Below are 44,854 nucleotides of genomic sequence, written 5' to 3'. Positions count from 1 at the left end.
CCGTGCACGTGCCGCGCCGCCTCCAGGAGCTGCGGGTCGAACTGGCGAAGGCCAAGGAGCTCCTCTCCTCCAAGCTCGACCGCGACCCGACCGTCAAGGAACTGGCCGCCCACCTCGATCTGAGCGAGGAAGAGGTCATCGAAGGGCTGATCGCGGCCAACGGCTACTCGGCCGGCTCCCTGGACACCCCCTCCTCCGAGGGCGACGACAGCCAGGACCAGCGGGCCTACGCCGAAGTGCTCGGCGAGCGTGACCCCGCCATGGAGGCCATCGAGAACCTGCACACCCTCGCCCCCCTGCTGGAGCAGCTCGACGACCGTGAGCGCCGCATCATCCAGATGCGTTTCGGCGCCGAGATGACCCAGGCGCAGATCGGGGCCGAGCTGGGCATCTCCCAGATGCACGTCTCCCGGCTGCTCACCCGCATCGTCAGCAAGCTCCGTGCCGGCATGAGCATCGACGCCTGAGCGGTACCCACTCCTCGTACGGGCGGTCTGCGGCCCGACGCACCGGCGTCGGGCCGCAGACCGCTCTCCCGGACGGCACCGACGCCCCCTGCGCGTCACTCACATGACGTGATGCCGCATCCCCTGCGGACGGGGCGTGGCAGCGGCACCCGGCCGGCGACGCCTCCTCGTTCCCCCTCCGCCGGACCGCGCCGTGGGCGTGGAGCCGCGCTCCACGCCCACGGCGCGCCCGGGCCGGTCCCGTTCCTCGTCGCGTCGCTGCGACCCGGCCGGCACGCAGCTGACCTTCTCCCCCGCCGGGCACGGATACGGATCGCGTCCCGGTCCACGGCGGAGGAGTGATCACCGGCTGCTGCCGGGCGGGCTCACCGACGGTTACTTCGGGTGGCGGCCCGGCAGCACCGTTCCCGGTTCGACCGACGGTTACTTCGGGTGGCGGCCCGGCAGCACCGTTCCCGGTTCGGCGGCGGCGACTCCCGTGCCCTCCGTCTTCGGGTTGCGCCGCTCCCGCCTGGCCACCCAGGTGGCGAACCAGGAGAGCAGCATGCACATGCCGATGTAGAGGGGCGAGATCACCATGACCACCGGGATGAACGGCAGGTCGTAGTCGAGGTTCGACGCGATCAGCTTGCCCGCGTGGAGGAACTCCTCGTAAGTGATCAGATAGCCCAGCGAGGTGTCCTTGAGCGCCACCACCAGCTGGCTGATGATGGTGGGCAGCATCGCGCGGACGGCCTGCGGGGCCAGGACGTGGGTGGTGACCTGCGTCTTGCGCATGCCCAGCGCGTACGCCGCCTCCCGCTGTCCCCGCTCCACGGAGTTGACCCCGGTCCGGAAGACCTCCGCGAGCACGGACCCGTTGTACAGGGTCAGGCCGGCCACCAGGGCCGGAAGCGGCTGGACCTTGAGCGCGACGAAGATGAAGAAGATCATCACCAGCACGGGCATGGCCCGGAAGAACTCGACGAGCAGCGTCGAGATCCAGCGCACCGGCCTGTGGTCGGAGAGCCGGCCGACGGCCAGCACGGCCCCCAGCACGAGCGAGAGGACCGCCGCGTAGGCGAAGGCCTTGAGGGTGTTGCCGAGGCCGCGCAGCAGCAGTTCCTGGATGCCCTTGTACGTGAAGGGCGTCCACTTCGCGCCGGTGAACTGGCCCGTGTCGAAGAGCAGGTAGAGGATCCAGCCGCACAGCGCGAGGATCACGGCCGTCGAAAGGACCCCGTAGAGGAAGTGCCGCTTGCGGGTGAGGGGGCCCGGGATGTCGTAGAGCGCGGTGGCGGAGACGGTGGAGTGGGTCATCGGGCGACTCCCCAGCGCTTCTCCAACACGTTGAAGAGTGCGCTGATGGCGAGGGTGATGATCAGGTATCCGACGGCGATCCAGATGAAGGACCAGATGATGCTGTAGCCGAGTTCGTTGAGGGTCTTGTAGGTGCCCAGCAGTTCGGTGACACTGAACGCTCCCGCGATCGCGGAGTTCTTGGCGAGCGCGATGAGCGTCGATCCCACCGGCGGGATCACCGACCGGAAGGCCTGGGGCAGCACCACGTTGTTGAGTGTCTGCCCGAAGGACATGCCGAGGCTGCGGGCCGCTTCGCCCTGTCCCCTGGGCACGGTGTTGATGCCGGAGCGCAGCGCCTCGCAGATGAAGGCCGAGGTGTAGCAGCCGAGGGCGAGCACCGCGAAGAGCTGGAAGGGCAGGACCAGGCCGAAACGCGGCAGGCCGAGCAGGACGGCGAAGAACAGCAGTGTCAGCGGGGTGTTGCGGAGCACCGCCACCCAGGCGGTGCCGATCGCCCGGAGCGAGCCGACCGGCGCGACCCGGAAGGACGCCATGACGAAGCCGAGCACCAGCGCCAGGGCCGAGGCGTAGACGGTGAGCTCGACGGTGCCGAGGAAGCCCTTGCCGTAGAGCGAGAAATTCTCTGTCAGTACGTCCATGGTGGTGGCCGGCCCCTCAGTTCGCCGGGTAACGGTCGATGGGCGGGGGTTTCGGCGCGGGCACTCCGGACAGGCCGAGGGTCGCCTCGAACGCCTTCTTCCAGTTGCCGTTCTTCTCCTCGGCCTCCAGCGCGTCGTCGAGCGCCGCGCGCAGCGCGTTGTCACTGCGCGGTACGCCGATGCCGTACGGCTCCTCCGAGAAGGGCTTGCCGACCACCTTCATCTCGTCCGGCGCCTTGGCGGCGAAACCCAGCAGGATGGCGTCGTCCGTGGTGACGGCGTCGACCTGGAAGGTCAGCAGGTTGTCGACGCAGATCGAGTAGGTGTCGTAAGCGACGAGGTCCGCTTCGGGGAAGTCGGCGGCGATGCGCTGGTACGGGGTCGACCCGGCGGCCGAGCAGACGGTCCTGCCCGCCAGGTCCCGCGGTCCGTCGATGCCGTGCTCGTCCGCGCGCACGAGCAGCCCCTGCCCGGCCATGTAGTACGGCCCGGCGAAGCCGACGAGCTTCTTGCGCATGTCGTTGATCGTGTAGGTGCCGACGTAGTAGTCGATCTGCCCGTTCTGGAGTGCCGTCTCACGGTTGGCGGAGGCGATGGTCCGGAAGCGGATCGTGTCCGGCTCGAAGCCGAGGGAGGCCGCCATCATGCGGGCGATCTCGATGTCGAAGCCGGAGTAGACCCCGCTGGCGGGGTCCTTCTCGCCGAGGTAGGGCTGATCCTCCTTGGCACCGACGACCAGGTGGCCACGCTTCCTGGCCTTCGTCCAGGTCTTCGACTCCGGCAGCCGGAATCCGGTGTCGACCGCGTACCGGGGAAGCTCCCCCGCCTTCGGTCCCTTGACCGGCGGGCTGCCCTCCCTGCCGCAGCCGGCGGCGAGCGCGGCGAGCAGGAGGCAGATCAGCACGGCCGCGATGTTCCTCGTACGCAACACGGTTCCCCCTGTCAGTGCTTGAGGATCTTGGACAGGAAGTCCTTGGCTCGGTCGCTCTCCGGGGCGGTGAAGAAGTCCTCCGGGGTGCGGTCCTCCACGATGCGTCCGTCGGACATGAACACCACACGGTTCGCGGCGGACCGGGCGAAGCCCATCTCGTGCGTGACGACCACCATGGTCATGCCCTCGCGGGCGAGCTGCTGCATGACCTCGAGGACCTCGTTGATCATCTCCGGATCGAGCGCGGACGTGGGCTCGTCGAAGAGCAGCGCCTTGGGGTCCATGGCGAGGGCGCGGGCGATGGCGACGCGCTGCTGCTGTCCGCCGGAGAGCTGGGCGGGGAGCTTCTCCGCCTGCGACGCGAGCCCGACCCGCTCCAGCAGTTCCCGGGAGCGCCGGTCGGCCTCGTCCTTCTTCCGCCTGCGGACCTTGAGCTGGGCGAGCGAGACGTTCGCCAGCACGGTCTTGTGGGCGAACAGGTTGAACGACTGGAAGACCATGCCCACTTCGGCCCGGAGCTCCGCGAGTCCCTTCCCCTCCTCGGGGAGCGGCTTCCCGTCGATGGCGATATGGCCGGACTCGATCGCCTCGAGACGGTTGATGGTCCGGCAGAGCGTCGATTTGCCCGATCCGGAGGGGCCGATGACCACCACCACCTCCCCGCGGCCGACGGTGAGATTGATGTCCTGCAGTACGTGAAGCTTCCCGAAGTACTTGTTGACGTCCCGCAGCTCGATCAACGGATCGACGGCCATACGCTGCCCTACCCACCTATCGCTCGTGTCAAGGTCAGCGCAAACTACCCGGGGCGATCACGCGCTTCGGCGCCGACACGCACCGGCAGTGCATAAGGCTGTTTATCGCGTTTTGGCCTCGGGGCCGCTCTCCGCCGTCTCCGCGTACATCTCGGAGAGCTCGGGGCTGCCCGACATCGCCCAGTCCAGACCGGCGGCGACCACGTCGATCTCGCGCCCCGAAGCCAGACGCACCACCGGCTTTCCGCCCGCCAGGATGTCCCAGACCGCACCGGGAACGGTACGCACCAGTACGGTGCCGAGGTAGAGGCCGGCGTCGTTGCCCACCCAGGGCAGCTCCTCCGGGTCGTCGCGCCAGACGGGCGGCATCTGGTCGAGTGCGGACAACGAGGCCGGGCTGTCGTCGAGTTCGAGGCCGCACTGCCCCGCTCGGGCGCGCAGCAACTCGCATTCCGCGAACAGCTCGGCGACGCCGTCCGGATCGGTCTCGACGGCGGCCGCGAGGGCCGCCTCCCGTGTACCGCCCTGGCGCTTACGCCAGTTGTCCAGGAAAGGGATCATGTCACCAGGATCCCACCCCTGACGCGTTCCGCATCGCAGGACGCGCGATTGCCCCGGCTCCGGGCCCCGCCCCGTTCATGACCTGGCCATCTGTCTAAGGTACGGGGATGACGTCGCAGAGATACCTGTCCGAACTCTTCTCGCTGGAGGGCCGGGTGGCCGTGGTGACCGGCGGCAGTTCCGGCATCGGCCGGGGCATCACCGAGGCGCTCGCACACGCCGGCGCGAGCGTGGTGGTCGTGGCACGCAGGGAGGCGGAACTGGTGCGCACCGTCGGTGAACTCACCGACGCCGGCTGCCGGGCGGCCTGGGTGAGCGCCGACCTCGGGACCCCCGAGGGCGTGCGCGCGGCCGGTGACGGCGCCGCGGCCGCGTTCGGCGAGCCCGACATCCTCGTCAACTGCGCAGGCGTCAACCTGCGGCCGCCGATGAGCGAGCTCGGCGAGGACGTCTGGGACACCACGATGGCGGTGAACCTCAAGGCTCCCCATCTGCTGGGCCTCCGGTTCGGTCCCGGCATGGCCGGGCGCGGCTTCGGCCGGATCATCCACATCACGTCCCAGCAGGCGCACCGGGCGTTCGTGCAGAGCGGCGCGTACGGCGTCTCCAAGGGTGGGCTGGAGTCACTGGCCCGCTCGCAGGCCGAGGCCTGGTCACCGTACGGGGTCACCTGCAACACGCTGGTGCCCGGGTTCGTGATGACGCCGCTCAACCAGCGCCTGTCGTCCGACCCGGAGCGGGTGGCGGCGCTGGCCGCCCGCACCATGGTGGGACGCAACGGGCTGGCCGAGGACTTCGCGGGTGCCGCGGTGTTCCTGGCGAGCGCGGCCTCCGCCTACGTCACCGGCCAGTCGCTGTTCGTCGACGGCGGGTTCTCGGTGCACTGAACCGTCCGCGAACGCACGATGCCGCCCCGGCGGGGGGCGGCATCCGCAGCGCGCGCCGTGGGGTCTCCTCTTCGCAGGAGGGAGTCCTCGCCGCCCGCGCACCGGGAGATCGACGACCGCTTCAGCTCTGGTCGCCCGGGGCGGGTTCACCGGTCTCGGCGGCGACCGCCGCGGCGACGTCGGACGACGCCACGTCCTTGTCGACACCCAGCCCGGTGAGCACACCCGTGCCCCCTTCGAACTCCAGCAGGGCCAGCACGATGTGCCCGGCCCCGACGAAGTCGTGGCCGAGGCGCAGTGCCTCGCGGAAGGTGAGCTCCAGGACCTTGCGCGCCTCCGCGTCGTACGGGATCAGCTCGGGGACCTCGTCGGACGCGGCGGGCAGGGCGAGCGCCACCGCCTCCCGGACCGCCTCCGGCGAGACGCCCTGTCCGGTGATCACCTGGACACCGAGGGAGTCCGGCTCGGCCAGGAGCCCCAGGACCAGGTGCCCCACACCCACCTCGTCGTTGCGGGCCGCGTGGGCCTCGTTGTGGGCGGCCATGACGGCGTTCCTGGCCCGCTCGTCGAACCGGCCGAAGCCCTGGCTCGGGTCCAGGTCCGACGCCTCGCCGGGCTTCTTGGGGACGAACCTCTTCTGGGCGGCCTGCCGGGTCACCCCCATACTCCGGCCGATGTCCGTCCACGAGGCGCCCGAACGTCGCGCCTGGTCCACGAAGTGACCGATGAGGTGGTCGGCGATCTCACCCAGGTGATCTGCCGCGACCACCGCACCCGTGAGCTGCTCCAACGCGTCGGTGTGAGTCTTCTTGATCGCGTCGATCAGGTCGTCGAGGCGGATGGGCGGGTCGGCGCGCAACGGTTCCGTCATGGGGCAACCTTAGGTTGACACCCAGGTCGCGTCAACCATGGGTTGACACTTCGAGCACGCACGGGCCCGCTCCCCTGCCCGCGAAAGCGGCGGAAGCGGGGGCGTCGACGCCGCGCGGGCACCGGCGTCAGAAGTCGAGGTCCACGACCACCGGGGCGTGGTCGGAAGCTCCCTTGCCCTTGCGCTCCTCGCGGTCGACATAGCTGTCCTTGACCGCCGCCGTGAAGGAGGCGTTGCCGTAGACGAGGTCGATCCGCATGCCCTTGTTCTTCGGGAAGCCGAGCTGACGGTAGTCCCAGTAGGAGTACGGGTGGTCGTACTTCAGGGGGCGCGGCATCACGTCAAAGAGCCCTCCCTCGCGCAGCGCGGCGAGCGCCTCCCGCTCGGCGGGAGTGACGTGTGTGGCACCTTCGAACAGCGCCGGGTCCCAGACGTCCTCGTCCGTCGGAGCGATGTTGAAGTCACCGAGGACCGCGAACGGCAGCGCGCCCGCCGCGTCCCCGGCGACGGCCTTCCGCAGGGCCTCCAGCCAGCGCAGCTTGTAGGCGTAGTGCTCGTGGGTGACCTCACGGCCGTTGGGCACGTAGACGGACCAGACACGGACGGGTCCGCAGGTCGCCGAGACCGCTCTCGGCTCCTGCACTCCCTCGTAGTCCGGGCCGCCGGGCAGTCCCGTCACGACGTCCGCGAGACCTGCGCGGGAGAGCAGCGCGACGCCGTTCCACCGGCCCGTGGCGTTGACCGCCGACTCGTAACCCGCTTCGCGCAGCGCTTCGGTGGGGAACTGCTCACGTGTGCATTTGGCCTCCTGGAGGCACAGCACATCGGTGCCGCTGCTCTCCAGCCAGGCCAGCAGCCTCGGAAGCCGGGCGGTGATCGAATTGACGTTCCAGGTGGCGATGCGCATGCAGCAAACCTAACCGCTCCCACCGACAAGCGGGTCAGAGGCGGGCCGCGTCACCCGGGGCCAGCCGGCCGTGGTCCGCCCCGCCCAGGGCCCCGATCTGCCTGTCGTAGACCGGGCGGGCCAGGTCCGTGAGCAGGGCGTCGTGGATGTCGATCGCGCGGCGGGGCTTCACCTCGCGTACGTAGTCGATGACCTCCGAGATCTTGTTCCAGGGAGCCATGACCGGCAGCATCAGCGTGTCCACCGGGTGGTCGGGGACCGTGAGGGCGTCACCCGGGTGGAAGACCGAACCGTCCACCAGGAAGCCGATGTTGGTGACCCTCGGGATGTCCGGGTGGATCACCGCGTGCAGTTCGCCGTGCACCTGCACCTCCAGTCCCGCGGCGGTGAACGTGTCACCGTGGCCGACCGTGTGCACACGCCCCGGGAACGCGGCGGACACCTGCTCGGCCACACTGCGCAGGGTCCACACCCGCGCGGCGGGGTTGGACTCCAGCGCGGCACGCAGCCGCGCCTCGTCGAAGTGGTCGGGGTGTTCGTGCGTCACCAGGATCGCGTCGGCGCCGAGCGCGGCGTCGTCCTCGGTGAACCCGCCGGGGTCGATGACGAGCGACTGCCCGTTCCGCTCCAGCCGGACGCAGGAGTGGGTCTTCTTGGTGAGTGTGAGAGACGAAGCGTTCATGACCCCATCCTGCTACGCGGACGTGGGCGGGGTCGTCTCCTCCTGGATCACGGACTGCGCGATCTCGAACGCCGCGCCCGCCGCCGGGATGCCGCAGTAGACGGCGGTCTGGAGCAGCACCTCCTTGATCTCGGCAGGCGTGAGCCCGTTGCGCAGGGCCGCCCTGACGTGCTGGGCGAGGCCGCCCAGGTGGCCGGACGCGACGACCGCGGTGAGGGAGACACAGCTGCGGGCCCTGCGGTCGAGGCCCTCCCTGCTCCAGATCTCACCCCAGGCGTAGCGGGTGAGGAGCTCCTGGAAGTCGTCGGTGAAGTCGTCGGACGCGGCTGTCGCGGCGTCCACGTGGGCGTCGCCCAGCACCTCGCGCCGGACCTTCGTCCCCCGCTCGTACCGGTCGTCGTGTCCCGCCGGGGAAGCCTCGGGCAGATGGGCCGCGGCGGCGATCTCCGCGACGGGGACGACCGGGGTGAACGGGGCGGCGAAGCCCGGGGGCGGCGGTACGGAGATCGACGCCAGGGTGTCCTGCCAGGCTGTCGAGAAGTGCATGAGGAGCAGATCGGTGACGGCGGCCGGCTGCTCGACCGGGGCCAGGTGGGAGGCGCCGGGGACGAGGGCGAGCCGGGCGTCCGGAATGCCCGCCACCAGGGTCCGTGCCTCGGCGGGGCCGGTGACCTTGTCCTCGGCCCCGACCAGGACGAGGGTCGGCACACCGATGCGGGGCAGTTCCGTACGGATGTCGAAGGTCGCAAGGGCCTCGCAGGAGGCGATGTAGCAGCCGGGGTCGGTCGTGCGGACCATCTGGACGGCCCACTCGACGATGGCCGGCTGGGCGGCGGCGAAGCCGGGGGTGAACCAGCGCTCAGGGGAGGTGCGGGCGATGGGCTCCAGGCCGTTGCTGCGGACGATCACCCCGCGTTGCCGGAACTCGTCGGCGGTGCCGAAGCGGGGCGAGGCGGCGACGAGCGCCAGCGCGGCGACCCGGTGCGGGTGGCGCAGCGCGAGGTCGGCGCCGACGGCGCCACCGAGGGAACAGCCCGCATATCCGAAGCGCTGGACGCCGACGCTGTCCAGCGTGGCGAGCAGACGGTCGGCGAGGTCGGAGACCGCGGCGGCTGGGTAGGCGGGTGCACCGCCGTGCCCCGGGAGGTCGTAGCGGAAGATTCTCCAGTGCTTGGACAACTCGGGTATCTGGCGGTCCCACATGTGCCATGTGGTACCCAGGGACGGCCCGATCACCAGGACCGGAGCGTCTTCTGGCCCGTCAAAGCGGTATTGCAGAGTGTTCGGCGGTGTCTCGGTCACCCGGAAAACCCTCTCACGTCTCACCTCCAGAGCTACCGCCAGGGCCAGAAAGTCTGGGGTGACGCCGGCATGGGCGCCATGTGGAGCGCCTCGACGGTGAAGGTCATCGGTTCGGGTATCGATGATCCCGACTTCGCCGACAACTTCAGCCGTCTGATCGGCGGCCACGACGGCGAGACCACCTCGCACTCGGAGTCCGGTACGTCGACCTCGGTGTCGATGCGGCAGGAACGGATCCTGCCCGCCGACGCATCCGCGCCCTGCCCAAGGGCGCCGCGCTCTGCTTCGCCACCGGCATGCGCGCCGCCATGCTCGACCTGCGCCCCTGGTACCGGGAGCCCGGAGCGGAAGAACTGTCCGCAGCCTCCGCCCGCGCGTCGAAGGCGATCACCGACCGCGCCGTCGCAGAGCACGCCCCGGAGCAGTGGAACCCGGCGCCACCCCGAGACGACACTCGGGCCCTCGGCCTGCCCACCTTCAGCTCGCGGCACGAAAACGGTCCGCCGACTCCGTCGGCGGACCGTCACGAAACTTCGAGGTTAGAAGAAGTGCTTGCGTCCACCGACCGCGCGACCGGTCGCACCCAGGATCCACAGGATGGCGCCAACCAGAATGAGGATGCCACCGATCGTCGTCAGCAGACCCATGCCGACAAGCAGGCCGATGATCAGCAGAATAAGCCCAAGAATGATCATTTTAAACCCCATCGTCAATTCCGGCTCAGGCGCGTGTGCGTATGAGCTGCACAAGGGCCTGAGTTCGTCCCTTGGTGGGCAGATCCCGACCAGCTCCGAATGTCAGGACCTTGGTGCGATAACCCTTGTGCCCGGCGACACGGTGTTCACGCCCTTCTTCGAAACTTCGTTCAGTACGCCGTCTCCTCGGCCGTCCTCTGCTACGGCAGGTCCTTCCCCCCCCGGACGGTTTGGACGTTGGTGACGCTGACACCGGACAGCGGCGCCCACGGGCAGACTCCCCTATACCGGGGGACGCTGGATACCGTCCTGACCGGGTTGAAGACCTCTCGGGCGGCATATCGCTTGAGGCATCGGATGATCTCACGTGGGGTCTTGCCCCTCCTGGGTGCGGCGTTCGTAGTCGCCTGGGTGCGGGGATCGAAGCGCAGGCGGGTGAACACGATGCGGTGCAAGGCCGCGTTCGCCTGACGGTCGCCGCCGTGGTTGAGCCGACGCGTGTGCCGCCTGCCCGACGAATACTCGATGGGGCTGACTCCACACAGGGCGGCGAAGGACGCCTGGGAGTTCAGCCGCTCGGGATCGCCCCCCATGGTGATCAGGAGAGTGACGGCGCTGCCCGGACCGACGCCCACCGGTACGAGTAGCTGTGGGACGTGATGTTCGACGAGCCGGATCAGCCGTTGGTCCAGCTCATCGATCTGTCCGGTGAGCTGCTCGATGCGCTGGACTGGTCGGGTAGCCCGTCCGCACGGCGCTCTCCACGCGCTGACACGACGTGACCACATTCGACTTCAGCGGCGTCGCGGGACACAGCTTCTCTTCCTCCCCCGGGCTCCTGGGCGTCACCGGCAACCATGCGGTCATGCCAGGAAACCTCACCCGGACATATGAGGGGAGGCCGGTCCACAGCCACGCCGCCGGGCGCGGGCCGGTTCGCCGCCGTGTGAACTCCAGTCCTGTTGACGCTCTCGCCGATCGGGCCTGCCGAAGCCGAGTAGAACGGCTGGTCATGGGAACGATCAGGGCTTCCGAACGGGCACCTCCGCTCGCCTACGCGCAAGGATCGCCGATGCTTCCTAAGGTCCGCCCCTACGTATCCACCACCCTCGCAGAACAGTTGGAACACCATCTGGATCTGGTTCCGCATCTCGAAGCCGGCCAGCTCGATGTGGAGCGCGTCGCCGGGATCGCGGTGGTCGCAGCTGCCCACTGCGATGGCTATGCGGCCACCGGCCGTCTCCTCGGGCTGCTGGCCGCGCTGCCTGCCCCCACCGGGGCAGGAGAACGCTTCTGGTCGGACCTGTGGAGGTCGTCGGGCACCGCGTACCTGTTGCCCGTCAACATCAAGGATCCGGTGCTGCGTTCGCTGGCAGGAGAAGGAACCGCCCTGGCCCGGCAGGTCCTCTCGGCCGTCGATGAGATGACCCCGCCCCAACGCGTCGCGGCCGGGGAAGTGATCGGTCAGGCCCTCGTCGAGTCCGACCATCTGCCCGACCTCAAGACACAGGTCATCGGAGAACTCTGGCTCCGAGATCTCGAGCTCACCGCCTGGCGCGTCCTGCACGCAGACCGCAGGTCGGACGATCCGGCTGGACGGAAAGCCTTCCTCGACACCTGGACGAGCGTCTGAGCGTCGGCTCCTTCGAGCTGCACGGCAGCGGGGCAGGACATGCGGCTCCCGTGGCCGACGACGTTTGCAGCGACTGAGGTCGGGAGGTTCCGGGCCGAAGTCGCACCGGCCCGGGTCCCTCCACAGATCAGGGGCCGCGCAGCCATGGCTGCGCGGCCCCTGATCCTGCCGGCCCGAAGCACGAGAGCCGGCGCCTTCGTCCGGGCGGGTGGCAGAGCCCGCAGGGGTGGCGGCCACCTGGACACGGCGTGCGCGATCTCTCGGGCAGGTCCGCGAGGTCAGGCCATGTTGATGTTCTCGGCCTGCGGACCCTTCTGGCCCTGGGTGACGTCGAACGTCACGGCCCGGCCCTCCTGGAGCTCACGAAAGCCGGTGGGGTTGATCGCGGAGTAGTGCGCGAAGACATCCGGGCCGCCGCCGTCCTGCGCGATGAAGCCGAAGCCCTTCTCCGCGTTGAACCACTTCACAGTTCCCGTAGCCATGTCTCATGCCTTCCAGTCGGTGAACGCCTCCCGCTCCATGTGGCAGACGGGGGTGATCGCCCTGGTCCCTGCGGCACGGCACAGCAGAACGCCCACACCGGAGGCGTGGGCAAGAGGGAATCCGAACCACGACAGCTGACGCAGACGCTACACGCCCAAGCACCGCGTCACCACAGGAAATGATCACACCGCACACCGCGACCGTGCGCGCGGTGCCCGCCGCCACTGACGGGCACTCACCTCATGCTGCCGCCGTTGAATTCGCTGATTCGGCGGCACGGCGATATTCGGCATTGACGCGCTGGGCTTCCTCGAGCTGGTCTTCGAGGATGACGATCCGGCAGGCGGCCTCGATGGGGGTCCCCTGGTCGACGAGTTCCCGGGCGCGGGCGGCAATGCGCAGCTGGTAGCGGGAGTAGCGGCGGTGGCCGCCTGCGGAGCGGAGTGGGGTGATGAGGCGGTGTTCGCCGATGGCGCGGAGGAAGCTCTGGGTCGTGCCGAGCAGTTCGGCGGCCCGGCCCATGGTGTAGGCGGGGTAGTCGTCGTCATCGAGACGGCCGAACGTGTCGTCTGCTGTCATTGCACCTCTCTGTGGAACGCGTGGAGGGGCCCTGGCGCCGTACCGGCACCAGGGCCCCGAAGGAACTGCTACACCATCTGCCAGCCCTGATACTGCGCCGGCCCTCTGTTTCCGCAGACCCGACCGAGATGCTGTCGGGGGCGCGGGGATCGCGGTTGCTCGACCGGAGACCACCTCACTATCGATGTCCTGCGGTACCCGGGGCCAAGAATTGCGCCCGGGCGATCCTGATGGCGCTGGGCTCCTCCGTTCTTCCCTCTTGATCAACTACTCACTAAACGGAAACTGCGAACTGCTGGTGGCCTCGAACAGCGCCACTCTTCGGCAGCCAGCCCCGTCGCCCGTCCTGCGTCTGCTCTGGCTTGGAACCCCACTGCCGAACCTCCCGGTGCGCGCGCCCGCAGCCGACGCCTTCACCGAGGTACTGCTCACTGACTTCACTGCTGGGTGCTGCGAACCTTCACTTGCTGGTACTGCTGGTGGCGGCCCCTGATCACTGCGGGCCCCCCGGTCCGGTCGTCAGTCCCGTCGCCGTCCTGCAACCGCTTGGCTTCGGAACTCCACCACCGCACCGTCCTGCGAACTGCAACTGCGTACTGCTGCCCGGCAGTTCATTTCTGCCGGGCCTCTCTTGATTTCGGCTACGACAGAAACCTTAACCGCACCGCCAGCCAATGTCTACTCCAGCGGGTATAGATTTCCGCGCGCTGGAAGATGAGGTACTCCGCCTCGACCGGTCCCCATGGATGGTTCAAGCAGCCGCGATGCCCAGTCCGGCGCTCACAGTGACCCACCGCCGCGCAGCGCGTCGGGCTGAGCGTGCCGTCGCCGACTGCGCCGTGGCTACCGCCGGCGGCACCGGCCAGCACCGCGTCTCGTGAAGAACACCACCGACCGGGACGGACGTTTCCAGCCGTGACGCCCCGCAGGTCGGCCGTTGGCGAGCGTGGCAGAAGGCCCTGCGCCGCCCTCGACGATCCCGGGATGATGCAGCTGGTGGCGAACCCGCACAGCCCCTGACTCGAGCAGACCGCGGGCTGCTGAGACACGGGCTCACGGCAGCAGCCGAGTCGATCCAGCCCTCATGTGACCGGCCGCACCGGGAGGGGTGCGCATCCCTCGTACGGACGAGTGGGCGGGGTGTGATCGCACATCAGGCACACCCCCGAAAGCGTCACAGGCACACAGACGCATGAGGCGCCGGCCGCATCGTGCGCGCCGGCGCAGCCGATCTCACGACGAAGCCGCACCGGAGCGCTCGGTGCGGCTTCGTCGTCTCACGGCTCCGCGCGGATGTCCCGTGAGGACGGTCCCCGGCAGGGTCTGAGGGCTGTCCCGGACCAGGAAGCCCTGGACCTGCGAATTCGTGTCCGCACTGGAGCGGCTGGACGCCCCTGGACGGTCTCTGCAACCTGTGCCACGTGGTGCCCGGGGACGGCCCGATCACCAGGACCGGAGCGCCTTCTGGCCCGTCAAAGCGGTGTTGCAGGGTGTTCGGTGGTGTTTCGCTCACCCACCAGGCCCTCTCATATCCCACAATCTCTCATTACCGCTCGGTATGTTGCTTCCGGTCCCACGCAGCCCGTCCCGCACCGAGCCTCTTCCGGCCTGCCGGACGGCTGGATCGGTGTCCTGGTGGCGGTCAGGAAGAAAGCTCCCGGCAGACGGGATCACGGCCGAGATCACCAGTCCGTCAGGAGGCCCCGCACTCGTCCACCCGTCCGCCGTCGTCCTCCCCGGCACTCTCTCCGGATCGGCCGGCTCGGCTTGGCTTCCCCTGGCGGACCGGCCGGGCCGAGATCGGCCCCCACGGCGCCGGCCGCCTGGTGCGCGAGGCCTCGGTGAACTGGATGACACCGGCCGCCCGGTACTTCACGCTCCAGCGGTGCTGCCGCCCTGTCCGCGCGGTCCGTTCCCCGGCGGGTGGTCGCAGAGGGGGCACGAGCTCTTCCTCTCTCAGCGCCGCCCCGGTCCGGCCTCGTGGTCGAAGAGCGCCCTGAACGCCTGCCCACCTCACCGAGGAGCCCGGATCGACCAGGCTCCGTACTCCTGTGGGGTACCCGGACTCCGGGTGCCGTGTCCGGATGATCACCCAGGGGCCGGGCACGCCCATGGTGTTCCTCTGCTGCTCCTCAGCGGTCGGACACGGCATCCGCCATGTCCGATTCGCCCCGGCGTCCTGGGAGGTAGTTTGGTAGAGAAGGCCCTGAGGAGGGCGATTCGATGCCGTGGTTCGTATGGTTGCTCGCCGCTGCGGCGCTGGGTGCCGCGGAGTTCTTCACCCTGACACTGGTCCTGGGGCTGCTGGCGGGTGCCGCTTTGGTCGCCGCTGCAGTCGCTGGTGCCGGTGTCGGCGTTCTCGGCCAGCTCATAGCCCTGGGGGCGGCAGCAGCGGCAGGTCTCGTCATCATCCGTCCCGTCGCGCTGCGGCACATGGCACAGCAGCCCGTTGCACGCGAGGGCAGTGATGCGCTGGTCGGCAAGCGGGCCGAGGTGCTGCAGGAGGTCACCGCCGCCCGCGGCCTGATCAAACTGTCCGGCGAGGAGTGGTCCGCCCGCGCTCTCGACGAGAGCCTGGTGATCCCGGTGGGAGCGCTGGTCGACGTCATGGAGATCGAAGGCGCCACGGCCCTCGTCCACCCCCGCGAACTCCTTCCATGAACGGCTGAAAACGGAGCAACGGAGGCAGTCACTGTGGACCCAGTTGTCATCCCCATTCTCGTGGCGGCCCTTGTCGTCGTCTTCCTCGTGGCCTCCACCCTACGGATCGTCCCGCAGGCACGCCGCTACAACATCGAGCGGTTCGGCCGGTACCGCAGGACACTCCAGCCCGGCCTGAACCTGGTTCTGCCGGTGGCGGACCGCGTCAACTCCAAGCTCGACGTGCGCGAGCAGGTCTACTCGTCCGAGCCGAAGCCGGTGATCACCGAGGACAACCTCGTCGTGAACATCGACACCGTGCTCTACTACCAGATCACCGATCCGCGCTCGGCGGCCTACGAGGTCGCCAACTATCTGCACGCGATCGACCAGCTCACCGTGACCACGCTGAGGAACGTCATCGGCAGCATGGACCTGGAAGCAACGCTCACCTCGCGTGAGGAGATCAACGCCCGGCTCCGAGCCGTCCTCGACGACGCCACCGGCAAGTGGGGCATCCGGGTCAACCGCGTCGAGATCAAGGCCATCGATCCGCCTCACACCATCAAGGAAGCGATGGAGAAGCAGATGCGGGCCGAACGTGACAAGCGCGCGGCCATCCTGCACGCAGAAGGGGAGCGGCAAGCCAAGATCCTCACCGCGGAAGGCACGAAGCAGAAGGACATCCTGGAGGCACAGGGTACGCAGCAGGCCGTGATCTTGCGGGCGGACGGCGAGGCGAAGGCGGTGGAGCTCGTCTTCCAGGCCGTCCACCGCAACGACGCCGACCCCAAGGTCCTGGCCTACAAATACCTGGAGACGCTCCCTCACCTGGCGAGCAGCGACAACAACACGTTCTGGGTGATCCCGGGAGAGCTGACCGAAGCAGTCCGGACCGTCACCAGCGCGTTCGGTGATCCGTCGTCGGCGGGTGCTCCCCGATCCGCGCAGTCCGAGGAATCAGCCACCACCGGCGCTGACGGCCCATCGGACGAGGACCGGCTTCCGGAACTCGACGGAGGCCCGACGCTCCCGCTCGACGCTGCCAGGGCGACTGACGAGGCAGAGAAACAGGCCGCCGCCGCGGTGAGCGACGCCAAAGCGGAGGCCGAGGCCGCGAAGTCGCCCCAGGTGCCACACCGCGGACAGGCATCCGGCGGTTGAACCCGCCACCGGCGTCGGCTATGCACCGGTCGATGCCTTCCACAGGGGTGGATCGCCCTTCCGGCAAAGGCTGTTCACCCCCGGCCAGGACTTCGAAGAGGCCGCCCCTCCTCGCGGCAGGTGGGAGCAGGAGAAGGAGTACGGCTGGAAGGAATCGTGCGCAGGGGTGCCCACCCGCCCCGGCCCGGGCGGCACCGCTTGACCGGCCGGCGACGCCCCCGGGTCGGCGACACGGCCTCGGGACAGGACGGGATCAGGGCGCCGTCGGCCCGAAAGGGCTGTCGGCCAGGTGGGCCAGCAGCTCGGCGACGTTCCGGTAGACCATGCCCGCGCCCGCCCGCTCCAGGTCGGCGCGGGGGATGCCGCCGGACAGCAGTGCCACCGAGCGCACGCCCGCCCGGGCTGCCGCCTCCATGTCCCACACGGAATCGCCCACGAACACCGCTCGGTCGACGCTGACGCCGGCCAGTTCGCATGCCAGCCGTACAGGCTCCGGGGAGGGCTTTCCCTCGGCGACGTCACTCGAGCTCGCCGTGTCCCGGACGGCATCGTCCGCGTCCACCGCACGGCGCAGGGCCGCCAGCTCCGATCCGCTCGCCGAGGTGGCGAGCACGACCCGCCAGCCGTGCCCGGCCAGGGCGCGCAGCAGGTCGCCCGCGCCTTCGAAAGCGGGAAGGCGGTCATGGTACGTCCCGTAGAGCACCTTGTGTGCGGCGCTGATGGCGGAATCCTGTTCGACGTCGCGGTCGGCTCCGAGCAGCCGCCCGATCAGGTCTTCGGCACCGAGCCCGACCGCCCGGTGGATCTCCGGCATCGGCACAATGTGCCCGGCTTGCCGGAACGCCTCCCACCATGCCACCACATGAAGGTGGTTGGTGTCGGTCAGCGTGCCGTCCACGTCGAAGATCGCCGCGCCTGCCATGTCTGTTCGCTTCCTTCCTCATCCGGGCCCGCCGTCCACTCGGCCCGCCGGACTGCATGACGGCCGGACGGCCTGCCGCGTCGCCTCGCCTCCGGTCCGGTGCTCTCCTGAGGCGTTGCCCCGCCTTTGTCGCTGCGCCTGTGCTCGGGCTGCTGCGGGCTCGACACGGCGATCGCTCCCTCGCTCCGTACGTATGCAGGAACCGGGCCAGCTCGGCCGGGAGCCCGGCGCCCGGCCGGGAGCCCGGCGCCCGGCCGGATGTCCTCGGCGTCCTCTTCTTCCAGCTTCGGCCTCGATCGCCCTCTCCGCAGCGGGAACGCTCGCGGCGGCCGGGCGCCGGCCCCTCGGAATCTATTTCTCGGGGTCGCGACCCCAGTTCATCAGTGAGTAGCGCCAAGGGGTATCGGTGGCTTCCCCCTCGGGACGTTGCTTCATGTGCCTGTGCACGTAGCCGACGACCTTGCGCATGTGCGCAAGGTCGTCGTCACTCAGGTCGGCCTTCTTGGTGCGCAGCAGTTCCACGATCCGGCGGCCGGAAGCGTGGCCCGTCGACTCCCCGCTGCCGTTCTTCTGCCCTACCTCCTGCGACTGTTCCGTTTCCAGCCACTTCTCCAGCTCACCGGCGGTCATGTTGACGGCTTCACCGAAGCGGTCGAGGGTCTCCTGCCGCTCTTCGTCCCGTCCGCCGCTCACGAGCCACTGCCCTTCTTGCGCAGCGACTCGGGTCTGTGGACCGCGGTCCTGCCTGTCTTGTCGCTCTCCACCTCGTACTGCGGCTCGTCCTTGGACGCGTCCACGGTCCGGCCGGCGGCTTCGGTCCGCTCGGCGACCTTCCGGGTGACGGTGCCGTCGACCTCCTGGCCGTGGCTCTTCCACGTGACGTCGTCCCCACGGGACAGCTTCTTGTTCTTGTCCTTGCCGGCCATCGGGCATCCTCCCTCTCGTCGAGCGCGGGGTCGGCCCCGCCGAACAGCACCCGGTCTCCGTCAGCATCACGGGTGTGCGGCGCTCCCGCATGTGGAGCGCGCCCTCCGGTCCGTCGCGGGCCGGCAGACCACGCGGCGGCTGCTGTCCCGGACAACGCCTGGTGAGGGCAGTCCGTCCTCGGTGGCCGGACCGGCGCAGGACGGCTGTGGCGGAGACCTCTTGGATGATTCACGGGGGCTCCAGCCGAAAAGGCGCCGTCGGGCCGGGGTGCCCAGCCGGAGACGGATCGGTGAGCTCTCGCTCCGGACGACGCGCCTTGCCTCCCTTTCGGCGTGATCGCGCAGGAGGACGTCGCGCTCACGCCGCAGAACACGTGCTCTTCGAGGGTGGGGTCCCGAAGCCCGGTCCTCGCAGGTCCATGACCGATGATGCCGTCCGCGGAGCGGGTGTGTCAGGCTGGTGGAAAGGCACGCTTCCACACGAAGCCTCCTGAGCCGGGCGATGCGGCCGCAGCGGGCGTTCCGCATCAGGCCCTCGTCCCGCTCATGAAGACCTGCCCCCGATGAGGAGTGCGGCGGGAAGCGGAGCGCACCGCACCACCGTCCGCGGCACGGAGGACTGATGACCAGAATGGCGGAGATCATCTCAGCCAAGGTCCGGCGACTCGCAGGGATGAAGAAGCGGAGCGACGGGATCGCGCTGGACGACGCCCGAAGGAAGCGAGAGGGGTACCGGCAGCAGTCGGACGCGCGGAGAGCGGAGTCGCGGATCCGGTCGCGCAACCACCCCCCGCCCTGACCGACGGGACTTTTGACGGGCGAGTCCGCGCCGCAGCACCGCATGCCCGTGCGCGGGACGTGCCGACCGTCCGGGCCCGTATGCGGGGCACGCCCCTCACCGATCCGTCCGGTAGGACGTCGCTGTCCCGGTTCTTCGCCTGGAAGGAGACATCGCGCTGGCGACCGGCAGACCTCTCGCCCTGGTTACCGGCGCCTCCAGCGGCATCGGTCTCGCATTGGCCGAGCAACTGGCCGGACGCGGCTTCGATCTCGTCCTCGACGCCGAGGACGACGGGCGACTGCAGCATGCGGCCCGACGGATCCGGGCGGCGGGCGCAGCAGTCGTCGAAGCCGATCTCCCTGTGCCTCAGCAGACCGACGCCCCCTTTGCCACCGCGACGACCCTGGGCCGGCCCCTGGACGTCGTCGTCCTGAGCGCCGGGGTCGGTCAGGGGGCGCGTTCAAGGACACCGACCTGGCGGACGAGCTGGAAATCATCGATCTCGGCATCCGCTCGACCGTGCGACTGGCCAAAAGCGTCGGGCGCGACATGGCCGCCCGGAACGAGGGCCGCGCCCTCGTCGCTTCCTCCATCGCTTCGATGATGCCCGGCCCCACCGAGACCGACTTCTTCCACCGTGACGGCATGGACGACACCAGGAGCGGCCGGCAGGACAGGGGCGATCCGGCTCAGGTCGCACGTCATCCTCTGGACGCCCTCTTCTCCGGCAAGGGGAAAACCGTCGCCGGCTCGGCCGGGACCGAGGCGCAGGGACTCGCCGGCAGGGTGTTCCCCGACAAGCTGAAGAGGGAGGCGCACCGAAAGACGGCCGAGCCCTGCTCCGGTGACCAGGATTGAGCCGTGCTCACCCGGGTGAGCAGTGCACCGTGCCCTCGGTCAGGTGCCGGCCGCCGTACGCGCACCGGAGCGCTCTCCGCCCTCCTCGGTCGCACGGCCCGCCAGGTTCTGAGCCCGGTGGGCGCCACGTCCGGGATGGCCGGCCCGCAGTTCGAACCGGCACGCGGCGACCGGGTGCCGCCGCATCGCGGGGCGCAGCCTGCCGGGATCGCGGTCGCGGGCTCCCGGTTGCGGTCGCGTTCCCGGGTGCGGGGATTCCGGCGGCCCGCTTCCGCCCGGATGCGGCGAGGGCACGCCACCCTGCGTGGTACGCGGGACCGCACCGGATTCCCACCGGCTTCCCCGGACCGCCGCCATCCTGTCGGCCGGCCGTCACCGCATTCGCCGGACGCCCATGACCGCGGCCGGGCCCGCAGCACCACCCCCGGAACCGTTGGTCCGGCCACAGCCCCCCGAAGGTGAGCCGCCCCCTCCGGATCCGTGGGCCGTCCACTCGCTTCAGTCCCCCTCCGGGGCATGCGGAGCCGTCGAGGGCGCCTCGGCAGGTCGCTCGCGTCCTCCGTCGTGGCCTGAGGCCACCACGGCGACCAGTCCGAGGACGACAGCCGCGGCAGCGACCCGTCCCGCAGCCCGGAGCATCCATCCCGGAAGCGATCCCCTTCTCTGCCACCCCCCCGTCACGGGCAGCCGTTCAGCCCGTCTGGCCGGCCGCATCAACCGCGCCACCAGCAGGACGGCGACCGGCAGTTGCAGCAGCCACAGCACCGTGCGCGGCCACTCGCCGTACCAGACGTTGGTGCCGTACAGCAGCGTGTGCCACACGCTCAGCACGTACACGACGATCACGAACCGGTGCAGCCGGCGCCAGGTGTGGGCGCCGATGCGATGCCGGACGTAGAACAACAGGCCGAGCGGGATCGCCAGATAGAGGGCGCCCTGCCCGATCGGGATGGCGATCCGGCCGGTTCCCGAGTCGTACCAGCCCGGCACGAACGAATCCGCGAACCCCACCCACAGGCGTACGGCCCACGCCGATGCGGCCTCGTAACGGACGAGTTCGGCCGCGAACATCAGTGCGTGCGCGAGCATCAGCGCCATCGTGGTCAGGCTCGTGGTGCGGTGCCAGCGTTCCAGGGACTGCGGGGAGCCCGGCAGCCAGGCCGGGCGCCGCCCGGACAACAGCAGTCCGAGCATGACCGTGCCCCACGCCCACAACAGCGCCGACCAGCCGAACGCCTGGCTCAGCAGGTACATCCAGTACGTACCCGCGTCGGCCATGAAGGGCATGACCGCCACCGTCGCCGAATCGCCTGACTCCACGCGCGCGTACAGGAGGACGAACACCACCGCCGTGACAGCGACCGCGGCACCCGCTTCGGGCAGCAGGGCCCGCAGGTCGGCGCGCAGGGTGACACGGCCGGCGGCGCTCCGGTCGCGTCGGACCGGCGCGGCCGCCCCTTCGTCCTCCGGCGTCGTTTCTGACAGCATCCCTGGGCCCCCCGGGCACCGGCCTCCGAGAGGCGGTGCGTGTGTGTCGTAGGAGAAACCAGTTTCGCCGGAGAGAAACGGAGACACCGAGGCTCATTCCGGCCAGAGCGCCGAGGGGCCCGGACATCACGCCTGCCCGGAGCCTCCGGTCCGCGGGGTGCTTCCGGCAGGGGAACGGAGAGGGGGCGCGGGCGTCCACTTCCTGCGCACCCTCGTCAGCCGCACGGAGCCTCACGTGCCGGTTCACCGCGGGCGGACCTCGTCGGCAGGAGAGAGCGTACGGGCGTTCCCTGCCTGCCCCTTACCGGTCGGCGGCCGGCCGTCACACGGGGACCGGCGGTGTGCCCCCCCACCGCCCTTCCGTCAGGGGGTCGCCGCGGAGACCGCGTAGACGACCGGAGCCGCCGGGTCGGTCATGTTGACGGTGATGCTCTGGGTGGGACGCGGGTCCTTGTTCTTGTGGACTGTTCCCGCCCAGTGGACGCCCGGTCCGAAGTACCATCCGGTGATCTTGACGTCCCGTTCGCTGATGGTGACCTTTCCGGTCTCCAGCGCGGCACGGCCGGTGCCGACACCACTCAGGAAGCGGTCCAGCCCGGCGGAGGTCGTACGGAACTTCACGTACATCCGGCTGGCTTTCCAGTTGTTCGTCTCGTAGTACTGCACCCCGACCGCATTGCCCGGAATGGGCAGTTCGAAAATCCGGCGCTGCATGCCGGAAGGCCAGTCCTCGCGCAGCCCCTGGGCGGCGGCCTCGGCCTCCTTGTCCTTGCCGGAGCGACGGCTTTGTCCTGCGGAGATCACCAGGTAGCCGGCCGGGATGCCGATGAGCAGGACGATGATGGTCAGCGTGATCAGCCGCCGCCGGATCACGCTCCGCCGGTCCTGCGGCGGCGTCCCGTTACCGGAGGGCCCGGAGGGCTCCGAGGAGCCGGACGAAGGGGGCTGGCGCGGCACGACGTGGTGCTCGGCTGCGGTCATGGTCGGTGATCCCTCGAAGCTGCGGTACGGGACGGGGGGGGGGGAGGCCGGGTGCCGCGGCGCACGGCCCACGGCCCGCGGATCAGTCGTCGGTACGGGTGCCGCGCGTGTTCCGGATGGTGCTCGCGGCCTGGTCGTAGAACTGCGCGTACCGCTCGTAGCGCTCGACCCGGCGGCGGTTGGTCCGCCGGAACCTCCGGGCGACCAGGCGGGCGAGGTCGGCGGCACCGACCATGCCCGCCTCGGGGCCGAGCTGTGCCTTGGCGATCCGGGCCTCGGGGCGGTAGCCACGGCCGGTGAGGTGACGCTTGAACGCGTCCCGTGCCGGACCGATCAGCAGGTCGTCGGCAGCGCTGACACCGCCGCCGATGACGAAGCAGGACGGGTCCAGGGCGGCCGCGAGATTGGCGATGCCGACGCCGAGCCACTGGCCGATGTCCTGGAGGAGCTCGACGCACATCGCGTCGCCCTCCCGGGCCAGCTCGGTGATGAGCGGCCCGGTGATGTCCGGGATGTTGCCCTTGACCCGCTCGATGATGCCGTGTGCCACCGGGGAGTCCGCCGCGGCGAGTTCCCTGGCCTCGCGCACGAGGGCGTTGCCCGAGCTGTACTGCTCCCAGCAGCCGCGGTTGCCGCAGGGGCAGCGGTGCCCGCCGGGCACCACCTGCATATGGCCGAACTCACCCGCGACGCCATACTTGCCGCGCTTGACGTGCCCGTCCTCCAGGATCGCGCCGCCGATGCCGGTGCCCAGTGTGATCATGACCAGGTGGTCCTCACCGCGGCCGGCGCCGAAACGCCATTCCGCCCAGGCCGCCGTGTTGGCGTCGTTGTCGACCATCACCGGGACCACCAGCCGGGAGGCCAGGGCGTCGCGGAGCGGTTCGTCGCGCCACGCGAGGTGCGGCGCGAACAGCACCTTGGAGCGGTCCGCGTCGACCCAGCCCGCCGCACCGATCCCGACCGCGTGGACGTCGTGCCGGTCGGAGAGGTCCAGGACCAGTTCGACGATGGTGTCCTCGACGACCCTGGGACTCTTGGACTTGTCCGGCGTCTCGGTGCGCAGGGTCTCCAGGATGTTGCCGTCGGCGTCGACGACGCCGGCCATCACCTTCGTCCCGCCGATGTCGATGCCGACGGTGGGAACCCTGGGCGCCGTCAGGTGCGAGCGCCGCTCCCTGGTGCCGACGGTCCGCAGGACGGTCGCGCGGGCGGAGCCGCGGTGTGTGAAGTCGCGGTACGTGCTCATCGTCCCTGCGCAGGTCGGGGGGCCGGTCGGTGATCAGTCCGGCGGCGGACGGCGCCCGCCGCACACGATTCTGCCATTCCCGCACCCCCACGACCGGCCTCCGGCCCGGGGACGGGGGGTGCGGGACGGGATCTACGGGGTGTCGTCACCGACCGGGCGGCCGCCGAGGCGGCCGGGTGACGGGGCTCGCTCCAGCTCGTGGCTGAGCTGGTCGAGCTCGCTCCCACCGGCCATCTGACGGGTCAGTTCGTCCAGCGTGACGCCGTCCTTGGTGTGGCTGCCGGCCATGGCGCCGCGCTTGAGCAGCACGAAACGGTCGCCCACGAGATAGGCGTGGTGCGGGTTGTGCGTGATGAGGACCACGCCGAGTCCGGCGTCCCTGGCGGCCGCGACGTATTTGAGTACGACCCCGGACTGCTTGACCCCGAGCGCTGCGGTGGGTTCGTCGAGGACGAGGACCTTGGCGCCGAAGTGCACGGCGCGGGCGATGGCCACACACTGGCGCTCGCCACCGGACAGGGTCCCGATGGGCTGGTCCACATCGCGGAGGTCGATGCCCATGCGCAGCAGCTCCGCACGGGTCGTCTCACGCATCCGCCGTACGTCGAGGCGCTTGAACGGGCCGGAGCCCTTCGTCGGCTCCGAGCCGAGGAAGAAGTTGCGCCAGACCGGCATCAGCGGGACGACGGCCAGGTCCTGGTAGACGGTGGCGATGCCCCGGTCCAGGGCGTCGCGCGGGTTGGCGAGCGTGGTTTCCTCGCCCTCGACCAGAAACGTCCCGGCGTCGTGCCGGTGCAGCCCCGCGATGATCTTGATGAGCGTGGACTTGCCGGCGCCGTTGTCGCCGAGGACGCAGGAGATCTCCCCCGCGCGGACCTCCAGGGAGACGTCCTCCAGGGCCTTGACGTTGCCGTAGTACTTACTGACGCCGTCGAGCTCGACGAGCGCCGGGCCGGCCGTGTCCCGGGGAGCGGGAGCCTGGGTGGCCGTCATTTCGTCGCCTCCGCACGCTTGCGTACCCATGCGTTGAGCAGGGTGGCCAGGAGCAGCATCGCTCCCAGGAAGAACTTGAACCAGTCGGGGTTCCACTCCGCGTACACGATGCCCTTGCTGGTCATGCCGAAGATGACCGCGCCGACCGCGGACCCGATCGCGGAGCCGTAACCGCCGGTGATCAGGCAGCCGCCGATGACGGCCGCGATGATGTAGATCAGCTCGTTGCCGACGCCCTCGCCGGACTGCACCACGTCGTAGGAGAACAGCAGGTGCTGCCCGGAGACCCAGGCGGCGAAGGCGACACCGAGGTAGAGCCCGATGCGCGTGCGGATCACGGGCACGCCGACCGCGCGGGCGGCGTCGGCCTCACCGCCGACGGCGAAGATCCAGTTGCCGAAGCGGGTGCGGAGCAGGATCCAGGTGGCGATCGCGACGAGCGCCGCCCACCACAGGATGGTGACCTTCAGCTCGACGTCGCCGAGGGTGAGGTGGGACGCGAAGACCTTACGGGCGGATTCGAAGCCCTCCATGTTCCCGATGGTCTTGGTCGAGACCGTGCCGCTGATCAGCTTGGTGAAGCCCAGGTTCAGGCCGGTCAGCATCAGGAACGTGCCGAGCGTGATGATGAAGCTCGGGAGCTTGGTGCGGGTCAGCATGAAGCCGTTGAACGCGCCGAAGCCCAGGGTGACCAGCAGCGACACGAAGACGCCCACCCAGACGTTCGCGGTCATCTGGTAGCTGAACATCGAGGAGACCAGCGCGGAGCTGGTCACCATCACACCGGCGGACAGGTCGAACTCGCCACCGATCATCAGGAGCGCCACGGGCGCCGCCATGATCCCGATGGTGGAGGCCGCGTACAGCACGGTGCCGAGGCTGGATGCCTGGAGGAAGCTGTCGGCGACGATCGCGAAGAAGAGGAGGACGGCCACGGCCCCGACGACCGAGCCCAGCTCCGGCCGGCCGAGCAGCTTGCGCAGCGGGGAGGTGCGCAGCAGGCGTTCGTCGGTGTGCGACGCCGCCGGCTGCCCGGTCGCGGTCATCGGGTTCCCCGGTTCGTGTACTCCGCCAGCTCGTCGGCGTCGTCACGGGTGATGACCTGGGGTCCGGTCAGGACGGGCAGGCCGCCGCCGAGCACGTTCTGGTTGTAGCGGTAGAGCCAGAGCAGGTCGACGGCCTGGTAGCCCTGGAGGTAGGGCTGCTGGTCGACGGCGAAGCCGAGCGACTTGTTCTGCAGGCCGGTGGCGACGCTCGCGTTGAGGTCGAAGGTGTCGATCTCGGCCTTGCTGCCCGCGGTCCGCTTGGCCTTGACGGCCGCGGCGGCGAACGGGGCGCCGAGGGTGACGACCGCGTCGATGCTCCGGTCGGAGTCGAGCTTGGCCTCGATGGACGCCTGGACGTCGGGCATGTTCGTACCGTCGACGTAGAGGTTCTGCATCGTCCCGCCGAAGGTCTTCTTCGCCCCGGCGCAGCGCTGCTCGTGACCGACGTTGCCCTGCTCGTGCAGGATGCACAGCGCCTTCTTGCGGCCGCGCTCGTCGAGCTCGTCGCCGACCGCCTCGCCCGCGATGGACTCGTCCTGGCCGATGTGGGTGAGTGCGCCGAAGGCTTTGGACTCGGCGGAGCCGGAGTTCACCGTGATCACGGGAATGCCGGCCTTGACGGCCTTGGCCACGACCGCCTTCATCGAGTCCGGCTTGGCGAGCGAGACGATCAGGCCGTCGACCTTCTTGTCGATCGCGGTCTGGACGAGCTCGGCCTGCTGCTGCCCTTCGGCGTCGTGCGAGTAGAGGAAGTTGATGTTGTCCTTGACGGCTGCCTGCTCCGCGCCCTTCTGGACGATGTCCCAGAAAGTGTCGCCGTCACCCGAGTGGGTGACCATGGCGAACGTCCAGCGGGGCGTGTTCACCGCGGACCGGCCCTCGGCGGCCTGCCGGGCGGCGCGTTCCTCCGCCCGCTTGCCGCCGGTGCTGCTGCATCCCGCGAGGGAGGCCGCCAGTACCGCTGCCAGCACGGCGCCCATCGCGCGTACCCCTGTCCGAACCCTTGCCACGACGCCGTGCCCTTCTAGTGCTGCTCGCTGTGCTGCCTGGTGAAGCCGGGGAGAGCGGACTCGCCGCCCGGCGGGCCAAGTATCCCCGAGCCCGGACCGGCACGGCCCGGCAGGGGCGCGGGCCGCGTCCCTGCCGCCGTTCTAACGACCTAACATGACCGCGTCAATGCTTTTGTCCGGGCGTTCCGGCCGGAGGCCGCCGGCCGGGTCTCAGGGCCGGACCAGCAGCTGGAACTCGAAGGCGTACCGCGACGCCCGGTAGACGTGTGAGCCGAATTCGACCACCCGGCCGCCGTCGTCGAAGGTGGTGCGTTCCATCGTCAGCAGCGGCGCCCCGGCGGGCTCCGCGAGCAGTTCGCCCTCCTCGGCGGTCGCGGCGCGAGCACCGACCGACTGCCGGGCGCTGTGCAGGGTGATGCCCGAGGCACGCATCATCCGGTAGAGGCCGGTCGACTCCAGCCGCTCGGTGCCGAGCTCGAGCAGGTGCGGTGGCAGATGGTTGCGCAACAGCGCGACCGGCTCGTCGTGCGCGTACCGCACCCGTTCGACGAGATGGACGTCACTGCCCTCCTCGACGCCGAGCGCGGTGGCGGCCTCGGGCGTCGCCGGCTCGACCGTGTTGCGCAGGACCCGGGTGGCCGGGCCCCGGCCGGCCGTCTCCAGGTCGTCGTAGAGGCTGCTCAGTTCGAGCGGGCGCTTGATGCGGCTGTGCACGACCTGGGTGCCGACGCCACGCCGGCGCACCATCAGCCCCTTGTCGACGAGCGACTGGATGGCCTGACGGACGGTGGGCCGGGACAGTCCGAGCCGGGCGGCGAGTTCCAGTTCGTTGCCGAGGAGGCTGCCGGGTGCGAGCCTCCCCTGCTCGATGGCCGCCTCCAACTGCTGGGCCAGCTGGTGGTAGAGCGGGACGGGGCTGGTGCGGTCCACGCCCAGCCCCAGGGCGGCGGAGTCGGCGGCGGGTTTGGGCACGGCACGGAGCGTACCCCGTGCGACCGCGCCGCACCCCTCACTTTGTCAGGACATATAGTTGACAGTGCGCCGGGGTGGCGGCACGTTGGGTCCATGCGCATCGGACTCATCGGCACGGGCCGGATCGGTTCCTTCCACGCGGGCGTCCTGGCGCGCCATCCCGCGGTCGTCTCCCTGGTGGTGGCGGATGCGGACGCCGCCCGCGCCGCACAGGTCGCCGCACGGACGGGTTCGACGGCCGTCGCGTCCGTCGCGGAGGTCTTCCGGGCGGGGGTGGACGCGGTCGTGATCACCTCGGCCACCTCGGCGCACGCCGCTCTCATCGGCCAGGCGGCGCGGGCCGGCCTGCCCGCCTTCTGCGAGAAGCCGATCGCACTGGACCTGGCGGGGACCCTGGGCGCGCTGCGCGAGACCGAGCGGGCGGGCAGTGTGCTCCAGCTCGGCTTCATGCGCCGGTTCGACGCCGGTTACGCGGCGGCGCGCACCGCCGTGCGCGGCGGAGCTCTGGGCCGGCTGCACACCGTACGGGCGACGACGTCCGATCCCGCTCCCCCGCCCGTCGCGTATCTGCCGCTCTCCGGCGGCCTGTTCAGGGACTGCCTGGTGCACGACTTCGACATCCTGCGCTGGGTGACGGGCCGTGAGGTGGCGGAGGTGTACGCCACGGGGTCGGACGGAGGCCCGGCGATGTTCCGGGACGCGGGCGACGTGGACACGGCGGCAGCCCTGCTGACCCTGGACGACGGCACACTCGCCACCGCGACGGCCACCCGGTGCAACGGGGCCGGATACGACGTGCGCATGGAGCTGGCGGGCGAGCGGGACCAGATCGCCGTCGGCCTGGACGACCGTACGCCGCTGACCTCCGCCGAGCCGCAGGGGCCGCCGGCCCCGGCCAAGCCCTGGCCGGGGTTCCTGGAGCGGTTCGCCCCGGCGTACGAAGCCGAACTGGACGCGTTCCTGGGCGTCGTACGCGGCGAACGGGCGAATCCGTGCGACGGACGGGAGGCGCTGCACGCGCTGCGCGTCGCCGAGGCGTGCGAGCTGTCGCGCCGTCGGCGCCGTCCCGTACGGATGACGGAGATCCCCGGGATCTGAAGCCCGCTACCAGGACACCGGCAGACTCAGCGGGCCCCGGATCAGCATGCCCGTACGCCAGGACAGGCGGGCCGGGTCCGTGTCGAGCCGCAGCCCCGGGCAGCGTTCGAGGAGCGACCTGATGGCGATGCGGGCCTCGATGCGGGCCAGCGGCGCACCCAGGCAGTAGTGGATGCCGTGGCCGAAGGCGACGTGCCCGCGCGCGTCCCGGGTGATGTCGAAGCGGTCGGCGTCCGGGAAGCGGGCGGGGTCGCGGTCGCAGTCGGCCATCGCGACCAGGACGAGCTCGCCGCCACCGGGGATCACCGTGCCCGAGACGTCGAGCGGTTCGGTGGTGAAGCGGTAGGTAGGGGTCTCGACGGGCCCCTCGTAGCGGAGTGTCTCCTCGACCGCGTTGTCGATGAGGCCGAAGTCGGCCCGCAGGGCTGCTAGTTGACCGGGATTCGTCAGCAGGCTCAGGACGCCGTTGGAGATGAGGTTGACCGTGGTCTCGTGCCCGGCGACGAGCAGCAGCCAGGCCATGCCCATGAGCTCATCGGCCGAGAGCTGGTCGCCGTCGTCGTCCGACGTGTGGATCAACGCGCTCATCAGGTCGTCCCCGGGAGCCGCGCGCTTCTTCGCGATCAGCTCGGCGAGGTACGCGGTCATGGCGGCTTTGGCCCGGTCACGCGCCTCGGCGTCGAGGGAGGAGACCGCGGTGTCGGACCATTTCCGAAACGCCCGCCGGTCCAGGGCCGGCACACCCAGCAGTTCGCAGATGACCGCCATCGGCAGGGGGACCGACAGTGCCTCGACCAGGTCGGCGGTCCGGCCCGGCGCCTCGGTCATGGAGTCGAGGAATCCGTCCGTCATCTCCTGGACGCGCGGGGCGAGCCGTTCCATACGGCGGGGTGTGAACTCCCGGGCCACGAGCCTGCGCAGGCGGGTGTGGACCGGAGCGTCACTGCCCAGCATGGACGTGCCCACGGATACCTTGCGGACGCCCAGCGCGGGCGAGGCCCTGCGCCACTCCTTGGAGAGCCGCTGGTCGGCGAGGAGGGCCCTTCCCGCCTCGTACCCGACGACGAGCCAGGCTTCCGCTCCCTCCGGGATACGGACCCGGTGCACCGGCCCACGGGCGCGTAAGCGCGCGTACACCGGATACGGGTCCCGGATGAAATCGTCGCCGAGCGCGCCGAGGTCGAGCAGGGCCTGGGTGGTCAACGTGGTTCCCTTCGGGCCGGGCGGGCAGAGAGAACGGTCCCCTGGGCGACCGCGCACAGGGCCTCCGCCCCCTCGTCGTCCACGGTGTACAGGTCGCAGCGCACGACGGCCTGTCTGCGGCCGGTGTGAACCACCTCGGCGCGGGCGCTCAGGGTGCGGCCGCTCGCCGGGCGGACGTACTGGATCGAGAAACCGCCGGTCAGGACGGCTGATCCGAGCGTCGTCCCGGCGGCGAAGGTCAGCGCGTTGTCGGCCGCGTAGGACAGCACCCCGCCGTGCAGGAACCCGTTCTGCTGGGTGAGCTCCTCGCGCACGTCGACCTCGATGACGGCCTCGCCACCCCCGAACGCCGTGATCCGCGCGCCGACGAGCCCGCTGAAGGGCTGGCTGTCGAGGACCTGCTGTGCGGTGTCCAGGGAGAGTTCGGTCATGGACGTCATCTCATCTCACCAGCGCACCGGAAGACGGCGGACCCCCCGGAGCAGCAGCCCGGGCAGCCAGTCGGGCTCTCCGCCGTCCGGATCGCGTGCGAGCGCGGGGCAGCGCTCCAGCAGTGCGCGGATCGCGATGCGGCCCTCCATCCGGGCCAGCGGGGCACCCAGGCAGAAGTGGACGCCGTGCCCGAAGGCCAGATGCCCCTGCGCCTCACGCCGGATGTCGAAGGTGTCGGGCTCCGGGTAGCGGGCGGGGTCCCGGTCGCCGGAGCCCAGGGCGACCAGCACCGCCTCGCCCTGCGGGATGACGACCGGGCCGATCCTGACGGGTTCGCGGGTGAAGCGGAAGGTCGCCGTCTCGACGGGCCCGTCGTAGCGGAGCATCTCCTCGACCGCGCCGTCGATCAGCTCCGGCCGCGCCCGGAGCAGGGCCAGCTGCTCCGGATGGTCGAGCAGTGCGCGTACACCGTTGGAGATCAGGTTCACGGTCGTCTCGTGCCCGGCCACCAGGAGCAGGAAGGCCATGCCGATCAGTTCGTCCGGGGACAGGCGGTCGCCCTCGTCGTCGTGTGCCTGGATCAGGGCACTCATCAGGTCGTCGCCCGGGGTACGGCGTTTGTCCTCGATCAGCTCACCGAGGTAGACGCCCATCGCGTGGACCGCCTCGCCCTCCTCCCCCGGCGAGACGGGCGTGACGATCGCGTTGGACAGCAGGCGGAAGGCGTCCCGGTCGATGTCGGGTACGCCCAGGAGCTCGCAGATCACGGTCATCGGCAGCGGGAAGGCGAACGCGTCGATGAGGTCGGCGCTCCCGGCGGGCACCATCGCGTCGAGGAGGTCCGAGGTGATCTGCTCGACGCGGGGACGCAGCGCTTCGATCCGCCGGGCGGTGAATTCGCGTGCGACGAGTTTGCGCAGCCGGGTGTGGTGCGGGGCGTCCGTCTCCAGCATGTTGGCGTTGATCGGGTTGCTCGTCACCGGGAAGAGCTCCGTCGTGCGCCAGTCCTTGCTGAACCGCTGGTCCGCGAGGGCCGCGCGGGCCTCCTCGTAACCGACGATCAGCCACACCCGCTCGACGTCGTCGGTACGGACCTGGTGCACCGGGCCCTCGGCTCGCATCTTCGCGTAGTACGGATACGGATTCGCGCCGAAGTCCGCCGCCCCGCGCAGATCGATCACTGACATCGTCCCGCCCCCTTTCTCCGGTCTGACCGGTTCAGCCTAGGCGGCTGCCCCGCGTCCCGTCCTCGTCCTCATGGAGGAGACCCGCGTCATGGACCAGCAAGGCGATCTGTACGCGGTTGCCGAGTTCGAGCCGGGCCAGGATGCGGGACACGTGTGTCTTCACGGTGGCCACGCTCAGATGGAGTGCTGCGGCGATCTCCGCGTTGGAGCTGCCCCGGCCGACCGCCGTGGCCACGTCCTGCTCACGCGCCCCCAGCCCGGCGAACCGCTGCCTGGCGTGTGTCCGGCGGGCCCGGCGGTCGTCCGCCGGGTCTCCCGCCGCGTGGGCCATGAGCCTGCGGGTGACGGCGGGCGAGAGGACGGGTTCACCGGCCGCGACCCGCAGGACCGCCTCGACGATCTGCGCGGGCGGTGTGTCCTTCAGGACGAATCCCGCCGCCCCCGCGCGGATCGCGCGCAGCACCTGTTCGTCGGCGTGGAAGGTGGTCAGGACGATGACCTCGGGCGCACCGGGCCGGCGCCGGAGCTCCTCGGTCGCGGCCAGCCCGTCCATGACCGGCATCCGGATGTCCATGAGCACCACGTCGGGGTGCGAGCGGTCGACGAGGGCGCGGACCTCGGTGCCGTCGGCCCCCTCCCCCACGAGGTCGATGCCGTCGGCACCTCCGAGCATCAGGGCGAGTCCGGCCCGCACCAGCGGGTCGTCGTCGACGACGGCCAGCCGGACCGGCGGGGCCTCAGGAGACCTGGGAGTGCTCATGCGGGCCACGGTAGCCGGGCCCTGACCGCGAATCCGCCGTCGGGCCGGGGCCCGTGCTCCAGACTGCCGCCGGCCAGGCCGGCGCGTTCGGTGAGGCCGATGAGCCCCTGGCCGGAGCCGGGGACCGGTTCGAAGGGTTCGGCCGGAACGGGGTTGCCGACCTCGATGGTCAGCCCGTCGCCCGGTCCGCCCGCCACGGTGACGTCGACGGGGGCGCCGGGCGCGTGCTTACGGGCGTTGGTCAGTGCTTCCTGGGCGATGCGGTAGACCGTGCGTCCGGTGGCCGCGGGCGCCTCGGCCGGGTCGGTGACGCTGTTGACCAGGGTGACCCGCATGCCGGCGGAGCGGGACTCGTCGATCAGGGCGTCGAGAGTGACGAGGGTGGGCTGGGGCCTGTTGCCGTCGTCGCTGTCGCCGGGTGCGCGCAGCACACCGATGATCTCGCGGAGGTCCTGGAGCGCCTCGCGAGCACTGTCCCGGATGACTCCGGCGGCCCTCGCGACCTCGGCCGGAGGCGCGTCGGGACGGAACTCGAGAGCGCCCGCGTGGACGCTGAGGAGGGTCAGCCGGTGGGCCAGGACGTCGTGCATCTCACGGGCGATGGCCTCCCGCGCCAGCCGCTGGGCCTGCTCGGCGCGGAGCGCCGCCTCGCTCTCCGCCCGGCGCGCGCGTTCGTGCAGGGTGACGAGCAGCTGCCTCCGTGAGCGCACGACCATGCCCCAGCTGAGCATGAGGAGGACGAGCAGTGCACCGATGACGGCGGAGGCGACGAAGGACGTCGCGGGGTCAGGACGCAGCATCGGCTGCACGGGAGCCACGACGAGGGCGCCCGCACCGACAAGGGCCACCGGCCTGAACGGCCGGTGCACGGCCAGACCGAACAGACTGATCAGCATGGCCCCGGCCGCGACGGGCTCGACGAGGCTGAGGACCGTCAGGGCCACGGCGATCGCGACCGGCCGTCTCCGCCTGGCCCAGAGCGCGCAGCACGACGCGGCTCCGACGAGCGAGTCGGTGAGGACGACTCCGTCCGGTGTGGCCGGGTCGGCATCGATCGCCGCGAGGGTGAGCATCCCGAAGCCCGACGCGCAGAGGAAGAGCGCGACGTCGACGGCCCAGTCCCGCACGGTCCGCCGCGACCTGCCCCGGTCGCCGGGCAACTCGTCGTCCACCAGGGCCGAGGGCAGCAGCCAGCGGTACTCCGTACGTGTCATGTCGGCAAAGTTACGCAGCCGGCGGACGCGGGAGGGCTGTTCCGAGCCGGGAAGATACCGAAGTCGCGCGATACGGGACTTTCGTCGGTGCCCCGCAGACCGGTGGCCGACGCGGGGGCGGAACCGCCCGCCCCAGGCTGGGGGCATGAAGAGATTCGTGGAGACGGCCGGGTTCATCGTGTTCGTACAGGGCGCCGCGGGGCTGCTGTACGAGTGGACGGGCTGGTTCCGGCTGTGGACCGTGGTGGCCGGACTCGAGTTCCTCCGCGACCACGGACTCCTCGTCAGCATCGTGCTGGTCGTGGCCGGCGGAGCCCTGATGATCGCCGCGGACTCGGTCAGGGCGTGACGCGGGCCCCGTCAGGAGGGGACGTCGGCGCGGCGGCGGCCCCACGCGGTGCCCGCCAGCACGAGCACCGCGCCCAGCGCCCCCGGTGCGCCGAGGTGTTCGCCGCCGATGGCGACGCCGACGGCGGCGGCCCACAGCGGCTCCGTACCGAGCAGCAGGCTGACCCGGGACGGTGAGGTGCGGCGTACCGACCACATCTGCACGAAGAACGCGAACAGCGTGCAGAAGACGGACAGGAAGAGCAGCCCGGCCCACTCGGCGGCGCCGAAGTCCGCCGCCACGGTCCAGGGCGCGGGCCCGGTCCCGGGAAGAGCGGCCAGTACGGCGAAGACGGCGACCGCGCTGCCGAGTTGCACGGTGGTCAGGGAGAGCGAGTCGGCGTCCTGGACCGCCTTGATGCGCGCCATCGCCAGGACGTGGACCGTACGGGCGAGGGCCGCGCACAGCATCAGCAGATCGCCTGCCGAGGGGGTGGTGAAACCGCCGCCCTGCGTCAGCAGCACCACACCGGTGACCGAGAGGCCCGCAGCCGCGAGGAAGCCCGCCGGCGGCCGGACCCGGGTCACGGCCGCCTCGGCCAGCGGGGTGAAGATCATCGTGAGGCTGATGATGAGCCCCGCGTTGGTCGCCGACGTGTGCACGACACCGTACGTCTCGAGCAGGAAGATCCCGCTGAGCACGAGCCCCAGCAGGCCCGCGCCCCGCCACTGCGGACCGCTCAGCGCCCGCAGCCCGCGCCGTGCGGCGACGCCCAGGGCGGGCAGCACGATCGCGAAGCGGAGCACGAGGACCGCGATCACGGTGTGCGTCGTGGTGATGCCCTTGGCCGCGAGGTAGCTGGCACCCCAGACGGCGGCGACGAGCAGGAGCGGCAGGTCGGTGACCCACGCACGGCGGGGTGGAGCGAGGGCGGGCAGAGCGGCAGAGGACACCTGTTCTCCTGGTTCTCCACGGGGGGAACGGCGTGGAGACTTCGCCGGCTCGCACGGGAGCGATCACCGTACCGGACCGGAGGTCCTCCGGAACCTCCCCCCGCAGGGCGACTCGGCCACCTGTTCGCAGGGTTCGTCACCGGTCGAAGCGGTCTCCCTCCGGTACCGGCTCCTCCTAGAATGTCGGTCTCGGGACGCTCGGACACACGGAGTTGGCACATGGGTGGAGCGCGGCTGGACGGACGGGTCGAGCGGGGGAACCAGACCAGGCAACTGGTGCTGGGGCGCGCGGTCCACGTCGCCTCGACCGAGGGGCTGGAGGGCCTGTCGCTCGGCCGGCTGGCCACGGAGCTGAAGCTGAGCAAGAGCGGTGTGTTCGCGCTCTTCGGCTCCAAGGAGGAGCTGCAGCTCGCCACCGTGCGCGCCGCCGTGGCCGTCTTCGTCGATCACGTGCTGACACCGACGAGGGCGGCTCCTCCCGGTCTGGGCCGCGTCTGGCGGATGTGTGAGAGCTGGCTCTCCTACTCGCAGCGCCGGGTGTTCAGCGGTGGCTGTTTCTTCTACGCGACCATCGCCGAGTTCGACTCCAGGGAGGGCAAGGTGCACGACGCCCTGGCCTCCACGCAGACGGGCTGGGTCACCTTCGTGGAGGAGACCGTGGAGGAGGCCAGGGTGCGGGGCGAACTCGCCGCGGACACGGACGTCTCACAGCTGGCGTTCGAGCTCATCGCGTTCATGGAACTGGCCAACGCGGAATCCGTACTGCACAACAACAACCCCGGCTACACGAAGGCGGCGCGGGCCATTCTGGGGCGGCTGTACGCCGCCGCCACCGAGCCTTCCGTGCTGCCGGCCGTCCCCTGAACGAAATGACCGGCCCCTCAGCCGGACCGTGGGTCCGAGGGGCCGGTGTCCCCCATGCTCCTGCGGTCCTGGTCGGTCCACTTGCGGGTGTCCCGGGGGGCGACGTACGGCTCCTCCAGGGGCGGATGACCGCCGATGACGGCCCGTTCCCGGTCCGTTTCCGCATCGAATTCGAGTCCGAGCAGCACCGCGAGGTTCGTGAGCCACAACCAGACCAGAAAGATGATCACTCCTGCCAGGGCGCCGTAGGTCTTGTTGTACGAGCTGAAGTTGGCGACGTAGAAGGCGAAGGCGGCCGACACGACCATCCAGATCAGCAGGGCCAGCAGGCTTCCCAGTGAGACGAACCTGAAGCCCCGCCCCTTGGTGTTCGGCGCCGCCCAGTACAGGATCGCCAGCATGACGGCCACCAGGACGACCAGGACGGGCCATTTCGCGATCGACCAGACGGTCATGGCCGTGTCGCCGACGCCCAGTGCGGTACCGAGCCGGCGGGCGAGGCCGCCGGAGAGTACGACGATCAGCGCACTCACGCAGGCCAGTACCAGCAGCACCAGAGTCAGGCCGACACGGACCGGGAGCACCTTCCAGACCGGGCGGCCCTCGGGCAGGTCGTACACCGCGTTGGAGGTCCGGATGAACGCGGCCACGTAGCCGGACGCGGACCACAGGGCGACCGCCAGGCCCACGGCCGCCATCACCCAGCCGGTCCCGCTGCTGGACTGCAGTTGGTCCACCGCGTTCGCGAGGACGTCACGCGCCGGGCCCGGGGCCAGTTTCTGGATGTTCTCCAGCACGGTCCGCGTCGCCGACCTGCCCGCGATGCCGAGCAGTGAGACGAGTACCAGCAGGGCGGGGAACAGGGCCAGGATCCCGTAGTAGGTCAGGGCCGCCGCCCGATCGGTGAGCTCGTCCCCCTTGAACTCCTTCAGCGTGCGCTTCAGCACCGCCACCCAGGACGCCCTGCCGACCTGGGTGGGTGTATCGGGTGCGTCATGTTCCACCTGCGGGTCGGGGCCGGCACCCGGCCGTCCCTCACTCGGACCCGTGTCGTCCTGATGCTGCTGTTCGTGCGACATGAGAAGCAGACAACCCCAGGTGCGCACGTCACGCGACCGCACGACCGCTTCGTGCGTCTGGATGGACGAGGTGTCGCCCGGCGGCCCGTCCTACGCTGGCGGGGACGGCACGTGAACGAAAGGGGAGACCATGAGCCAGACACCGCCCCCGGCCCGCGACCTCCACGACGGCAACACCGTCCCCGCGGTGGGCCTGGGCACCTGGCCGCTCGACGACGAGGCGGCCGAGAAGGCTGTCGCCGGTGCGCTGCGGCTCGGCTACCGGCTCGTGGACACCGCGCTGAACTACGGGAACGAGACCGGAACCGGCCGTGGTATCGCCCGCTCCGGAGTACCGCGGAGGGAAATCTTCGTCACGACCAAGGTCCCCGGCCGCCACCACGGGTACGAGGAGACACTGGCCTCGTTCGAGGAGTCCCGGAGCAAGCTGGGGCTGGAGTACGTCGACCTGTATCTCATCCACTGGCCGCTGCCCCGGGTGGACAGGTACGTCGACACCTGGAAGGCGATGATCAAGCTCCGTGAGGACGGTCTCGTACGTTCCATCGGTGTCTCCAACTTCACGGCGGAGCATCTCGGGCGGCTGGAACGGGAGACGGGTGTGCTGCCCGTGATCAACCAGATCGAGATGCACCCCCTGCTCCCCCAGGAGGACCTGCGTGCGTGGCACACCGCCAAGGGCATCGTCACGGAGAGCTGGAGCCCGCTGGCCCGGGGCCGTCAGGTGCTGGAGGCTCCGGAAGTGATCGCCGCCGCCAGGGCCCACGGGGTGACTCCGGGCCAGGTCGTGCTGCGGTGGCACACCCAGTTGGGGGCGGTGCCCATCCCGAAGTCCGCCGATCCCGGGCGGCAGCGGGAGAATCTCGACCTGTTCGGCTTCGAGCTGACCCGGCAGGAGCTGGACCGCATCGGGGCCCGGCCGTCGCACCGCTTCGGCGGGGACCCCGAGACGCACGAGGAGTTCTGACGGCGGTCGCCGTCCGGCGGGTGGGCCGGCGGTCACCGGTTGCGCGGGGTGACCTCCGACATACGGGACCAGTCGTCACCGGGCACCTCGACGTTGATGATCTCCGGGACCTCGCTGACGAGTTCCGACATGGTGTCGACCGCCGCCTTGAAGTGCTCGGAGTTCACGTGGGCGACGCCCGCCTCCTGCGAGGCGAACGCCTCGAGCAGGATGAACTGGTCCGGGTTCTCGACACTGTAGGACCAGTCGAAGAAGAGGTTGCCCGGCTCCTGACGGGTGGCGAGGGTGAAGTCCTCCACGGCCGGGAGCCAGTTGTCGCGCTCGGCGGTACGCACGGTGAACTTGACGGCGATGAAGATCATGGCGACTCCTGGTCGGGGCGGCGGCGTCCCGACCAGGGTCCCATATCCATACAGGCCGGACGTGAACCGGCGCACCCGCCCGCGGGCCGCGCGCGGTGCGTGCGGAGGCTGTCCGCCGAGCTCCTCGTGGCGGGCGGCCGGCCGTGCCGCGCCTCCCCGGTCAGTGAGCCGGAGAGCCGCAGCCGGGAGGTTCCGCCGTCCGGGAGGACGTCGGTCCGGACGTGCGTGCCGCGCACCGGCTCGGGCAGGACGGAGCGGCGGTCCGTGTCGGGCTGGAGCCGGGTGCGGGGCAGGATCTCCCGCCGCTCGCCCTCCCCGCCGTCACCGACCGAGATCACCGCGTCGCCCTTGAGGTAGGCGGTGTCGATCTCGGCCGCCCGGATCTCCGCCTGTTCGGCCAGCCGGTAACGGATCCAGTCGTTGCCCTTGTCACGCCGGCGGCGGGTCTCCCGGCCGTCCATGATCTTGCCCTTGTGCCCGAAGCGCTCGGGGTCGAATTCCGCGGGCTCCGGCTTCAGCAGGTTCTCGCGCTCGGTGAAGAACCCGTCGCCGGCGGCGATGTCCCCGCCCCCGGGGCGACGGTCCGCGAGGTCGACGAGGTGGGTGAAGGGGAAGCCGGCGGTGCGGTGGTCGGCGTACGGGTCACCTCCTCCGTACGGGCTCGCGTCGCCGGTGAAGTACGGTGTCGCCGTCATGGTCACCGGTTTCTCTCGAGAAGACGGCCGGCGGGGCCGGCCGGTACGCCGTCAGCCGCGATCCGCGTACCCCGCAGCCAGGTGGACCTGACGACTCCGTGCAGGGTCTTCCCCGCGTAAGCGGTGACCTGGTTGCGGTGGAAGAGTCCTGCCGGGTCGACGGTGAAGGTCTCGTCGGGGGCGAGGACCGCGAAGTCCGCGTCCCGCCCGGCCTCGATGGCGCCCTTGCGTGTGAGGCCCGCCAGGGAGGCGGGGGCCGCGGACATCCAGCGTGCGACGTCGTCGAGGGTGTGACCGCGCCGGCGCGCCTCGGTCCAGACGGCGGGCAGGCCCAGCTGCAGTGAGGAGATCCCGCCCCACGCGGAGGCGAAGTCCGGGGTCTTGAGGTCCGTGGTGCAGGGCGAGTGGTCGGAGACGATGCAGTCGATCGTGCCGTCGGCGAGCCCGGCCCAGAGCGCGTCCTGGTTGGCGGCCTCCCGGATGGGCGGGCAGCACTTGAACTCCGTCGCCCCGTCCGGCACTTCCTCGGCGGTCAGGGTGAGGAAGTGCGGACACGACTCGACGGTGACGCGTACGCCCTCACGCTTGGCCGCGGCGATCAGCGGCAGGGCGTCACCGGAGGAGAGGTGCAGGACATGGACGCGGGCGTTCAGCCGGCGTGCGTGTGCGATGAGCCCCTCGATCGCGGTGTTCTCCGCGTCCCGGGGGCGGGAGGCCAGGAAGTCGGCGTACTTCTCCCCACCCCGCTGCGGGGCAGCGGCCAGGTGGTGCGGGTCCTCGGCGTGCACGATCAGCAGGCCGCCGAAGCCCGCGATCTCGGCCATGGAGCGGGCCAGCTGCTCCTGGTCCAGTTCGGGGAACTCCTCGACGCCGGAGGGTGAGAGGAAGCACTTGAAGCCGAACACCCCGGCCTCGTACAGCGGGCGCAGGTCCTTGGTGTTGGAGGGGACCGCACCGCCCCAGAAACCGGTGTCGACATGCGCCTTGGGTGCGGCCACCCGCTGTTTGACGCGCAGGTGCTCCACCGTGGTGGTCGGCGGGAGGGAGTTGAGCGGCATGTCGAGCAGGGTCGTGATGCCGCCCGCCGCCGCGGCGCGGGTGGCGGTCCAGAAGCCTTCCCACTCGGTGCGGCCGGGGTCGTTCACATGGACATGGGTGTCGACGAGTCCCGGCAGCAGGACGTCGTCGCCGAAGTCCTCGACGCGGGCGCCGCCGGGCACCTCCGCGCCGTGCGGCAGGACCGCCTCGATCTCGCCGCCGGCGACGAGGACCGCTGCGGCGCGGGTTCCCTCGGGTGTGACGACGCGCGTCGAGCGGAGTACCAGCTTCACGTCCACACCGGACACCTGTGCTCCTCACGCAGATTCAACGTTTTGTTGAAGGAGTCTTCACTCGGGAGTACGGCCCGTCAAGACCCCGCCTCCCCGTGCGAGCACCGGCGGACCCCGGACGGCCCCATTTGGAGTTTTCCACGAAGTAAAAATTTATTTTCGACAGGCGGAACGTAGAACGGGCCAGGAGTGGCGTCACCGCGCTCAGGGCCGAAGGCGGGCCGTACCGCCGACACCAGGACAAAACAGCTCCTGACCGGCAAGGACGTCGCGCCGGGAGCAGTGGGCCGATCGGGAACAGCCCGGTAGGCTGCTGCCTTGCCTCCGCTTCGAAAGGACCGTTGACGTGCCGCCGTCCCACGCCAGCACATCCGACTCCAAACCCGCCGGTCCCAGCGGCGGTGTGCAGTCCCTCGAGCGCGCCTTCGACCTGCTGGAGCGCATGGCGGATGCCGGGGGCGAGGTCGGGCTCAGCGAACTCTCCGCGAGCAGCGGGCTCCCCCTTCCGACCATCCACCGGCTGGTGCGCACCCTGGTCGTGTGCGGCTACGTACGCCAGCAGCCCAACCGGCGTTACGCGCTGGGTCCGCGTCTGATCCGCCTCGGCGAGTCCGCGTCCCGGCTGCTGGGCACCTGGGCGCGGCCGTATCTCCAGCGCCTGGTCGAGGAGACGGGCGAGACGGCGAACATGGCGCTGCTCGACGGGGACGAGATCGTGTACGTCGCCCAGGTACCGTCGAAGCACTCGATGCGGATGTTCACCGAGGTCGGCCGGCGGGTGCTGCCTCACTCCACCGGGGTCGGCAAGGCACTCCTCGCGCAGACCCCGGCGGACGAGGTGCGGGCCCTGCTGGCCCGTACGGGCATGCCGGCGGCCACCGAGAAGACGATCACCACGCCGGACGGCTTCCTCGACGCACTCGAGCAGGTGCGCCGGGCGGGTTACGCGGTGGACGACAACGAGCAGGAGATCGGGGTCCGCTGCCTCGCGGTCCCGGTGCCGGACTCCCCCACCTCGGCCGCCATCTCCATCTCCGGACCCGCGGGCCGGGTGACCGAGACGGCGACCGAACGGATCGTGCCGATCCTGCAGCAGATCGCGAAGGAACTCTCCGAGGCACTGGCGAACAGCGGGCCCGCCGCCTGAGGCCCGGCCGGAACGCGGGCGCCCACCCCGCTCCGGCAGTCCTTCAGACCGGAGCGGACACCGCCGGGCGGCCGTCCTCCATCCTCGCCGTCCCGTCCGTCCGGCCCAGGTGCGCACGGTCGCGGGTCACCACGACCGTGGCCGTGGAACGTTCCCGGGTGAGACCTGCCAGCAGGTCCAGGACCTCTGATCCGTGTTCGCGGTCGAGCGCACTGGTCGGCTCGTCGACGAGGAGCACCGCCGGCCGGTTCATCAGGGCCCGGGCGATGCGGATCCGCTGGCGCCGACCGCCCGGCAGCTGGTGCGGCCTGCGGTCCGCACTGCCGGCGAGGCCGGCGGCGTCCAGGAGGCCCAGCGCGCGGCCACGGGCGGCGCGTACCGACCCGCGTACCTCGCGCAGCCCGGGCCCGAGCACGCCGACCGTGCCGATCACCCCGCGACCAGCAGCAGCGAACGCGCAGCCGAGGGTCCCGGCCGGCCACTGACCGTCATGGCGTCCAGCGCGGCCGCCCCCTCCCCGGCTGTGCCACGGTCCGGGAACCCGGCGGGTGTCCGGCCGGTTCGCGGCGGATCCGGGAGACCGCCGTGCGCGGCTCAGTCACTCCCGGGTCATCGCCGCCCCCGGCCGACCGCCCCGCTCCGTGCTTCGTGACAGAGCACTCCCCCTCGCACGCCGTCGTGCCGGTGTGCCGGCCTGCCCCGGGACAGCGGCCGAACGCCCGGGCCCGCCGCCAGGCCATAACCATGGACGACGTCCTGCGCCACTGCGCGGACCGGGAATCACGGCATCCCGGAGGTGATGATTCGCCTTCCGCCGCTCCCCATGGCGCAGTGGTATCCAGGACACGTGACCCACACACAACGGATTCCCGTGATCGCCGGGGTGCTGCTCGCAGCCGGCGGTGGCCGTCGCCTCGGCGGCAGACCGAAAGCACTGCTGGAACACCGGGGCCGCCCCCTGGCCGAGCACGCGGTGCGGGCCCTGCGCAACGGGGGGTGCGGCCCCGTCCACGTCGTCCTGGGCGCCGCGGCCGAGGAGGTGCGGGCCCGGGCGGACCTCTCCGCGTGCACGGTGACGGTGAACCCGTCATGGGAGAAGGGCATGGGCTCCTCCCTCCGGGCGGGACTGGGCGCCCTTGCCGGTTCGGACGCCGACGCGGCCCTCGTCCTCCTGGTCGACCAGCCGGGCATCGGGGCGGAGGCGGTGGCCCGGGTCCTCTCGGCGTACCGCTCCCGGACGACCCTCGCGGCCGCGGCCTACGAAGGGGAGCGTGGTCACCCCGTGCTGTTCGGGGCCGGCCACTGGGCGGACATCTCGGCAGGTGCGGCGGGCGACCAGGGGGCACGGGCATACCTGCGTGCGCACCGCGACGCGATCACCCTCGTCGAGTGTTCCGGTGTGGCCCGGGCATACGACATCGACACGGTGGAGGACCTGACACACCTGGAGTGAACGCACCGTATCGGACCTGGCACGCCGAGCCACCGCCTCGGCGCGTCTGTCGACCCGGAGAATCTCGACATCAACAAACCATTGAACTTCCACCATGAGGAAACTAATATCCACTGTTCAGAAGCTCATGGTTCCGCTTCCGGTCCTCGGCGGTACCCATGGCCGTATCTCGGAGCCCTGGCACCCCGTGCCGTCCCGGGTGACCCGGCGGCCATGGGATGCCGCCGCACCACCCGCTGAAGGAGTGACAGCTCATGTCCGCACCAGCGCCGTCCCCGCTGGCCATCGTCGATGCCGAGCCCCTGCCGAGGCAGGACGAGGTCCTGACCGATGCGGCCCTCGCGTTCGTGGCCGAGCTGCACCGGCGGTTCACGCCCCGGCGTGACGAACTGCTCGTCCGCCGCGGCGAGCGCCGCGCCGAGATCGCCCGCACCTCCACGCTGGACTTCCTGCCGGAGACGGAGGCGGTCCGTGTGGACGACACCTGGAAGGTCGCCCCGGCCCCGGCCGCGCTGGACGACCGGCGGGTGGAGATCACCGGCCCGACCGACCGCAAGATGACCATCAACGCCCTGAACTCGGGCGCCAAGGTCTGGCTCGCCGACTTCGAGGACGCGTCCGCCCCCACGTGGGAGAACGTGATCACAGGTCAGCTCAACCTGATCGACGCGTACACCCGGAACATCGACTTCACCGACCCGAAGTCGGGCAAGTCGTACGCGCTGAAGCCCGCCGAGGAGCTCGCGACCGTCGTCACGCGCCCGCGCGGCTGGCACCTGGACGAGCGCCACCTCCAGCTCGACGGCACCCCGGTGCCCGGTGCGCTGGTCGACTTCGGCCTCTACTTCTTCCACAACGCGCAGCGCCTGATCGACCTCGGCAAGGGCCCGTACTTCTACCTGCCGAAGACGGAGTCGCACCTGGAGGCACGCCTCTGGAACGACATCTTCGTCTTCGCCCAGGACTACGCCGGCATCCCCCAGGGAACGGTCCGCGCGACCGTCCTGATCGAGACGATCACCGCCGCGTACGAGATGGAGGAGATCCTCTACGAGCTCCGCGACCACGCCTCCGGGCTGAACGCGGGCCGTTGGGACTACCTCTTCTCCATCGTCAAGAACTTCCGCGACGGCGGCTCGAAGTTCGTCCTGCCGGACCGCAACCTGGTCACGATGACCGCCCCGTTCATGCGGGCGTACACCGAACTCCTGGTCCGCACCTGCCACAAGCGCGGCGCGCACGCCATCGGCGGCATGGCTGCCTTCATCCCCTCGCGGCGTGACGCCGAGGTCAACAAGGTCGCCTTCGAGAAGGTCAAGGCGGACAAGGACCGCGAGGCGAACGACGGCTTCGACGGCTCCTGGGTCGCCCACCCCGACCTGGTCCCGATCGCGATGGCCTCCTTCGACGCCGTCCTCGGCACCAGGCCGAACCAGAAGGACCGCCTCCGCGAGGACGTCTCGGTGGCCGCGGGCGACCTGATCGCCATCGACACGCTGGACGCGAAGCCCTCGTACGACGGCCTGCGCAACGCGGTCGCCGTCGGCATCCGCTACATCGAGGCGTGGCTGCGCGGCATGGGTGCCGTCGCCATCTTCAACCTGATGGAGGACGCCGCCACCGCCGAGATCTCGCGTTCGCAGATCTGGCAGTGGATCAACGCGGACGTGGTCTTCGAGAACGGCGAGCACGCCACAGCGGATCTGGCCCGTAAGGTCGCCGCCGAGGAACTGTCCGTGATCCGTGCGGAGATCGGCGAGGAGGCCTTCGAGTCCGGCAAGTGGCAGCAGGCCCACGACCTCCTGCTGCAGGTCTCCCTGGACCAGGACTACGCGGACTTCCTGACGCTGCCGGCGTACGAGCAGCTGGGCTGACAGCCCGCCACGGAGCGCCGCACCCCGCCGTTCACCGCACCGGGGTGCGGCGCTTCCGGCATACGGGAAGGGCGGTGGCCACCATGCGGACGACGCACGCGGTGGTCCGCAGCAGCAGGACGTTCATCCGGCACACCGGAACCGGACGCGACGCCGGCCTCCGCGATCCGGTGGTGGAGCAGCT

46 protein-coding genes and 3 pseudogenes are annotated in these 44,854 nt (G+C 70.4%); 16 read left to right on the top strand and 33 right to left on the bottom strand.

The features are described 5' to 3' along the window. Positions 1-467: sigma-70 family RNA polymerase sigma factor (locus tag ACF1FZ_RS18765; RefSeq protein ID WP_391774482.1), on the top strand; the 467-nt coding region annotated here is incomplete at its 5' end. 423 nt (positions 468-890) lie between these two features. Here ACF1FZ_RS18765 and ACF1FZ_RS18760 read toward each other — a convergent pair. The 5 genes from ACF1FZ_RS18760 to ACF1FZ_RS18740 form a co-directional block, all read right to left on the bottom strand. Next, the gene (locus ACF1FZ_RS18760; RefSeq protein WP_391774481.1) at positions 891-1,766 is read right to left on the bottom strand and encodes an amino acid ABC transporter permease; all 876 of its coding nucleotides are present in this window, start codon (positions 1,764-1,766) and stop codon (positions 891-893) included. Further along, a complete protein-coding gene (locus ACF1FZ_RS18755; protein ID WP_391774480.1) occupies positions 1,763-2,407 on the bottom strand; it encodes an amino acid ABC transporter permease in 645 nt (214 codons plus the stop codon). The genes ACF1FZ_RS18760 and ACF1FZ_RS18755 overlap by 4 nt, the downstream gene beginning before the upstream one ends. A 16-nt stretch (positions 2,408-2,423) precedes the next feature. Next, the gene (locus ACF1FZ_RS18750; protein ID WP_391774479.1) at positions 2,424-3,338 is read right to left on the bottom strand and encodes a glutamate ABC transporter substrate-binding protein; all 915 of its coding nucleotides are present in this window, start codon (positions 3,336-3,338) and stop codon (positions 2,424-2,426) included. An 11-nt stretch (positions 3,339-3,349) separates the two neighbouring features. Further along, positions 3,350-4,093, bottom strand: coding sequence for an amino acid ABC transporter ATP-binding protein (locus ACF1FZ_RS18745; protein ID WP_391774478.1), 744 nt, complete (start codon positions 4,091-4,093; stop codon positions 3,350-3,352). A gap of 102 nt (positions 4,094-4,195) precedes the next feature. Then, positions 4,196-4,654, bottom strand: a complete 459-nt coding sequence (locus tag ACF1FZ_RS18740) for a DUF6278 family protein (protein WP_391774477.1) — start codon at positions 4,652-4,654, stop codon at positions 4,196-4,198. 107 nt (positions 4,655-4,761) lie between these two features. Between ACF1FZ_RS18740 and ACF1FZ_RS18735 the strand changes: the two genes are divergently transcribed. Continuing rightward, complete coding sequence (locus tag ACF1FZ_RS18735; RefSeq protein ID WP_391774476.1) at positions 4,762-5,541, top strand: SDR family NAD(P)-dependent oxidoreductase; 780 nt, start codon at positions 4,762-4,764, stop codon at positions 5,539-5,541. 121 nt (positions 5,542-5,662) lie between these two features. Here ACF1FZ_RS18735 and ACF1FZ_RS18730 read toward each other — a convergent pair whose 3' ends face one another. From ACF1FZ_RS18730 to ACF1FZ_RS18715, 4 genes are all read right to left on the bottom strand, one after another. Further along, entirely contained in the window at positions 5,663-6,412 is a 750-nt protein-coding gene (locus tag ACF1FZ_RS18730; RefSeq protein WP_391774475.1) for a Clp protease N-terminal domain-containing protein, read from the bottom strand. A gap of 127 nt (positions 6,413-6,539) precedes the next feature. Continuing rightward, a complete protein-coding gene (locus ACF1FZ_RS18725; RefSeq protein ID WP_391774474.1) occupies positions 6,540-7,319 on the bottom strand; it encodes an exodeoxyribonuclease III in 780 nt (259 codons plus the stop codon). Between the two features lie 34 nt (positions 7,320-7,353). Beyond that, positions 7,354-8,001 carry an MBL fold metallo-hydrolase gene (locus tag ACF1FZ_RS18720; protein ID WP_391774473.1) on the bottom strand — a complete coding sequence of 216 codons (648 nt, stop codon included), beginning with the start codon at positions 7,999-8,001 and terminating at the stop codon, positions 7,354-7,356. Between the two features lie 12 nt (positions 8,002-8,013). Next, a complete protein-coding gene (locus ACF1FZ_RS18715) occupies positions 8,014-9,204 on the bottom strand; it encodes an alpha/beta fold hydrolase (RefSeq protein WP_391774472.1) in 1,191 nt (396 codons plus the stop codon). 123 nt (positions 9,205-9,327) lie between these two features. Here ACF1FZ_RS18715 and ACF1FZ_RS18710 point away from each other — a divergent pair. After that, positions 9,328-9,728: pseudogene (locus ACF1FZ_RS18710) on the top strand (TraM recognition domain-containing protein); the annotation flags it as partial. A 470-nt stretch (positions 9,729-10,198) separates the two neighbouring features. On the opposite strand, the gene ACF1FZ_RS18705 reads toward ACF1FZ_RS18710, so the two are convergent. Further along, positions 10,199-10,633, bottom strand: a complete 435-nt coding sequence (locus tag ACF1FZ_RS18705) for a transposase (RefSeq protein ID WP_391774471.1) — start codon at positions 10,631-10,633, stop codon at positions 10,199-10,201. Positions 10,634-11,070: 437 nt separating this feature from the next. On the opposite strand from ACF1FZ_RS18705, the gene ACF1FZ_RS18700 reads away from it, so the two are divergent. Beyond that, the gene (locus tag ACF1FZ_RS18700) at positions 11,071-11,631 is read left to right on the top strand and encodes a hypothetical protein (RefSeq protein ID WP_391774470.1); all 561 of its coding nucleotides are present in this window, start codon (positions 11,071-11,073) and stop codon (positions 11,629-11,631) included. Positions 11,632-11,909: 278 nt separating this feature from the next. Here ACF1FZ_RS18700 and ACF1FZ_RS18695 read toward each other — a convergent pair whose 3' ends face one another. Both ACF1FZ_RS18695 and ACF1FZ_RS18690 read right to left on the bottom strand, forming a co-directional pair. Continuing rightward, complete coding sequence (locus ACF1FZ_RS18695) at positions 11,910-12,113, bottom strand: cold-shock protein (RefSeq protein WP_391774469.1); 204 nt, start codon at positions 12,111-12,113, stop codon at positions 11,910-11,912. A gap of 241 nt (positions 12,114-12,354) precedes the next feature. Next, complete coding sequence (locus tag ACF1FZ_RS18690) at positions 12,355-12,693, bottom strand: MerR family transcriptional regulator (RefSeq protein WP_391774468.1); 339 nt, start codon at positions 12,691-12,693, stop codon at positions 12,355-12,357. 2,223 nt (positions 12,694-14,916) lie between these two features. On the opposite strand from ACF1FZ_RS18690, the gene ACF1FZ_RS18685 reads away from it, so the two are divergent. Together ACF1FZ_RS18685 and ACF1FZ_RS18680 are read left to right on the top strand one after the other, a co-directional pair. Further along, on the top strand, positions 14,917-15,354 hold the full coding sequence (locus ACF1FZ_RS18685; protein WP_391774467.1) for an NfeD family protein: 438 nt from the start codon (positions 14,917-14,919) through the stop codon (positions 15,352-15,354). Positions 15,355-15,387: 33 nt separating this feature from the next. Then, a complete protein-coding gene (locus ACF1FZ_RS18680) occupies positions 15,388-16,497 on the top strand; it encodes an SPFH domain-containing protein (protein ID WP_391774466.1) in 1,110 nt (369 codons plus the stop codon). 253 nt (positions 16,498-16,750) lie between these two features. Here ACF1FZ_RS18680 and ACF1FZ_RS18675 read toward each other — a convergent pair whose 3' ends face one another. The 3 genes from ACF1FZ_RS18675 to ACF1FZ_RS18665 form a co-directional block, all read right to left on the bottom strand. Beyond that, positions 16,751-17,419 (bottom strand): HAD family hydrolase, encoded by a 669-nt coding sequence (locus tag ACF1FZ_RS18675; protein ID WP_391774465.1) that lies wholly within the window; start codon positions 17,417-17,419, stop codon positions 16,751-16,753. A gap of 351 nt (positions 17,420-17,770) precedes the next feature. Then, positions 17,771-18,112, bottom strand: coding sequence for a DUF3140 domain-containing protein (locus ACF1FZ_RS18670; protein ID WP_391774464.1), 342 nt, complete (start codon positions 18,110-18,112; stop codon positions 17,771-17,773). Next, positions 18,109-18,345, bottom strand: coding sequence for a DUF2945 domain-containing protein (locus tag ACF1FZ_RS18665; protein ID WP_391774463.1), 237 nt, complete (start codon positions 18,343-18,345; stop codon positions 18,109-18,111). Before ACF1FZ_RS18665 ends, ACF1FZ_RS18670 begins: the two co-directional genes overlap by 4 nt. A 622-nt stretch (positions 18,346-18,967) precedes the next feature. Here ACF1FZ_RS18665 and ACF1FZ_RS18660 point away from each other — a divergent pair. The 3 genes from ACF1FZ_RS18660 (at position 18,968) to ACF1FZ_RS18650 (ending at position 19,984) form a co-directional block, all read left to right on the top strand. After that, positions 18,968-19,144 (top strand): hypothetical protein, encoded by a 177-nt coding sequence (locus tag ACF1FZ_RS18660; protein ID WP_391774462.1) that lies wholly within the window; start codon positions 18,968-18,970, stop codon positions 19,142-19,144. 217 nt (positions 19,145-19,361) lie between these two features. Further along, a complete protein-coding gene (locus ACF1FZ_RS18655) occupies positions 19,362-19,730 on the top strand; it encodes a hypothetical protein (RefSeq protein WP_391774461.1) in 369 nt (122 codons plus the stop codon). Further along, entirely contained in the window at positions 19,646-19,984 is a 339-nt protein-coding gene (locus ACF1FZ_RS18650) for a hypothetical protein (RefSeq protein ID WP_391774495.1), read from the top strand. Before ACF1FZ_RS18655 ends, ACF1FZ_RS18650 begins: the two co-directional genes overlap by 85 nt. A 498-nt stretch (positions 19,985-20,482) precedes the next feature. Here ACF1FZ_RS18650 and ACF1FZ_RS18645 read toward each other — a convergent pair whose 3' ends face one another. The 7 genes from ACF1FZ_RS18645 to ACF1FZ_RS18615 form a co-directional block, all read right to left on the bottom strand. Next, the gene (locus tag ACF1FZ_RS18645; RefSeq protein ID WP_391774460.1) at positions 20,483-21,472 is read right to left on the bottom strand and encodes a ferric reductase-like transmembrane domain-containing protein; all 990 of its coding nucleotides are present in this window, start codon (positions 21,470-21,472) and stop codon (positions 20,483-20,485) included. Between the two features lie 363 nt (positions 21,473-21,835). Next, the gene (locus ACF1FZ_RS18640; RefSeq protein WP_391774459.1) at positions 21,836-22,453 is read right to left on the bottom strand and encodes a hypothetical protein; all 618 of its coding nucleotides are present in this window, start codon (positions 22,451-22,453) and stop codon (positions 21,836-21,838) included. An 82-nt stretch (positions 22,454-22,535) separates the two neighbouring features. Beyond that, on the bottom strand, positions 22,536-23,702 hold the full coding sequence (locus ACF1FZ_RS18635; RefSeq protein WP_325750913.1) for an ROK family glucokinase: 1,167 nt from the start codon (positions 23,700-23,702) through the stop codon (positions 22,536-22,538). A gap of 132 nt (positions 23,703-23,834) precedes the next feature. Beyond that, positions 23,835-24,695: an ATP-binding cassette domain-containing protein gene (locus tag ACF1FZ_RS18630; protein ID WP_391774458.1), complete on the bottom strand. Its 861-nt coding sequence runs from the start codon at positions 24,693-24,695 to the stop codon at positions 23,835-23,837. After that, on the bottom strand, positions 24,692-25,741 hold the full coding sequence (locus ACF1FZ_RS18625; protein WP_391774457.1) for an ABC transporter permease: 1,050 nt from the start codon (positions 25,739-25,741) through the stop codon (positions 24,692-24,694). The genes ACF1FZ_RS18630 and ACF1FZ_RS18625 overlap by 4 nt, the downstream gene beginning before the upstream one ends. Then, entirely contained in the window at positions 25,738-26,721 is a 984-nt protein-coding gene (locus ACF1FZ_RS18620; RefSeq protein ID WP_391774456.1) for a substrate-binding domain-containing protein, read from the bottom strand. The genes ACF1FZ_RS18625 and ACF1FZ_RS18620 overlap by 4 nt, the downstream gene beginning before the upstream one ends. Before the next feature lie 240 nt (positions 26,722-26,961). Further along, entirely contained in the window at positions 26,962-27,723 is a 762-nt protein-coding gene (locus tag ACF1FZ_RS18615; RefSeq protein WP_391774455.1) for a GntR family transcriptional regulator, read from the bottom strand. Positions 27,724-27,816: 93 nt separating this feature from the next. Here ACF1FZ_RS18615 and ACF1FZ_RS18610 point away from each other — a divergent pair, with 93 nt between their 5' ends. Further along, positions 27,817-28,821: a Gfo/Idh/MocA family oxidoreductase gene (locus ACF1FZ_RS18610; RefSeq protein ID WP_391774454.1), complete on the top strand. Its 1,005-nt coding sequence runs from the start codon at positions 27,817-27,819 to the stop codon at positions 28,819-28,821. 6 nt (positions 28,822-28,827) lie between these two features. Here ACF1FZ_RS18610 and ACF1FZ_RS18605 read toward each other — a convergent pair whose 3' ends face one another. Genes ACF1FZ_RS18605 through ACF1FZ_RS18585 form a run of 5 tightly spaced genes read right to left on the bottom strand, consistent with a single transcriptional unit; the run spans position 28,828 to position 33,617 of the window. After that, positions 28,828-30,024 carry a cytochrome P450 gene (locus tag ACF1FZ_RS18605; RefSeq protein WP_391774453.1) on the bottom strand — a complete coding sequence of 399 codons (1,197 nt, stop codon included), beginning with the start codon at positions 30,022-30,024 and terminating at the stop codon, positions 28,828-28,830. Further along, the gene (locus tag ACF1FZ_RS18600; protein WP_391774452.1) at positions 30,021-30,455 is read right to left on the bottom strand and encodes a PaaI family thioesterase; all 435 of its coding nucleotides are present in this window, start codon (positions 30,453-30,455) and stop codon (positions 30,021-30,023) included. The genes ACF1FZ_RS18605 and ACF1FZ_RS18600 overlap by 4 nt, the downstream gene beginning before the upstream one ends. A 15-nt stretch (positions 30,456-30,470) precedes the next feature. Next, positions 30,471-31,643, bottom strand: coding sequence for a cytochrome P450 (locus tag ACF1FZ_RS18595; protein WP_391774451.1), 1,173 nt, complete (start codon positions 31,641-31,643; stop codon positions 30,471-30,473). A gap of 31 nt (positions 31,644-31,674) precedes the next feature. Further along, on the bottom strand, positions 31,675-32,403 hold the full coding sequence (locus tag ACF1FZ_RS18590; protein ID WP_391774450.1) for a response regulator: 729 nt from the start codon (positions 32,401-32,403) through the stop codon (positions 31,675-31,677). Further along, positions 32,400-33,617, bottom strand: a complete 1,218-nt coding sequence (locus tag ACF1FZ_RS18585; RefSeq protein ID WP_391774449.1) for a sensor histidine kinase — start codon at positions 33,615-33,617, stop codon at positions 32,400-32,402. Before ACF1FZ_RS18585 ends, ACF1FZ_RS18590 begins: the two co-directional genes overlap by 4 nt. Before the next feature lie 145 nt (positions 33,618-33,762). Here ACF1FZ_RS18585 and ACF1FZ_RS18580 point away from each other — a divergent pair, with 145 nt between their 5' ends. Beyond that, positions 33,763-33,966: a hypothetical protein gene (locus ACF1FZ_RS18580; protein ID WP_391774448.1), complete on the top strand. Its 204-nt coding sequence runs from the start codon at positions 33,763-33,765 to the stop codon at positions 33,964-33,966. A gap of 11 nt (positions 33,967-33,977) precedes the next feature. On the opposite strand, the gene ACF1FZ_RS18575 is transcribed toward ACF1FZ_RS18580, so the two are convergent. Continuing rightward, on the bottom strand, positions 33,978-34,898 hold the full coding sequence (locus tag ACF1FZ_RS18575) for a DMT family transporter (RefSeq protein WP_391774447.1): 921 nt from the start codon (positions 34,896-34,898) through the stop codon (positions 33,978-33,980). Between the two features lie 219 nt (positions 34,899-35,117). Here ACF1FZ_RS18575 and ACF1FZ_RS18570 point away from each other — a divergent pair, with 219 nt between their 5' ends. After that, entirely contained in the window at positions 35,118-35,762 is a 645-nt protein-coding gene (locus ACF1FZ_RS18570; RefSeq protein ID WP_391774446.1) for a TetR/AcrR family transcriptional regulator, read from the top strand. A gap of 17 nt (positions 35,763-35,779) precedes the next feature. Here ACF1FZ_RS18570 and ACF1FZ_RS18565 read toward each other — a convergent pair whose 3' ends face one another. Continuing rightward, on the bottom strand, positions 35,780-36,841 hold the full coding sequence (locus ACF1FZ_RS18565; protein WP_391774445.1) for a YihY/virulence factor BrkB family protein: 1,062 nt from the start codon (positions 36,839-36,841) through the stop codon (positions 35,780-35,782). A 130-nt stretch (positions 36,842-36,971) separates the two neighbouring features. Between ACF1FZ_RS18565 and ACF1FZ_RS18560 the strand changes: the two genes are divergently transcribed. Beyond that, positions 36,972-37,808: an aldo/keto reductase gene (locus ACF1FZ_RS18560; protein ID WP_391774444.1), complete on the top strand. Its 837-nt coding sequence runs from the start codon at positions 36,972-36,974 to the stop codon at positions 37,806-37,808. Between the two features lie 32 nt (positions 37,809-37,840). On the opposite strand, the gene ACF1FZ_RS18555 is transcribed toward ACF1FZ_RS18560, so the two are convergent. The 3 genes and pseudogenes from ACF1FZ_RS18555 to allB all read right to left on the bottom strand — a co-directional run bounded on the left by ACF1FZ_RS18555 (position 37,841) and on the right by allB (position 40,211). Beyond that, a complete protein-coding gene (locus ACF1FZ_RS18555) occupies positions 37,841-38,170 on the bottom strand; it encodes a putative quinol monooxygenase (RefSeq protein WP_391774493.1) in 330 nt (109 codons plus the stop codon). Positions 38,171-38,281: 111 nt separating this feature from the next. Then, positions 38,282-38,865: pseudogene (locus tag ACF1FZ_RS18550) on the bottom strand (allantoicase); the annotation flags it as partial. Positions 38,866-38,867: 2 nt separating this feature from the next. Further along, positions 38,868-40,211 (bottom strand): allantoinase AllB, encoded by a 1,344-nt coding sequence (allB, locus tag ACF1FZ_RS18545; protein WP_391774443.1) that lies wholly within the window; start codon positions 40,209-40,211, stop codon positions 38,868-38,870. 331 nt (positions 40,212-40,542) lie between these two features. On the opposite strand from allB, the gene ACF1FZ_RS18540 reads away from it, so the two are divergent. Next, a complete protein-coding gene (locus ACF1FZ_RS18540) occupies positions 40,543-41,343 on the top strand; it encodes an IclR family transcriptional regulator (RefSeq protein ID WP_391774442.1) in 801 nt (266 codons plus the stop codon). A gap of 43 nt (positions 41,344-41,386) precedes the next feature. Here ACF1FZ_RS18540 and ACF1FZ_RS18535 read toward each other — a convergent pair. Beyond that, a pseudogene (locus ACF1FZ_RS18535) lies at positions 41,387-41,728 on the bottom strand (ATP-binding cassette domain-containing protein); the annotation flags it as partial. Between the two features lie 438 nt (positions 41,729-42,166). Between ACF1FZ_RS18535 and ACF1FZ_RS18530 the strand changes: the two are divergent. Beyond that, on the top strand, positions 42,167-42,796 hold the full coding sequence (locus ACF1FZ_RS18530) for an NTP transferase domain-containing protein (protein ID WP_391774492.1): 630 nt from the start codon (positions 42,167-42,169) through the stop codon (positions 42,794-42,796). Between the two features lie 254 nt (positions 42,797-43,050). Then, entirely contained in the window at positions 43,051-44,670 is a 1,620-nt protein-coding gene (gene aceB / locus ACF1FZ_RS18525) for a malate synthase A (protein WP_391774441.1), read from the top strand. The last annotated feature ends 184 nt before the right edge of the window (positions 44,671-44,854 follow it).

The sequence above is a fragment of the Streptomyces sp. NPDC014623 genome (assembly GCF_043088245.1).
Lineage (GTDB): Bacteria > Actinomycetota > Actinomycetes > Streptomycetales > Streptomycetaceae > Streptomyces.
Note: the sequence above shows the minus strand (reverse complement) of the source record. Positions and strands in the feature narration are given on the sequence as shown.

Coding starts and splice junctions, on each gene's coding strand:
- ACF1FZ_RS18760 (WP_391774481.1), bottom strand. CDS start 1,766: ATGACCCACTCCACCGTCTCCGCCACCGCGCTCTACGACATCCCGGGC.
- ACF1FZ_RS18755 (WP_391774480.1), bottom strand. CDS start 2,407: ATGGACGTACTGACAGAGAATTTCTCGCTCTACGGCAAGGGCTTCCTC.
- ACF1FZ_RS18745 (WP_391774478.1), bottom strand. CDS start 4,093: ATGGCCGTCGATCCGTTGATCGAGCTGCGGGACGTCAACAAGTACTTC.
- ACF1FZ_RS18740 (WP_391774477.1), bottom strand. CDS start 4,654: ATGATCCCTTTCCTGGACAACTGGCGTAAGCGCCAGGGCGGTACACGG.
- ACF1FZ_RS18735 (WP_391774476.1), top strand. CDS start 4,762: ATGACGTCGCAGAGATACCTGTCCGAACTCTTCTCGCTGGAGGGCCGG.
- ACF1FZ_RS18730 (WP_391774475.1), bottom strand. CDS start 6,412: ATGACGGAACCGTTGCGCGCCGACCCGCCCATCCGCCTCGACGACCTG.
- ACF1FZ_RS18725 (WP_391774474.1), bottom strand. CDS start 7,319: ATGCGCATCGCCACCTGGAACGTCAATTCGATCACCGCCCGGCTTCCG.
- ACF1FZ_RS18720 (WP_391774473.1), bottom strand. CDS start 8,001: ATGAACGCTTCGTCTCTCACACTCACCAAGAAGACCCACTCCTGCGTC.
- ACF1FZ_RS18715 (WP_391774472.1), bottom strand. CDS start 9,204: ATGTGGGACCGCCAGATACCCGAGTTGTCCAAGCACTGGAGAATCTTC.
- ACF1FZ_RS18700 (WP_391774470.1), top strand. CDS start 11,071: ATGCTTCCTAAGGTCCGCCCCTACGTATCCACCACCCTCGCAGAACAG.
- ACF1FZ_RS18695 (WP_391774469.1), bottom strand. CDS start 12,113: ATGGCTACGGGAACTGTGAAGTGGTTCAACGCGGAGAAGGGCTTCGGC.
- ACF1FZ_RS18690 (WP_391774468.1), bottom strand. CDS start 12,693: ATGACAGCAGACGACACGTTCGGCCGTCTCGATGACGACGACTACCCC.
- ACF1FZ_RS18685 (WP_391774467.1), top strand. CDS start 14,917: ATGCCGTGGTTCGTATGGTTGCTCGCCGCTGCGGCGCTGGGTGCCGCG.
- ACF1FZ_RS18675 (WP_391774465.1), bottom strand. CDS start 17,419: ATGGCAGGCGCGGCGATCTTCGACGTGGACGGCACGCTGACCGACACC.
- ACF1FZ_RS18665 (WP_391774463.1), bottom strand. CDS start 18,345: ATGGCCGGCAAGGACAAGAACAAGAAGCTGTCCCGTGGGGACGACGTC.
- ACF1FZ_RS18660 (WP_391774462.1), top strand. CDS start 18,968: ATGACCAGAATGGCGGAGATCATCTCAGCCAAGGTCCGGCGACTCGCA.
- ACF1FZ_RS18645 (WP_391774460.1), bottom strand. CDS start 21,472: ATGCTGTCAGAAACGACGCCGGAGGACGAAGGGGCGGCCGCGCCGGTC.
- ACF1FZ_RS18640 (WP_391774459.1), bottom strand. CDS start 22,453: ATGACCGCAGCCGAGCACCACGTCGTGCCGCGCCAGCCCCCTTCGTCC.
- ACF1FZ_RS18635 (WP_325750913.1), bottom strand. CDS start 23,702: ATGAGCACGTACCGCGACTTCACACACCGCGGCTCCGCCCGCGCGACC.
- ACF1FZ_RS18630 (WP_391774458.1), bottom strand. CDS start 24,695: ATGACGGCCACCCAGGCTCCCGCTCCCCGGGACACGGCCGGCCCGGCG.
- ACF1FZ_RS18625 (WP_391774457.1), bottom strand. CDS start 25,741: ATGACCGCGACCGGGCAGCCGGCGGCGTCGCACACCGACGAACGCCTG.
- ACF1FZ_RS18620 (WP_391774456.1), bottom strand. CDS start 26,721: ATGGGCGCCGTGCTGGCAGCGGTACTGGCGGCCTCCCTCGCGGGATGC.
- ACF1FZ_RS18610 (WP_391774454.1), top strand. CDS start 27,817: ATGCGCATCGGACTCATCGGCACGGGCCGGATCGGTTCCTTCCACGCG.
- ACF1FZ_RS18600 (WP_391774452.1), bottom strand. CDS start 30,455: ATGACCGAACTCTCCCTGGACACCGCACAGCAGGTCCTCGACAGCCAG.
- ACF1FZ_RS18595 (WP_391774451.1), bottom strand. CDS start 31,643: ATGTCAGTGATCGATCTGCGCGGGGCGGCGGACTTCGGCGCGAATCCG.
- ACF1FZ_RS18590 (WP_391774450.1), bottom strand. CDS start 32,403: ATGAGCACTCCCAGGTCTCCTGAGGCCCCGCCGGTCCGGCTGGCCGTC.
- ACF1FZ_RS18585 (WP_391774449.1), bottom strand. CDS start 33,617: ATGACACGTACGGAGTACCGCTGGCTGCTGCCCTCGGCCCTGGTGGAC.
- ACF1FZ_RS18580 (WP_391774448.1), top strand. CDS start 33,763: ATGAAGAGATTCGTGGAGACGGCCGGGTTCATCGTGTTCGTACAGGGC.
- ACF1FZ_RS18570 (WP_391774446.1), top strand. CDS start 35,118: ATGGGTGGAGCGCGGCTGGACGGACGGGTCGAGCGGGGGAACCAGACC.
- ACF1FZ_RS18565 (WP_391774445.1), bottom strand. CDS start 36,841: ATGTCGCACGAACAGCAGCATCAGGACGACACGGGTCCGAGTGAGGGA.
- ACF1FZ_RS18560 (WP_391774444.1), top strand. CDS start 36,972: ATGAGCCAGACACCGCCCCCGGCCCGCGACCTCCACGACGGCAACACC.
- ACF1FZ_RS18555 (WP_391774493.1), bottom strand. CDS start 38,170: ATGATCTTCATCGCCGTCAAGTTCACCGTGCGTACCGCCGAGCGCGAC.
- ACF1FZ_RS18530 (WP_391774492.1), top strand. CDS start 42,167: ATGGCGCAGTGGTATCCAGGACACGTGACCCACACACAACGGATTCCC.
- aceB (WP_391774441.1), top strand. CDS start 43,051: ATGTCCGCACCAGCGCCGTCCCCGCTGGCCATCGTCGATGCCGAGCCC.